This is a genomic window from Neisseria sp. HMSC078C12 (genome assembly GCF_001838065.1).
Classification (GTDB): domain Bacteria; phylum Pseudomonadota; class Gammaproteobacteria; order Burkholderiales; family Neisseriaceae; genus Neisseria.
Map to the genome: position 1 here is coordinate 24038 of NZ_KV835608.1, position 56785 is coordinate 80822.

Genomic DNA, 56785 nt, shown 5'->3' on the forward strand with positions numbered 1-56785 from the left:
AGGCCGTCTGAAAGTTTCAGACGGCCTTTTTACATTATCTATGCTGTTTTAAGCCTGTTCTTGCAATACGGCGGCGATCAATTCTTCCGCACCGTCATCTGCCAGTTTCTTGGCGACAGCGCGACCCAAGGCATCGGCGTATTCGGCAGGTGCTTGCGCGTCCGCCTGCAAAATGACCGAGCCGTCAGGATGGCCGACCAAGCCGCGCAAAGTCAGCAAACCGTTTTCTTCAGTGCAATATGCGGCCAGCGGCACTTGGCAGCTTCCGCCCAAAGCGCGCGCCAATGCGCGTTCGGCCGTCACGCAGGCATGTGTGGTATCGTGGTTTAACGGCTTCAAGACTTCGTACAAATCTTCGCGATGCGCTGCAATTTCGATACCCAATGCACCTTGTCCGGCGGCAGGCAGGCTGTCGGATTCCGACAAAATCATGCGGATGCGTTCGTCCAATTCCAGACGCTGCAAACCGGCGGCGGCCAAAATAATCGCGTCGTATTCGCCGTTATCGAGTTTGGACAAACGGGTTTGCACATTGCCGCGCAAAGGTTTGATAACCAAATGCGGATAGCGCGCACGCAACTGGGCTTCGCGGCGCAGGCTGGATGTACCGACGACGGCGCCTTTGGGCATTTCTTCCAAACGCGCGTATTGGTTGGACACAAACGCGTCAAACGGATTGGCGCGTTCGCCGATGGCTGCAAGCGCGAAACCTTCAGGCAAATCCATCGGCACATCTTTAATCGAATGCACGGCCAAATCGGCTCGACCGTCATACAAAGCCTGTTCCAACTCTTTGACAAACAAGCCTTTCCCGCCGACTTTTGATAAAGTTCTGTCCAAAATCTGGTCGCCGCGCGTGGTCATGCCCAAAATCTCGACCTCGCAATCGGGATACAGGGCTTTCAGACGGCCTTGGATGTGTTTTGCCTGCCACATGGCAAGCAGGCTTTCGCGACTGGCGATAACGAGTTTTTTCGGGTTCATAATGGTTGCCTGAAAGATGGAAAACGGCATGAAGTCTATCATATTTTGGGCGGTTTTTCAGACGGCATGGGGGTGAATATGTTATATTTACACCTAAAAACCAAATTTTCCGGACAACATGAAACGCGCCAAAAAATATCCTTTTTTATCCTTACAGCGGCAACGTTTTCATCTGAACTTTGAAAACGCCTCTTCCGCCGCCGACCTTCCGAGCGAACGTGATTTTTACCGCTGGGCATGGTCTGCTTTGAAAAACGAATACCGCCGCGCTGACATCAGCCTGATTCTTTTGGACGAAGAAGAAGCCCGCGCCTACAACCGCGACTACCGCGGCAAAGATTACGCCACCAATGTATTGAGTTTTGCGCTCAACGAAGGCGAAATCCTGCCCGACCAGTTTTCAGACGGCCTGTATGGCGATTTGGTGATTTGTCCGCAAGTGGTTTTGAAAGAAGCCGCCGAACAAGGCAAAACACCCGAGCAGCATTTTGCCCACCTGACCATACACGGCACTTTACACCTGATGGGCTACGACCACATCGAAGACGATGAAGCCGAAATAATGGAAGCCGAAGAAATCCGCCTGATGCTGACGGCAGGTTTCCCCAACCCCTACCAAGAGGACGAATATTAAAATGGACGGTACGCAGTCGAAACCCAAGTTTTTCGAACGCCTGATCTCCCGACTTGCCGGCGAACCCGACTCCGCCGAAGACGTATTGACCCTGTTGCGCCAAGCGCACGAACAGGAAGTTTTTGATGCCGACACACTGACCCGGCTGGAAAAAGTATTGGACTTTGCCGAGCTGGAAGTGCGCGATGCCATGATTACGCGCAGCCGCATGAACGTATTGAAAGAGAACGACAGCATCGAGCGCATCACAGCCTACATCATCGAAACCGCCCATTCGCGTTTCCCCGTCATCGGCGAAGACAAAGACGAAGTTTTGGGCATTTTGCACGCCAAAGACCTGCTCAAATATATGTTCAACCCCGAGCAGTTCCACCTGAAATCCGTCTTACGCCCTGCCGTTTTCGTTCCCGAAGGCAAATCACTGGCCTCCCTGTTAAAAGAGTTCCGCGAACAACGCAACCACATGGCGATTGTCATCGACGAATACGGCGGCACATCCGGCCTAGTAACCTTTGAAGACATCATCGAGCAAATCGTTGGCGACATCGAAGACGAGTTTGACGAAGACGACAGCGCCGACAATATCCACGCCGTTTCTTCCGAACGCTGGCGCATCCACGCCGCAACCGAAATCGAAGACATCAACGCCTTTTTCGGCACGGAATACAGCAGCGAAGAAGCCGACACCATCGGCGGCCTGGTCATTCAAGAATTGGGGCACCTGCCCGTACGCGGCGAAAAAGTTATCATCGGCAACCTGCAATTTACCGTCGCACGCGCCGACAACCGCCGTCTGCACACCCTGATGGCCACACGAATTAAAGAAAACACGGATAAACCATGATTATTCTGGATCACGTCTCCAAACACTATCAAACACGCGACAACAAAGGCTTTGTCGCTGTCGAGCCGACCAGCCTCGAAATCAAACAGGGGGAAATCTTCGGCCTGATGGGCTATTCCGGCGCAGGCAAATCCACCCTGCTGCGCCTGATTAACTTATTGGAACGTCCGGATACAGGTACCGTCAGCGTATGCGGCCAAGAGCTGACCGCGCTCAACGCCACGCAACTGCGCCACGCCCGACAAAACATCGGCATGGTATTCCAACAGTTCAACCTATTGAGCAACCGCACCGTTGCCGAAAACGTCGCCTTTCCTTTAGAAATTGCCAAATGGCCGTCTAAAAAAATCCAAGCGCGTGTTAAAGAATGTTTGGAAATCGTTGATTTGCAAGACCGTGCCAACCATTACCCGTCCCAACTTTCCGGCGGTCAAAAACAACGTGTCGGCATCGCCCGAGCGCTGGCGCCGCAACCTCAAGTCATCCTTGCCGACGAACCCACTTCCGCCCTCGATCCCGCCACTACGCGCAGTGTTTTGAAGTGTTTGGAGGACATCAACCGACGTTTCAACGTAACCATCGTCATCGTTACCCACGAAATGAGCGTTATCCGCCGTCTGTGCGACCGTGCCGCCCTCTTGGACAAAGGCCGTCTGTTGGAAATCGTTGAAGTACACGGCAACCAAATCCATGCCCAATCCGAAATCGGGCAAGAGCTGATTCGAGAGGACTAATATGGCAGATTTAACATTTGAAAGTGCTGTTGCGACCATCGTCAGCATGAAGGGCGAAATTATCCAAGCCTTGGGCGAAACCTTTATTATGGTCGGCCTATCGACTACTTTCGCCGTTATCTTCGGTACGGTTTTGGGCGTATTGCTGTTTGTGACGTCAACTCATCAGTTGCACTACAACAAACAGCTGAATTTATTTTTGGACAACCTGGTTAACCTGATGCGTGCGTTTCCTTTCGTCATCCTGATGATTGCCATGATTCCTGTTACACGCGCCATAATCGGCACGACCATCGGCCCGGTTGCCGCCTCATTGGTATTGAGCGTATCCGGCTTGTTCTACTTCGCCCGTCTGGTCGAGCAAAACCTGCGCGAAGTGCCCAGAGGCGTGATTGAAGCGGCCTCCGCAATGGGCGCTTCCCCCATGAGTATCATCTGCAAAGTGCTTTTAAATGAAGCGCGCGCAGGTATGGTTTCCAGCATTACCGTACTGGCTATCGGCCTTCTGTCGTACAGCGCGGCGGCGGGTATGATTGGCGGTGGTGGCTTGGGCGACCTTGCCATCCGTTACGGCTACTACCGCTATCAAATGGAAGTCATCATCTTCATCGTCGCCATCCTGGTTTTACTCGTTATCCTGATTCAAGGCATCGGCAACAGATTGGCACGCAAACTGGACAAACGTTAAACAAACCAGGCCGTCTGAAATAGACTTACTATTTTTCAGACGGCCTGTTCTCTATTTAGGACATATATTCCCATTAAGTTTACAAAAAACATCCTCATCTTTCCAAAATAGATTTACAATCCCTCTTTTTTTAACAGCGGCAGCTTGAGGCCGTCTGAAACCGTTTTATCATCCATCTGGAGCAAAATTATGCGAATCAACCCATTCTTCAAAACCCTTTCTGCCGCTGCGCTGGCCATCATATTGGCTGCCTGCGGCGGTCAAAAAGACAGCGCACCTGCTGCTTCTGCCGCTTCTTCTGCCGACAACGGCGCAGAGAAAAAAGAAATCGTCTTCGGTACAACCGTCGGCGACTTCGGCGATATGGTAAAAGACCAAATCCAACCGGCTTTGGAGAAAAAAGGCTATAAAGTCAAACTGATCGAGTTTACCGACTATGTGCGCCCCAACCTTGCTTTGGCTGAAGGCGAATTGGACATCAACATCTTCCAACACAAACCTTATCTGGACGACTTCAAAAAAGAACACAAACTGGACATCACCGAAGCCTTCCAAGTACCGACTGCTCCTTTGGGCCTCTATCCTGGCAAACTGAAATCTTTGGACGAATTGAAAGATGGCGTCAGCGTTTCTGCACCTAACGACCCGTCCAACTTTGCCCGTGCATTGGTTATGTTGAACGAATTGGGCTGGATTAAACTGAAAGCCGACGTTGATCCGCTGACCGCATCTAAAGCAGATATTGCCGAAAACCCTAAAAATATCCAAATCGTAGAACTTGAAGCCGCCCAACTGCCGCGCAGCCGTGCCGACGTTGACTTTGCCATCGTTAACGGCAACTACGCCATGAGCAGCGGCATGAAACTGACCGAAGCGCTGTTCCAAGAGCCGAGCTTCGCCTACGTTAACTGGTCTGCCGTCCGTACTGCCGACAAAGACAGCCAATGGCTGAAAGATGTAACCGAAGCCTACAACTCTGACGAGTTCAAAGCCTACTCACAAAAACGCTTTGCCGGTTACAAATACCCTGCGGCATGGGGTGAAAACGCAGCAGCAGGTGCTCAAGCCGAAGCCGCCTCTACTGCTTCTGCAACCAAATAAATCGCTCTTTGAAAAAAGGCCGTCTGAACGTTCAGACGGCCTTTTTCTATCATCACTCACAAAGACAAAATTATTTTTACTGATAACAATCACTTACATAATTTCTTATATCAAACCGAATTAACTGTTGTAAAAATATTCAATAAAAATCCATGTTTTTATTCAATATAATCAATCACTAAATGAATTATTCTACTTTTTTATAATATTCACTGGTAATGTTCCGCTTATCCTGATATTATACCGTTTATCTAAATACATCCGGTTATCTACTTTTTAGACCGCTCATCTTAATTGCTTTAAACCACTTTGTCGGATTTTCCCATAATGTTGTGTTTCTCCGTTTCGAAGGGGTTTGAGCGGTCGAAATACCGTATTGCTTAGATGTTAAAGCTTCGTGCTTTGAAATGAGTGAATTTTTGTTTTAAGTGTCGTAATCTCTTGCTAATTACTCCCAGCTGCAAGAGTTTCAGGGTTGTCTATTTGGACAACCCTTCTTTTTTTATACTCCATTATTTCAATAACTTAAGATTTTATTATTCATATTCAAACCAACTGGCGAAACCATTCTTTTTCCCACCTCAAATTTTCTTCAATTCATTATTCGGCATCACCAGCCAAACCTGTGCATTTTTGACTTGGGCGGCTGCTCGGATGGCCGCTTCATCCATAATGGAAAATGCAGTCGAAAAAGCATCGGCAACTGCCGCACTTTCTGCCATAACGCTCATGCTTTTATAGCGCGGCTGGCTTCCGCCTGTGCGTGGGTCAAACAGATGGGTAAATTTGCCTGCCTCGTCCATTACCGTGCCATAGCCGCCCGATGTGGCAAACGCTTGATTTTTCATGGCAATAGTAGTCAGGATTTGGTCTTCTTGGTCAGGATTGCGGATGCTGACATTCCACTCGCGCTGGTTGGCATTATCAAAGCCGTAAATCTCCCCCATATCAATCAATGCCTGAGAAACGCCTTGCTGCTTCAACAATTCGGCTACTTTGTCGGTGATATAGCCTTGGGCAATGCCGTTAAGCGACAAGCCCATGCCTTTTTGGGCAAAACGGATTTCTTTGGTATCAAAGTTGACTTTATTGAAGTCCACCAATTTAAGCGTATCTTTGATGCTGCGTTCGGACGGCGGCGTTTCGGTTTTCGGATTTCGCCTGAAATGGTCGGCATACAGATTCCACAAAGGCTGAATGCTGGGATCAAATGCACCTTGCGTCAGCTGATGAATATCCCGGCTGATACTGAGCAGCTGCAAAAAATCAGATGGCGGATTTTTCAGACGGCCTTCTCGGTTTAAGCGGCTGATCAGGCTGTCGTCCCGATACAGGCTGAAGATTTTTTCCAATCGTGAAACTTCCGCCAATACTTTGTTGATCAGTATCTCCGCCTGCCTGCGCCCAACGCCGAACAAACGCAATTCCGCACCCGAGCCTAATGCAATCCCTTTCCAGATAACAGGCTGCTCTTCTTGATTCGGGCCGGCTGAATGAGTCGGCCGATTGGTTTTTCGGCTGATGGCAAAGGGAATGCCGGCACCGGCGGCAAGTGTGGCGGCGATGGCAATGAAGCGGCGGCGCGTTAAAGGAGTGGACATGGCGTATTCCTTGGATTTTTTATTTTTACATTGAAAGCCTGCATCATTAAATATCAATCGGCACGCCTTCAACACAAAGGCCGTCTGAAATGGTTTCAGACGGCCTTTATTGATTGTTTTATTTGAAAATATATTCGTCGGGCATTTCGGCAAAACCGACTACTCTGCCGCCTTTTTCTTTGGCGAATTTTTCAGCTTGTGCCTTGTCGGCAAAAGGAAGCGCATCTTCCGCACCCATGCCGCCGATAAAGCTGCTTTCGATAACGTAATAGGCCTTTTTCGCATCTATCCATTCGGTGTCGGCATTGGGTTTTTCCCAATCTTTGACTTTACCCATATCGGTAACATAGATGACATGAATGCCTTTCGGCTCTTCAGGCAGCTTGGTGTAGCCGAACATCTGCTTGATGGTGGAAAACCAAACTGGTTTTTCAGGTTTGCCGTTCAAGAAGATTTGCGCTTTAGGGCCGTTGTGTTCAGTTAAATTCATGCTGCAGTAATGACCCACTGCACTATCGCTGATTTGTTGGGGCGCAGGCGGAGGGCTGTTGTCCTGCTTGCTGCAGGCTGCCAATGCGATGAGTGTGAAGGTAGTCAATAATATTTTTCTCATATTTGTCGCTTTCCGAAAATCCAGGCGGCTAAAATCAAAGGAATGATAACCCATAATACCTGAGCCGTCAGCAAAACAGGCATACTCAGACTGATTTGTTCGCTCAAACCCGCCATGCCGGCATACATGGCTGTATTTTCGTAACCCGTCAGGTTCAGCAGACGATAAATGTCTGCGGGGTTGAACAAAAGAACGGTTTCTACCACAGGCGCGGTAATGACTTGTTCGGTATCGGCAACCAAAACACCCAAAAGCGCCATATCGAAAATAACGACAAAAAACAGCCATACGCCGATGGCAATACCGGCGGCGGTACCGCGTTCTTTAACTTTTGCGCTGATCAAATAGCCCATGGACAAAAAGGCTGCGCCAAGAATCACGCTGGCAGCAATCAAGAGGGCGAAAGGCTGCCATGCGGCAATATCAAAACCGCCGTTGGCAAGCTGAAGGGTAATACCTGCCAATCCGTAGCCTGCCGTGGTAGCAAGGGCAAGGATGATGAGGTGACCGATAAATTTACCGGCAAGGATTTGGTTGCGCGAGATGGGGTAACTGAGCAGCAACGCCATTGTACCGCGCTCGATTTCGCCGATCAGTGCATCATAAGAGAGCAACATCGCAATCAGCGGAATCAGGAAAATAGACAGGCTGGACAGGCTGACTACGGTTACCGTCAAGGGATCAACCTTGACCGAACCGGTAGGCGAGCTGCCGAGAAAGCCTAATGACAGTGCCAATGCGGCAAGCAAAAGTGCGGCAGCAAGAACCCAACGATTGCGCAGGCTGTCGCGGACTTCTTTGCCGGTAATAATCCAAACGGGGTTCATACGTCTTCCCTCTTCAAGAATTGCGCGTACATATCGTCAAGTGTAGGCGTGTGGATATCGATGTAGGCAAGACTGCCCAAATCACCCAATTCGCTCAAAAGAGCCATGCGCTCTTCTGCTTTACATTGCGCTTGGTATGACAGGCCGTCTGAAAGCGGATGCCAACGCTCGCTCAACGGGCGCGCTTCTTTCAAGCGGACGTTGACGGTCAGCGGCAGGCCGCTTTGAACATGCAACTCATCCATGCTGCCGTCGGCAACTTTCACGCCGTTTTTCATGACGATGATGCGGTCGGCGTGGCCGTCAAGCTCGGCCAGTGCGTGGGTGCTGAGCAATACGGTTGCGCCGCGTCCATTGAGTTCGCGCACAACTTCGTAAAACATTTGACGCGAAGCCGGATCAAGGCCGGTAGTCGGCTCGTCAAACAGTAAGACTTTAGGTTCGCCCAACAAGGCTTGTGCCAAAGCGAGGCGTTGACGCATCCCTTTGGAGTAAGTGCCGACACGGCGGCGTGCGGCCTGGGAAATACCGACACGCTCGAGCAATTCGCGGTTTTTACTCAAGGGCTGTTTTTTAAGTTTGGCATAGAAATCCATGGTTTCGATACCGGTCAATGAGGGGTGCAATGCAACCGTTTCAGGCAGGTAACCGATTTGGCTGCGACGCTGCGCCCCTGCTTTACTGCCGGTCGGTTCTCCCAAAAGCATCACTTCGCCCTCGGTCGGCGTAATCAGGCCGAGTATCAGCTTCATAATGGTGGACTTGCCTGCACCGTTGTGTCCCGCCATGCCGACGCTCTCGCCAGCCTTGAGAACCAGATCGACTTGGTTGACGGCCTTTTGGCTGCCAAACTGCTTGGTCACGTTTCTCAATTCAACGTGGTTGGTACTGCTCATGGATATTCCTCTAGTGAATGTTTCAGACGGCCTTTGATATTGGGCCGTCTGAAAGGTTACATATTGGCATTTCCGCCTGTCAGCGCACCGTTTTCGGCATTACCCCATTCGGATTGGTGCGTTTTTGCTTCATGCAGCAATTCGTCCTTCATGGCTTCATATTTGGTTGTCGTTTTATTGCGGACGGGGTTCATCAAAGGCTTACTGTCAATTACACCGCCGGGCAGGATGGCGGGAAATTGCGATTGCGCCCATTTGACAATGCTGATGGCAGGGCTGTTCATCAATAACCGGGCGACGGGTGCGCGCCAGATGATTTGGTCGATAATCCCGTTGGGACGGTAGGCACTGTCGCCGAAGCCGTCGCCGTTAAGGTCAAAGGCGCTGTTATCGCTCCAATAGTTGCCGCGACCACCCTCGCCCCAATCGAGGAAGCGGGTGCTGACATATTTAACCTGGCTTTCGTTGTTAATAAATGAATTTTCGTACAGGGTTGTGCCTTCGATGGCTGCGGTGAAGTGGATACCGATTTGGCAGTTCTCGAAATGATTGGCAAAGATTTTATCGTAGTTGGCATTGTAGGCAAACACGCATTTGCCTGCCTTGTTGATCACATTATCGTGAATTTCAGAATAATTGACGTAGTTGAGCATAATGCCTTGGTCGCGACTGCCAACGGCAATGTTGCCATACACTTTCAGGCGTTCGGAAAACATCAGCACATAACCCATATTGTTGCCGACGGAGATATTATTGCTGACTTCGCTGTCATTGGTGTACATATAATGGACGGCAAAGCGTAAGTCGCTAAAACGGTTGCCTTTGTAGGTATTATGGGTACTGGTATTTGAAAAAATACCGTCACGGCCTTTGGAAATATCGTTATCGACCACTTGCGCACCGGGCGCATTCCAGACAGTCACGCCGTTGCCGCGTTCGTTAACGCGCAGGGTTGCATCGCCGATGATTTTATTTTCCCGCACCATGGATTCTGCCGCACCGTGAATATACACGCCGACAGAATTGTCGATGATGTTGTTATGCTCCACCAGCGCGCGCGTTGCCGTCTCTTCTAAATAGATACCGGCATCCATTGCCGGCAAACTCATGCCGGAATGGGAAACGGTCAGATTGCGCAAAGTTACATCAGGCGCATGAACGGCAACCGTCCTCCCGCTCCGGTCGCCGACGATCTTGGCGGAACGGTCGGCAGGGCCTTCGATGGTAATGGGTTTGTCGATATAGAGTTTGGTTTTGTATGTACCGGAGGCAAGCTTGAGCGTATCGCCGGCTTGGGCGCGCGCCAAAGCATCATTGAGATTGTCTTGTGCGGATACGTTGATGACTGCGGCAAAGGCCGTCTGAACCATGCTGCCAAGCAGCAATACGAGTGCGGCACGTTGCCATTTGGAACGATGGATTTGTGTGTGCGTCATAATCATATCTCTGTTTCAGACGGCCTGCTTGCCGCATGATAAACCGATGCGGAAACAGGTATTTTGGTGTTATAGCAAAGCTGTCTGATGATGGCTTTCATTTTGTGGCCATATCGGCCGACAAACAACTTTGCTATAAAGGCCGTCTGAAAGAATGTTTTTTCAGACGGCCTGAAGAATTAAATCATCAAACCGAAATTATTTTGGTTTAACAATCATTTGGCCAGACATTTCCATGTGCAATGCGTGGCAGAACCATTGGCAGTAGTACCAGTGTACACCTGGACGGACAGCTTTGAAGGTTACAGAAGATGTAGCTTGCGGGCCAATCTCCATAGCAATGCCATAGCCTTCCAAAGTAAAGCCGTGAGTCAAGTCTTCAATGGTCTCAACGTTGGTTACATATACGGTAACTTCGTCGCCTTGGTTCACTTCAAATTGAGGAACGCTGTAAGCAGGCGCAACGGCAGTCATGTACACGCGTACTTTGTTACCTTCGCGTACGACTTTGGCAGCTTTTTCCAGCTCAACACCGTCTTTTTGAGCTTGTTCCAAAGCTTCTTGCCAGAACCATGGATCTTTGCGGTCCCAAGTTTTGCTTGGGTTCACTTTAGACGCAGCAACCAAGCACAAGTCATGTGGTTCGGCAAAAGTCGGATTGTCATGCACCAGACGCATTTCGTCGCCGGAGATGTCGATCAATTGGTCACACTCAGGTTTCAAAGGACCGGCATTCAAGAAGCGGTCTTTAGAGAACTTGTTCAAAGATACCAACCATTTACCGTCGGCTTCTTTGGTTTCGCCCATGGTAGTATGGTTGTGGCCAGGTTGATAGTGAACGTCGAGTTTTTGTTTGATCGGATCGATTTTCTCGCCTTTATAGGCTTTAATCGCGTCGTCGATGTTCCATTTCACCATTTGGCTGTCGATAAACAATGTAGTATAGGCATTGCCGCGACCGTCAAATGCAGTGTGTAATGGGCCAAGACCCAGTTGAGGCTCAGCTACGACAACATCGCGCTCTTTGATTTTACCTGCAAACAAGTCATCCAGTTTGCTGACATCCAATACGGTAACGGTTGGAGACAGTTTACCGTTGAGCATGATGTATTTACCGTCAGGGCTTGCATTACAGCCGTGAGGAGAGTTAGGAACCGGGATGTAACGAGTGTATGGAGAGTTGGCTTCCGCACGACCGTCCAACATTTTCACGCCGTTAACTTCTTTGAAGTCGCCTTTTTTGATGCCTTCTTCGATGGCAGCCAGGTTAAATACCACACACCAGTCTTGTTCGTTAGAAGATGCACCTTGTACAGTCAGAGCGCGCTCAGAGTTATAGCAGGTAGAGAAAGAGTATTTACCTTGGTAGTCGGCATCGCCATTATCCAAGTTACCGTCTACCAATACTTGCCATGCGATGTCCATGGTTTCGCCGTCAACTGCAGTATAAACGGCATTCCAAGTTTTAGGATCATCCCATTTGCCTACGCCGTCAACAGGAACGATATGCTCGCCGTTGGCAAAGACGTAGCCGGTTTTCGGATAGCGTTGAGGACGCAGACCGTGAACACCTGAAACGTTTGGAATTTCAACGATTTTATCGGTTTTCATCACATCCAAGCGGATACGGCAAACACGGTTGTTTGCTTTATCGTTGGCATATGCATAGCGGCCGTCGTAAGTTTGATCGGTAAAAGACAAGTGCGGGTGGTGCAAGTCGCCGTTAGGGTAGCAGCGCAGACCGCTGTCTTGCAGGAATTTACGGGTTTCCGGCGTAATTTTTTCATTCAAAATACGCAGGCTCTCGTTGGTACGACCCCAACCGGTAGCGCTGTCCATATTGAATACAGGGATACGCATCAACTCACGCATAGAAGGTACGCCGATCAAGCGCATTTCACCTGATTGACCGCCTGACAAGAAACCGTAGTATTGGTCAAGCTCACCTGGACCGACTTCGGAAGTTTGTTTGCCCGGCTCGGCAGAATGAGCAGCGGCTTTCTCGGCAGGTGCAGCACCTGAAGCAGCAGCTTTATCACCCTCGCCGTTAGAGCAACCGGCCAAGCCCAACAAACCGGCACCGGCAATACCTGCACCGGAAGCAGCGGCAGTACCTAAGAATGAACGACGGCTTAAGCCGTTTTGTTCTAATTTTTCGTCTGACATACGACACTCCTTGGATAAAATCCGGCGGCCGATTTTTCAGACGGCCTGCCGATGAAAAACTTTCTAAGTCGGGCTGCCGATACAGCCCTCTTTTTTTATTGATAAATTACTACTTGTCGACACTGATTGCCGATTCTTTTTTAACAAACTGGACGACTTGTTCTTGGGCATTTTGCGTTGCTGCTGCATCATGCTGTTCAGCTTTTGCCGCCGCTTGTTTTTGTTTTTTCTTATTCGTTGCCACTACTTGAGGACAACGCGTATCGTGATGATACATTACCTGACAATGCAGACATTGGATACATTCGTTCGGATGAATGTCGCCTTCTGGTGCGATTGCCTGTACTGGACATTCGTGTGTACAAATCTGGCATGGATTACCGCACATTTTATAACGGCGTAGCCAATCAAACACACGGAAGCGGCCCGGCAATGCGATACCTGCACCCAAAGGACACAGATAACGGCAGAAGAAACGTTCGATAAACAAGCCTGCAATCAGCAAAGCTGCAGCGAACAGAACGAACCACCATTCACGCATGAATTTCAAAATAATTGCAGTTTTGAAAGGCTCAATTTCAGCAAATTTTTCAGCCGTACCCAAATCGTACAGGGAAATTGCCAACAAAGCGAAGAAAATTACATATTTAATCGCACTCAGACGGGTATGCAACAAGTGTGGCACGGTAATTTGTTTCAGACCCAATTTTTTAGCGATACGGTTGGTTAACTCTTGCAATGCACCGAAAGGACACAGCCATCCACAGAATGTACCGCGGTTCCACAACAGCATGGTCGCCGCTGTAAAGAGCCACAGAATGAATACCAGCGGATCCATCAGGAAGAATTCCCAGTGGAACTCAGTCAAAATGGCTGAGAACAACGTCAAAGTATTCACTACCGATAATTGTGCCTGAGCATACCAGCCGATATAAAACAGCGTAAAGGTCAGGAAACAGAGACGGAATCGGTCATACCATTTTTCGTAACGGACAATCCAGTCTTGGAACAGGAATACCAACAGAAGAATTGTCAAAGCAATACCGACAACCACGATTTGACCTTGTTTGGCTTTCCAAACCTGTTTCCAAAGTTGGTTGGATACACCCTCCTCAGCTGTTGCATCTTCTGCAATACCTGTACTTTCTTCCGGAGCAGAGGCTGCCGCAGCCACCGGCTCAACCGGTGCGCTGATTTCAACCGGCGGTGCTTTAGGATCGTCAACGTAGTAGCCTTTTGGCAATTCATAATCCAAATCGGCAGTTACAAATGCCTTATCATTTACGCTCAATACGCGTTGAATCATCAATTGCAAACGCCATGGTTCGGCACCATCAAATTCCACACCTTCGGGGATGGTGAACCAAGAAACCTCTTTAAATGCGGGCGCACCTTCAGCGGATAAAGCAACTACACGTTCATGTTGCGCATCGGTAAAGCGGAAGCTGGTATCGCCTTGAATCATTTCAATACGGTCAAAGATACCGCCGCGGACATAACCCGAACCTTTCCAAGAATAGCGACCCTCGCCGGCCACCATCACGGCTTCTTGGCCAGGTTTCAAACGTTTTTGCAGGTTGTTCCAACCGGCTTCACCTAAAAGGCTTTTACCGATGGAAGGCTGGCTGACCAAAGCAACATACAGATCAATAAATGTATCGTTACCATCACCCTGCTCCGCATGATCTGCCACACCTGCTTTACCGCTTTTCTCAAACAGTTTATTGATTTCGTCGATAGAAATATGCAGATGACCGACGGCTTTTTGTTCCAAAAGCGCATTCCATGACAGAATATCTTGTTTGTCTTGATTGGCAACACGACGTGGACGGGTTTGAACAGCAGGTTCGGCAGACTGTTCGCCGGAAGCAGCTGCTGTACCGGCTTGAACTGCTTTATCTGTACCCAAATGATATTGATGGATTACTGCTTTAACAGAGCGCTGAATACTGTCATTGATGACCATCAGGGTTACAGTCGCACCACTAATAATATCCCCCGGTGCAACACCTGGCTGAGGCGGGTTTTTAATAAAATTTAAGCCGATATATTTGTCAATGAATTTATCGACACGGGATTGCGGGATACCGATCAGCATAATCGGTTCATGGTGTTCAACCAATTTTGCGCCGGCAATAGTGCCATCATTGGCCAAGGCAACCATCGTATCGATCGGTTTGCTCGAATAACCGCGCGTATTAACCACGTCAGTCGTGATATAAACCAAGCCAAGCTGCTCTTCGCCCTTGTATACGCGAGCAACCAAAGGTTTACCTTCAGGCTTACCGTAGCGGTCAGCACCTGGGAAAATTTCAGACGGCTGAACTTTTGCCAAGAAATCAGGCAAGCGTTCCGCGTAAGCAGGCAGGCTTACCATCATCACGAAAAATACAGCAAACAGCATAAGGATTCGTTTCCAAATGCCACTTAAACACTTTACTTCAAGGCAGGACATGGCTATTCCCGATATATCGATACTCTAAACACTGATATTATATGAATCATCCATCGGCAATAATTTGATTAAAATCAAGTTTACAAATCTTAAAACCAAATTCCATATGCTAATAATACTTTAGAACTATATTGAACAATCACATCTTTCGCAGACATGAAACATAGGAAAATCAACCCGATTCAACAAATCTTCTTATATTATTAATTTATTTATAATAATACTCAAAACAATTCCCAAAATTCTATTTGGCATATATTAAAGCAGAATACAAAGATTCGATTTTAATTTCAATAGGCCGTCTGAAAATAATCTCAAAAACTTTAGTCCCCCATTCTTTCAACACAAAATATACTTTCCGTACAAACAAAAAGAGCCTGTATAACACAGGCTCTTTTTCAGACTAATCTTAAGTCAGATTAGAATTTGTGACGCAGGCCAACAGTACCAGCAGTTTTCTCGTATTTATCACTACCTACTTTTTCTTTCAACCAACCGGCTGACAACAAGGCAGAGGTGCGTTTAGAGAAGTCGTAATCAGCACCAACGATAACTTGATCGTAAGTATGGTCAGTTTTGTTGCCATTCACAGTAGGTTTGAAACCGTGAGCGTAAGAAACACGAGGAGTTACATTACCGAAGCGGTAAGCGGCAGTGGCAGCAACTTCAGTATGTTTGTTTTTCTTACCATAGGCAGTATTGCTAGCATTGGCATAACCATTTTTAGATGCATCATGTTGAGCAGCAACAGCAACCAACAGATTGTTTGCATCATAGCCGGCAACTACGCGATGAGTTTGATGATCTTTCAAATCACCAGCAGCAGTGCCATTAGTCAAAGGAGTATTTACAACCTTACCATCAGCATCGGTTGCCAAATCATGTTTAGCAAAACCACCTGCATAGCGAGCAAAGAAACCAGAATTTTCATAATTCAAACCAGCATAGTATGCATCACCATGCACACGCTCATGCTTATATCTATCATCATGATTTGCATTGTCACGAGGTTGGTATTGTACGCTTGCACTAAAACCAGCGAATACAGGAGAGTCATAGCGTACAGATACTTTACGAGAATCTACACGTTTTAATTTACCTAATTGCAAAACATCAGAGTTAGCATCACCAGATTCCCATGGATCGATGCTATCGCTGCTGTCTTTCAGGGTAGTATTCAGGTTACCGGCACGAACTTTACCGAAGCCACCTTCCAAGCCAATGAAAGATTCACGGTTAGCAAAACCAGAGTTACCACCGGCGATAGAAGTATTTTGCTCAACTTGCCAGATAGCATTCAGGTTGTTACCCAAGTGCTCGTGGCCTTTGAAGCCGATACGAGAGCCGTAGTCAGCAATCTCAGTAGCAGTTTTAGATTTAGTAGTTTGACCTGAAACTTTCGTTTTGGTTTGAGAAACTTCTACACCAGCTTTGATTTGACCGTACAGAGTCACATCAGCCATAGCTGCAACAGGCAGAGCTGCCAAAGTCAGAGCAATCAGAGATTTTTTCATTGCTGTATTCCTTTTCTATTGTGAAGAAATAACTTAAGCAGACCGGACAATCCGCTTAGGCTTACATTATCGCTGGAATCAGCGATTCCATGACTGTTACTATAATTGCTCCTCTCTAAAAAAACAAACTTTATTCAAGCCACCCCCACCACCATTGCAACCCAGTAAAGGCAAACACAGCCTAAAAAAAGGAAATTTATTATTTAAAATCAATGATAAATTTCTTATAAAACCAATTGTGCATTTTTACAACACTTTATTAATTTACACATCAATCACGCTATTTTGTTGCTTTTATACCAACAATCCGTCAATTAGGCCGTCTGAAAAACATTACCCGAAACATCCATCCACTCAGGCAGAGGCAGTTTTACCACCCCAAACTCATCAGGATAATCAACGCCTGTCAAATACAGGCCGTCAGACATAAAGGTCGGAGGCGCTTTCAATCTGCTTCTTGCATGAAAGATTGACTGAAATTCATCCACACTGATCCTGCCACTTCCCACATATACCAATGCGCCCATGATATTACGCACCATATGATGCAAGAATGCATTTCCATGCAAATCAAGGCACAAATAATGAGGAGTCCCACTAATACTTGCACTATACAGCGTTTTTATAGGCGATTTTGCCTGGCACTCAGCCGCACGAAAACTGGAGAAGTCATGTTCACCCTCCAATAAAGCAGCAGCCTGCCTCATTAGATTTAAATCTAATTTCAAATGCGTCCACCCCACCCTGCCGACCAACAACGGAGAGCGAACCGGAGATGACTCCAGTAAATAACGGTAATGCCGGCCATAAGCATCAAATCGGGCATTGAAATGCGGTGCAACTTTTTGTGCAAGCAATACAGCCACACCGTCAGGCAAATGCGCATTGACTCCACGCACCCACGCCTGCTCCGGACGGCTTACAGATGTATCAAAGTGTACAACCTGAGCTGTCGCATGCACACCCGTATCCGTCCTTCCTGCAACAATCGTATTAATCCGCTCTCCTGCTATTGAAGTTAATGCCTGCTCTAAGGCCGTCTGAACAGTCGGCAGGTCTCCGGCCTGTTTTTGCCAACCATAAAAACGGCTTCCGTCATAAGAGAGGGTTAAAGCCCAACGCTGAACGGAACGTCCTGTTGTATTCGTTTGTTCGGTCATTTTTGATACTTCTTATAAATTGATATTGTTATCCACGCTCAAATAACAAATATTAAAAGGCGTGATCATCACACGCCTCTCATCATATATTTCAGACGGCCTTTATCTTCGCCCACCATATAGAACTGCCATGCAATACTGTCATATCTAAAAATGGATTCGGCCCAAATCTCATCTTTTAATTTACCATAAAAAAGATGCCGTCTGAAACGGCATCTTCATTTGATTGACACTTATGCACCAAGTTCTTTCATCAGTTTTTGGGCTTTATATAGAATATCGCCTTCAGCTTCTTCAATCAGCCCTTGCAATGTTTCTCGGGCTGCCTCAGGATCACCAATCTCGATATACATCTTAGCCAAATCATATTTAGCCTCGAGCGGAGCAGTCATACCGACTGATTCTGAAACAAAGCCTCTTTCGCTATTGCTTTTATCGGCAGCCACTGAAACATCTTCAGCCTCCCATTCCAATGCACCTTCTTCAATCACAAACTCGGAAGCAGCTTCTTCTTTCTCTGCTTCTTCTTTGGTTTCTTGAATTTGCACGTCCTGATCTTGCTTGACATCAAATGGCAGCACATGGTCGTCTGAATTTTCAGGCGTTTCTACTGTAAACTCCAGCGGCTCTTCATTTCGCTCAGGCATAACAACAGATACCGGCTGATACGGATTTTCCGGCTCAGGCTCGTACACGCTTTCTGTCGACTCGATATTGTCCCAATCCGCATGACGACGTTGCTCTGTTTCTGCATCATGCGTTACTGCACTGGAAAGAATACCTGCCTGACTATGGTCAATCTTGCCCAAGTCGAGTTTGACATCGTCAACATTGGAAGATTCTTCTACTTCATTGATAACGACATCATCTTCAAAATCATCTTCGACAAGCAAACCTTCTTGAGTTTTTTCAGACGGCGTTACTTTGCTTGCGGCAACCGCAGCGGCGGCTGAAGCAGCAACACTTTTCTGTACAGGCTTTTCTTCATCCTTACGACTTGCAGGCGCGGCTTTCGGCTCGTCTTTACGTTTACCGGCAGCTCTCAACAACAGCCAAGCAGCAATAAGGGCTGCGCCGCCTGCCAACAACCATTTCCACAAATTGCCGTCTGATTCACTCTCTGCCGGCTCTGCAGCAGAATCAGTCGTAGCAATAGGTTCCGAAGCCAATACATTCTCTTGGTTATCGGAAGCCATAACATCTTGTACATCGGAAGCAGGAGCTGCTGATGCTGCATTTTCATTGACAGCCGCAGATGCTGCTTGCTCTGTTTGCGCAGCTGAAGCTTGTTTCACTTCTTCCTGTTGCTGAAGATTTGCGCCGGCATCTTTAACCTGAGTTTCAGTCTGAGCATCAGGCGGAGTAACAGGTTTTTCTGTTTTAGCTTCTGTTGTATTGGCGGCTTCATTGCCTTTTTCCGGCGCCGTATCGGCTTTAACAGGCGCAGATATAGCCAAGCGTTGCAATTCGCTACGGCTCGGGATATTCAGCACTTTACCTGCCAACATACGGTTGGCATTGTTATCAATAAACACATCCGGATTGGCATTAACCAACGCTTGAATAGTTTGATCCAAGGTCATACCTTGCGGACGGATGCTGGACGCAATGGCAATCAGGGTTTCACCCGTACGTACCAAATGCTGTCTGCCTGAACGTACGGCCGTATCGTTTTTAGCAAAGGCCGTCTGAACTTGTTTTTTTTCAGCCTTACGTTGCGCATCTTTACGCACTTGAGCTGCCTGATTGCCTGCTGCTTTATTGTTTTTTGTTGCGGGCTGTTGAGTATTGCGCGTTGGCTCGAAGGATTGGGATTCGGCAGCCTGACGGGTGCGGACGGATGCCGCATCTTTAGCGTCGTATCCGGCCGGATCAATGATGGCAGTGTATTCACGCGATTGCGCGCCAACACCTACTTGGAAAACCAAAACAGGATCTTTGATGGCTTTAGAAGAACGAATCGTAACGACTGCCTTATCGCCTGATTTGCGTACCGCCGCGCGCAAATTGCCATTTGAAATAGTGGCCTTACCGCCATTAAGCAGAGCCTGAGCTTCCTCTCCAGTCACAGTGATACTGCCTGTAAAAGGCTCACCCAAATGAGATTGAACATTCAAGCCGCCCAAACCTGCAGAAGCACTGAGCGATGTCATTAAAGCGATAGAAGCTGTAATTAATTTAATATTGTGATGTTTTTTCAAAACTGATCCCCTGTTCGGAAATTATGGTACTAACCAATGTGCGCGCATTTAACCATATATTTACTAGATATTACGTCATGATATATTTTTAACCCATTCCTGCCAAGCAATAGAGGCTATTCAGCCTAAAATTCCTTAGCAAATCTATTACTTTTGCATGCTTGTGTTTCTTTTTTACAAATTTCGCCAACCCAAAACAAATATTTCATATAAATATATGTGGTATTGAAGTCATGGAGAAAGGTGCAAAAAAACACATCTCCCTGTATGATTAGCATTTACTCAATTAGTTTCATCATTAACATATGAAGATTTTGAGCGACTTATTCGCTGTATTCTTATTTTTCATCACATACATCATCACCAAAGACATGATTGCCGCAACAACTGTTGCGGTTATCGTCGGCATTGCCCAAGCTGCGCTGACCTTTTGGAAACACCGCAAACTGGACACCATGCAATGGGTCAGCCTGATTTTGATTGTCTTTTTTGGCGGCGCAACGATTCTGCTGAAAGACAACCGCTTTATCATGTGGAAACCGACCGTTCTGTTTTGGATCGGAGCGATCGTCATGTTGTTCAGCCACCTTGCCGGTAAAAACGGGCTAAAAGCCGTGATGGGTAAAGAAATGCAGCTTCCTGATTTTGTATGGACGCGCCTGACTTATGCATGGATTGGCTTCCTGATTTTTATGGGCGCTGCCAATCTCTTTGTCTTTACGTATTTTCCAAACCAATGGGTCAATTACAAATTGTTCGGCACATTGGGTTTCACAATCATTTTTTCTATCGCACAGGGCATGTATCTGATGCGTTTCCAGCCTAAGGAGAACCAATAATGGAATATTTCATGCTTTTGGCCACTGATGCCGAAGATGTCCACGAAGCACGCATGGCGGCACGCCCCGCGCATTTGGCACGTTTGGAAGAATTGAAAGCGCAAGGCCGTCTGCTGACTGCCGGCCCCAATCCCCTGCCAGATAATCCGGAACGCGTCTCCGGCAGCCTGATTGTGGCTCAATTTGAGTCTTTAGACGCCGCTCAAGAATGGGCCGAACAAGACCCTTACGTCGATGCCGGCGTATACGCAGAAGTATTGATCAAACCCTTTAAAGCCGTGTTCAAATGAGCAATATGCGTCAAATTATTGAGGAACGCCTGCGGACGCTTGAGCCTGAGTTCTTCGATTTTGAAGATGAAAGCCATCTGCATGCCAGCCATGCCGGTAATAAAGGCGGCGGGCATTACGCCATAGTGGTGGTCAGCAACGCATTTGAAAACATTAGCCGCCTCGAGCGGCAACGTATGATTAAGCAGCTTTTACAAGACTTGTTTTCAGACGGCCTGATTCATGCACTCAGTATCAAAGCGGCCACGCCGGACGAATACTTCCATTAAGATTACCGCCCAAACTTTGATTTCCAATCATTAATTTATTTTCAATCATTAATTTAAACGAGAAATACGATGAAAAAAACCTACTTTGCTTCAGCCTTGATGCTTGCCCTGACTACCGGCACCCTGTTTGCCCAAACTTTGGTTACCGTCAACGGTCAAGCCATCGACAGCAGCGTTATCGATGACCAAGTTGCTTCCGTACGCGCCAGCAACCCGAACGTTCAAGACACTCCTGAACTGCGTCAAATGCTGACTGAACGCCAAGTTATCAGCACTGTTGTTACCCAAGAAGCTAAAAAATTAAAACTGGATCAAAGCGCTGAATTCAAAACTGCATTGGAGCAAGCGCGTGCCGATGCCGCCAAGCAAGGTGCAGATAAAAAAGCCACATTCAAAACCGAATGGGCGGCTTTTGAAAATGATTTGTTAGGCCAAGCTTTCGCGGCACATATCGTCCGTCAATATCCTGTCCAAGAAAAAGATGTCAAAGCCGCTTACAACGACTTCAGCAACTTCTATAAAGGTACTCAGGAAGTCCAACTAGGCGAAATCGTAACCGACAGCAATAGCAATGCCCAAAAAGCCATTGCCGACTTGGACGCGAAAAAAAGCTTTGCTTCGGTATTGAACCAATATTCAATTGATGAAGCTGCCAAAAAAGCCGACGGTATCCCTAAAGCTTATGTTCCGCTCAGAGATTTGCAAGAATCAGCACCTCCGCTTTATGCAGCCGTCAAAGACCTGAAAAAAGGCGCGCACACTAGAACGCCGCTACAAAACGGTAATCTGTATGCCGTCTTCTATGTCAACGACCGCCGTAACGTTACCGTGCCTTCTTATGAAGCCTCTAAAAACGAGATTGGCAGCGACTTACAGGGAGCCCGTGTCAATGCTGCCATTCAATCATTGCTGAAAAAAGCCAGCATCAAAGTCAACAAATAATATAACGTGCCCGCCGTTTATAGCGGCGGGCAATAAGGAATCCACATGAACATCAAGCCCAAAACTGCCGTTTTGGCCATCCTTACCCTGTCAACGATCGGTTTGGCAACCGCCAAAGCGCCTGATATCGATCCTGCCCGCATCGACAGCATGGTTGCCGAAGTATTGAGACAGGCCGACCAGCATCCCAACCAGACTGCCAAACCCGATGGTCAGGCAATCCGCAAAGATGTGGTTACACGCTTGCAGACTTTGGAAATCTTGAAAAATGAAGCCTTTAAAGCTGGTTTGGACAAAGATGCGGAAGTGCAGAATCAATTCAAAAACGTTGAAGCTGAGTTCTATGCCAACCAATACGCTGCTTATCTAGAACGTCAAACCGCAGTTGACGATGCCGAGTTGCGCCGTTTCTACGACCAGCAAACACGCATTATCAAGCTGCAACAAGTCAGCTTTGCCTCAGCCGACGAAGTACGCGCCGCGCAAGAACTGCTACTCAAAGGCTTGTCATTCGAAGAGCTGATGAAGCGCTATCCTAACCCAGAACAAGAATTTGACGGCTTCATTTCTCCGCAACAGCTCCCCCCCCAACTGGCCGTTGCTTTTGCCGACATGAACCGGGGCGATGTAACGCACGAGCCGATTCAAATGGAAAACCGTTTTTATCTGTTTAAACTCAGTGCAGTAGAGCATGATCCGAATGCCGAACCTTTCGAGCTGGTACGCAACCAAATTGCCCAAGCAGTCAAACGGCAAAAAGTTAATAATCAGATCGAACGCATCTTAAAAGAAAACGGCATTAATCCGTAAATTGATTCAATGGTTTCAGGCCGTCTGAAACCATACTCCAATCCAAAGGGCGTGTCTTTTACGCCCTTTTTTACAAACTTCTTTTATTCAAAACATCATGCGCGCCGTTATTCAAAAAGTTACCCAAGCCAAAGTTGACGTTTTGTCCGAAAACTCCCGCGAAACCTGCGGAAAAATCGATAACGGATTTATGATATTACTCGGTGTTACCCACGCCGACACGGAAGCAGACGCCAAATACATTGCGGATAAAACCGCCAACCTGCGCATCTTTGAAGACGAAAACGGCAAATTAAATTTATCGCTCAAAGATGTCAGCGGCTCGATATTATTAGTTTCCCAATTTACTCTTTACGCCGATGCGCGCAGCGGCCGCCGTCCGTCCTTCTCCAATGCTGCCCCTGCCGAACAAGCGGATAAACTTTATCAATATACCGCGCAACTTTTACGCGAACATGGACTGACTGTCGAAACCGGCAGATTCCAAACCCATATGCAGGTATCCCTTTGCAATGACGGGCCGGTTACCTTATTGCTTGATTCGCAAAAAACATTCTAAATCTCATCAAAAAAGGCCGTCTGAAAGATTTCAGACGGCCTTTTCATTTCTGTTCATTATTAAATCAAGCCTTGCGCTTTTACCCAGTTCACAATATCTGCCTCAACGGCTTCAGGCGAACCCGGATTATCGATTTTGACACCGTACTCATCCGCACCCAGCTCTTCCAAAATCTCCAGCTGCGAATCCAGCATTCCGGCTTTCATATAATGCCCCTGGCGCGACAGCATACGTTCGAGATTGATTGCTTGAGGCGGAGTCAGATGGATAAAAGCCACCTTTCCTTCCGCACCACGCAGAATATCTCGATAGTGATGTTTGAGTGCGGAACAAGTAACGATGGAATATTTTTCCCCGTTTTTTGCCTGCTCCGTCATCCAGTCACGCAAATTGCCCAGCCAAGGATAGCGGTCTTCATCCGTCAGCGGAATACCGGCACCCATTTTGTCGCGGTTGGCTTGGGTATGGAAATCATCGCCTTCGGCATAGGGACATTGATCAAAATATTTTTGCAATGAGAGTGCGGCAGTGGTTTTACCGCAACCGCACACGCCCATCATGACAAAATGTGTCGTCATTTTTCTACTCCTTGTTTATCTGGATTTTAACGGTATTTGAAAACAGGCGGATTGTGTTATCTCAAAAACACTATCCGCCGGCCGTTTTCGATTAAACCAAGATAAACAACACTGACGATAAAGCAAAACCGATGAGTGCGATAAGTGTTTGGTTAACCGTCCATGTCTTCAAGGTCGTCGGCACATCCATATCCAACAGACGGCCGACAAGCCAGAAGCCTGAGTCGTTAAAGTGGCTGCAACCGACGGAACCCGCCGCCGTCGCCAATACCACGCAAGTAATCTGCCAATCGCTGAAACCTGCCGCCGCAACGGCCGGTGCCATCAATGCGGCAGCGGTAGTCAATGCAACAGTCGCAGAACCTTGTGCAATACGCAAAGCCAAAGCCACCAAGAAACAGCCCAGCAAAACAGGAATACCCAAGTCCGCCATGCTGTCTGCCAAAGCCTTACCGATACCGGAGGCACGCAACACGCCGCCGAACATACCGCCCGCACCGGTAATTAAAATGACCGAACAAACCGGACCCAATGCGCCATCGATGGTTTTCTCCAAAGCGCTGGCTTTTTCGCCACGTTTACTGCCCAATACATACAGGGCTACCAAAACAGAAATCAGCAAAGCAATCGGTGTCGAACCGAGCATTCGTGCAAACTGCACCCAGCCTTCATCCGCACTGACCATTTTCTCGCTGATCAGAGTAGACAAACCAGTATTCAAGAAAATCAACAACATAGGAATCAGCATAATGCCGATGACCGTAGATGCCTTTGCAGGCGCTTTCGGTTGGTCGTTATCTTGTGTACCACCACTGATCAGATCAGGAACGGGTACATGAATGCTGCGACCCAAAACTTTACCCAATAAATAGCCGCTGAAATACCAAGTAATCAAGGTAACCGGCAAACCCAAAATCAGCAGTTGACCGATGTTTGCACCATAAAATTCAGAAGCGGCAATCGGGCCGGGATGAGGCGGCAGGAAAACGTGCATGACAGAAAATGCGCCAATAGATGCCAACGCATAGGGCAAAACAGTTTGCTTCATGCGGCGTGCCGTTGCAAACACAATCGGCAACATCACCACCAAGCCGGCATCAAAGAAAATCGGAAAACCGAAAATCAAAGAAGCCACGCCTAAGGCAAACGGCGCACGTTTTTCACCAAAAATCCGAATCAGCGCATCCGCCAAAGACTGGGCACCGCCGGAAGTTTCCACCAAACGGCCGAGCATTGCGCCCAAACCGACCAGCAACGCCACGCTGCCGAGCGTGCCGCCAAAGTTTTTGACCAATACATCATTAACAATGCTGCCCATAGGCAGGCCTGTTACGATAGCAGTCAGCAAACTGACCAATACCAACGTCAGCAAAGCATGAACACGTAGTTTCACAATTAAAATCAAAATCAGCAAAATTGCCGCCGCTGCAATACCGAGCAAGGTACCGGCACTCAGCGTTTGAGTCCAACCATCCATTTTGAAGCCTTTCTCTGTAAGAAAAATACAAATTTATTAATGTTTTTTAACATATATGAATACGATAACACATTTACCCATGAAATCGTACGGCTGAATCCGGCCAAAATATAAACACCTATTTTTCCAAACCCTTTTTGTAAGATGCTTGAAAATAAGGAGGACAAAGAAAAACAAGAACAATAAAAAGGCCGTCTGAAAAGTAGTTTATTTTCAGACGGCCTGACATTACGCTTCTCAATAAGATAGAAACAGATGGCTTTTTTCAATGATCTGAAACCAAGCCCCTCGGTTATACCTTAGTAAAAATTACCTCGTTTTCCAAACGTGATTTCGGCAATTTGGCATTAAAATCATCTTCGGCGCGATAGCCAAATGCAACAACGGCAACAGCACGATAACCTTTTTCAGCCAAACCAAATTCTTGATCCAAAACAGTCATATCCACCCCTTCCAACGGAACGGCATCCACCCCCAAGGCCGCGGCGGCAAACAGGGTAAAGCCCAAATTAATATGAACTTGTCTCGACAACCATTGGGTTTCGTCTTGCATTTGGTCGCGGTGGATACCCAAGAAAGTGCGGCGCGCATTATCGCCCATTTGCTTATTTTCGGCCGTAGCAAAACGTCCGTCTTTATCTTCCTGTTCCAACACGCCTGCCAAATAGTCATCATCGGCATGCACCCGCGCCGCAAATACGATTACATGTGAAGCGTTGATGATTTTGGGCAGGTTGTACGGAAAATTTTCTGCAGATTTGGCTACCCGTGCTTTCCCTGCTTCATTATCTGTAATCACAAAATGCCAAGGTTGGATATTGACGCTGGAAGGACTGTAGCGCAGTGCCGCTTCGATTTGGGCAAAATCTTCGGCTGAAATTTTTTTGGAGGCATCAAAAGATTTGGTGCTGTAACGTTTTTGTACGATATCCTGAACATTCATCATGTTGTTCCTTAAAATTTAAAACTGTCATAAACACAAAGGCCGTCTGAAAAATCCTTCAGACGGCCTTTATTCTCAAATTTCCGCCGGCGGCTGCGGTGTATCCTCATCTTCCTGCTGCGTTTTGTCCTTGGCAAAACGGCTGAACCAAATGCCGGCTTCGTAGAGCAGAATCAACGGAACGGCAAGCAGGGTTTGGGAAATTACGTCAGGCGGCGTGATGATTGCGGCCACGATAAACGCCCCCACGATAACATACGGACGGGCGTTCTTAAGCTGAGCGGTCGAAACAATGCCCATTTTTGCAAGCAACACCACAACGACGGGCACTTCAAACGTCGTACCGAATGCGACAAACATGCCCAAAATAAAGGACAGGTATTTGTCGATATCGGTCGCCATATTGACGCCGACAGGGGTTACACCGGCCAAGAATTTGAAAATAACGGGAAACACCAGAAAATAGGCAAACGCCATACCGACGAAGAAAAGCGTTACGCTGGACAACACCAGCGGCGTAATCAAACGCTTTTCGTTTTGGTATAAGGCCGGGGCGACAAACGCCCAGACTTGATACAGCGTGTGCGGCAAGGACAGCAGAAACGCCGCCATCAAGGTAACCTTGACCGGCACAAAAAACGGCGCGATCACATCGGTCGCAATCATACTGGTATCTTTAGGCAGATTGGCCATCAATGGTTCGGCAACAAAAGTATAGAGCTGCTGGGCAAACGGCATCATACCCAAGAAGCAGACGACGATGCCGATGACGATCCACATCATGCGGCGGCGCAGCTCGAGAAGATGCTCGATAAGCGGTTGGACGGGTTGTTCGTGTTGAGGTTCGGACACCGGTTGACTCACTTTTTACTTACGGACGCGCAGTTTGGGTTTGGCGTGGAATTTCGGGCGCATATCGCGCTTGCGGCTCATCGCCTGCTTACGCAGAGATGTCGTATGCAGCGGAGGAACATCGGCGGCAGGGGCTTCGACATAGCTGACTTCAACCGCCGGAGCAGGGGAAACCGATGCGGTCAAATACTCACGCCAAGCGCGGTCTTGCTCGGACTCGGCATTTTCAGCCCCGGCAGGCTCTTGGGTTTGCACTACCCCACCCTCTTCAGGAACTTGGGCCGCACTTTCATTTTCAGTGCTGCTTGAAGCCAAATCAGGCAGAGGATTACCGAACTCGTCCACACCAAAATCAGCTGGCGTTTTTTGTTCGGGCAGGCGTTCCCACGGCTTGAGGCCGTCTGAAATATCATTCAGATTTTTTTGTGCATCGTCGCCCAAGTCTTTGATACCGTCGCGAAACTCCGAAGCGGCGGCTTCAAATTCCTGCTTGACTTTGCGCAATTCATCCAACTCAGCCTGAGTATTGAGCTCCTGCTTGACGTTGTTGACGAAGCCTTGCAATTTACCGACCAAACGCCCGGCCGTGCGCGCGGCTTGCGGCAGACGTTCGGGGCCTAACACTATCAGGGCGACAACGCCGACCAGCAGCAATTCGCCCAAACCGAAATCAAACATGGATTATGCTTTGTCTTCGTCTTTTTTGTGTTCGATGACTTCGTCTTTTTTGGCATCTTTGCCGTCTGTACCTTCGTTCAGGCCTTGTTTGAAGTCATGCACTGCACCGCCGAGGTCTTTGCCGACGTTGCGCAGTTTTTTGGTACCGAATACCAAAACGACGATAATCAGTACGATAATCCAGTGCCAAAGAGAGAAGCTACCCATGATAAATCCTTGAATTTGTTTAATTTAAAAAGAGATAATAATTATGCGGGCGTACCCATGATATGGATATGCAGGTGGAAGACTTCCTGTCCGCCGCCTTTGCCTGTGTTGATCAGGGTTTTGAAACCGTCAGTCAAACCTGCCTCTTGGGCGATTTGAGGGACTTTCAACATCATTTTACCCAACAGGGTTTGATGTTCGGCAGTGGCGTGTGCCAGTGAATCGAAGTGTACTTTCGGAATCAGCAGCAGATGTACCGGCGCGGCAGGGCGGATGTCTTTGAAACAAAGCATCTCATCGTCTTCGTAAACGGTTTGTGCCGGAATATCTTTAGCGGCGATTTTGCAGAAAATACAATTATCCATAATGGCTCCAATGGCCGTCTGAAAACGGGTGCAACGGGTTTCGCTAAACAAAGTGAAATCGTTTTTGCCCCAAGAGACGGATTCTGAAACAGGTCAAATACGGGATTGTAATATAAATTCAAGATTCTTTGCGAGAAGCTTTTTCCACCAATCCCGACAAACCTTGACGGCGCGCAAGCTCGTTGACCACATCTTCGGCGCGCAATCCGTGATGCGCCAATAAAACCATGGTGTGAAACCACAAATCCGCCACTTCGTAAACCAAATGTTCGCCGCCGCCATCTTTAGAAGCCATCAAGGTTTCACCCGCTTCCTCGATGACTTTTTTCAAAATCTTGTCTTCGCCTTTGTGCAAAAGTTGGGCAACGTAAGAAGCATCGGGATCGCCGCCTTTGCGCGAATTGATGACGTTTTGGATTTGGGTAAGGATGGTATCGGTCATGGTCGGTTTCTCTTATTTCTTTCAGACGGTCTTAAGGATGTTTATGTCCGTAAATCGCCTCTTCGTCTTTCAACACGGCATCGACTGTCTGCCATGCGCCGTCTTGCCAAACTTTGTAAAAACAGCTTTCGCGCCCGGTATGACAGGCAATGCCGCCGTTTTGTTCAATCAACATAACCACCGCGTCGCCGTCGCAATCCAGGCGCAATTCGTGTACTTTTTGCGTATGTCCGGACTCTTCGCCCTTCATCCATTGTTTTTGGCGGGAACGGCTGTAATAGTGGGCAAAACCGGTTTCTACGGTTTTTTGCAGGGCTTCTGCGTTCATCCAGGCAACCATCAGCACACGGTGTGTCTGCCAATCTTGGGCAATCGCGCAAACCAAACCTTTTTCATCAAATTTTACGGCATTCAGCAGCGTTTCGTTTATATTCGACATTCGCGTTTTCTCCCATATTTTTCAGACGGCCTTTGGATAGCAATCACAAACGCACTTCGATTCCTGCTTTGCGCATGGCCAGTTTTGCTTCGCGGATACTCGCTTCGCCAAAGTGAAAAATACTGGCGGCCAATACCGCATCGGCCTTCCCTTCTTTAATACCGTCCACCAAGTGTTGAACCGAACCGACGCCGCCGGAAGCAATGACCGGAATATCGACCGCTTCACTGACCGCACGTGTCAAAGGCAGGTTGAAACCTTGCTTGGTGCCGTCCCGGTCCATGCTGGTCAGCAAAATCTCGCCTGCACCGCGCCGCTGCATTTCGACAGCCCATTCCACCGCGTCCAAACCGGTCGGATTACGTCCGCCGTGGGTAAAGATTTCCCAACGGGTGTTTTCAGGGTTGACCGCTTTGGCATCCACGGCAACAACAATCGCCTGAGAACCAAAAAAACCGGCCGCTTCGTTGACCAAATCAGGATTGGTTACGGCAGCCGTATTGATGCTGGCCTTATCGGCACCGGCATTGAGCAGGCGGCGGATATCGGCAACCGTACGCACACCGCCGCCGACTGTCAACGGAATAAAAACTTGCGAAGCGACCGCCTCGATAACGTGCAAAATAGTATCGCGGTTGTCGCTGGAAGCGGTGATGTCCAAAAAGGTCAACTCATCCGCACCTTCATCATTGTAGCGTTTGGCAACGTCAACCGGATTGCCTGCATCGCGCAAACCCAAAAAGTTGACGCCTTTTACCACTCGGCCGTCTTTTACATCCAGACAAGGAATAATTCGTTTTGCCAATGCCATACCCAATACCTCTTATCCGTTATCAGGCCGTCTGAAACCGTCAGGCCAAAAATTTGCCCAACCAATCCGGCAAATGTTGCAACAGCTGAAAATAACCGATACCGGCCATCATCGCCAACACGCAGGAAATAATAAAATTGCTGTCGATACGGCCGACAATGGCGAAAATCAACCCGGCAAATGCCCATATTATCCCGTTGAAAATCATCCAATAGGTATCGATAATCGGCAAATCAAACGCCGTCAGCTGCCGCAATATCACTGCAATCAGTGTAAACCACAAACTTTCGCTTAGCGGATACACTTCTCGGTCAGATGACCAGATAATCCAAAAACCCAAAACAAACGCTTCAAGCATACTAATCCCTTAATAAAATATCGATTGGGTTGTTTTTATAATTATTTCAAACAGATATAAACCCATGACCTATACAGGCAATCCCTTTGAGTGAATTTTTGTGTGCTGCGTCAGCCGCTGCGTTTTAATGGCCTGTAAGGTCTTATCCGCATAATCCGACACACTTAAGCCAAAGAATCGGCCAGTTTTTGCGCCTGTGCAAAATCAATGCTTCCCTCGTAAATTGCACGGCCGGTAATCGCACCGCTCACGCCTTCTTTTTCGACGGCACACAATGCGCGAATATCATCCAAATTCGTCAAACCGCCGGAAGCGATAATCGGGATATTCACGGATTGAGCCAATTTGACGGTAGCTTCGATATTCACGCCGCTCATCATGCCGTCGCGGCCGATATCGGTGTAAATAATGCTGTTGACGCCATCATCTTCAAAACGTTGGGCCAAATCGACAACATGATGTTCCGTTACCGTTGCCCAACCGTCTATCGCCACCATACCGTCTTTGGCATCCAAGCCGACGATAATCTGCCCCGGAAATTCCTTGCATGCTTCGCGCACAAATTCAGGATTTTTTACCGCAGCCGTGCCGATAATCACATCAGTCAGCCCCAAATCCAAATACTTTTCAATGGTTTCCAAATCACGGATGCCGCCGCCAAGCTGTACCGAAATATCTTTGGCCTCGGCGGCCAAAATTTCTTTAATCGCCGGAAAATTTTGAGGAACGCCTGCGAATGCGCCGTTCAAATCAACCAAATGCAAACGGCGTGCACCTTGGTTGCGCCAATGCAAAGCCATCTCTGCCGGCGAATCGGAAAACACCGTCGCCTGCTCCATCAAACCTTGTTTTAAGCGGACACAACGTCCTTCTTTTAAATCAATGGCAGGTATCAACAGCATTTTTTTCTCCTCTATTCAGTTTCAGTATATTTTACACAAATTAGCGATTTTTAGCAGATTTATGTTAAAAACCTCAAATCTGCCAATTTAAAAAATTCCGCAGCAGCAATAATCCTGCCTGATGGCTTTTTTCCGTGTGAAACTGTGTGGCAAACACATTGTCCTTACCGACAATGCAGGCAAATTTATTCGGATATTCGCTGACACCTAAAACAATCTCTTCATTTTTCGGCGCAAAATAATAGCTGTGAACAAAATAAAAATACTCGTTCTGCCCAATGTCTTGAAACAAAGGATGCGGGCGGGTTTGACGTACCGTATTCCAGCCCATATGCGGCACTTTCAGACGGCCTCCTTGCGCATCGGTCTGATTGGGCAAAAACCGTTTTACTTGGCCTTCAAACCAACCCAAACCATCCGTATCGCCTTCTTCGCTGTGTTCAAACAATAATTGCGCACCTACGCAAATTCCAAAAAACGGCTTGTTTTTCAGGCCGTCTGAAACCGCCTCGCCCAAACCGCTGGCCTTCAGCGCAGACATACAGTCCGGCATGGCGCCCTGCCCCGGAAAGATAACCTTATCCGCCGCCATCACTTCTTCGGGTTGCGAAGTCAGATAAACCTCGGCATTTTGCTTGGATAAGACCTGCGCCGCCTGAACGGATTTCAACACTGAATGCAGGTTTCCCATTCCATAATCGACAATCGCTACTTTCATTGCTTCTCCTCAGGCCGTCTGAACCATTTAATGATTAATATAATAATAAGAATGATTGTAGCAAAAGATGGTTTAAAACAAAATATTGCCACTATACAAAACGAATAATAAAAGGCCGTCTGAAATCCCAATCGATTTCAGACGGCCTTTATCCATTCAAACGCTGCCTTATTCTTCTGATGCGGCTTCTGCTTCTTCTTGAACAGATTCTTCGCTCAGCGTGCCTTTGGTAGAAGGCGTTTGACCAATCATGCGCGGATCGTATTCCACTGCCATGCGCAGGGCGCGGCCGAAGGCTTTGAAAACGGTCTCGGCTTGATGGTGCGCATTACGGCCGCTCAAGTTATCGATGTGCAAGGTCATCATGCTGTGGTTCACAAGGCCGTGGAAAAATTCTTCAAACAAATCGACGTCAAAACGGCCGATCAGGGCGCGGGTAAAGTCGATGTTGTATACCAAACCGGGGCGGCCGGAAAGGTCGATGACCACACGGCTCAATGCTTCATCCAGCGGAACATAGGCATGGCCGTAACGGGTAATGCCGGCTTTATTGCCAAGCGCTTGTTTCAGGGCTTGACCCAATACGATACCGATATCTTCAACGGTGTGATGGTCGTCAATGTGCAAATCGCCTTTGCAGGTAATATCCAGGTCAATCAAACCGTGACGCGCTACTTGGGCAAGCATATGCTCAAGGAAAGGAACACCGATGTCAAAGCGGTATTTGCCAGTACCGTCAAGATTGAGGCTGACGGTGATTTGGGTTTCGCTGGTATTGCGGGTAACGGTAACAAAACGGCCCTCGGTTGAAACACCAGCATCTGCCGCTTCGGCGGTTTGTTTTTCCAAACGCGCCGCTTCAACCGCTGTTGCTTTTTCTTGGTCTTTGCTGTGATCACGGTTCAGCCAGCCTTTGCGTTTGTGCATGCCGGATTCCAACTTCGCAGCCAGGCTCGGACGGATGCCGCGCGCAGACTCGTCGCCTGCTTGTTGTTCCAAACGGCGTTTGAGCTGAGACAAAGAGGCGGAATTTTCATAACCGCACGCGCGTGCGAGTTTGGTCAATGAGCCGGCTTCTTCAACCAGTAACAGAAAATTGGTCAAATGCAGTTGAGCTTTGTTCATGATAATAGTTCCTTGAAATCAAAGATTAGAGTAAAGGTTTTTAATAACGGCCAAGACGGCATCATTTTGCGCTGCCGAGCCTATGGTTATGCGGACACACTGATCCAAAAGCGGATGGCTTCCATGCAGTTTTTTAATCAGTATGCGGTTTTGCTTCAATGTTTCAAACAGTTCGTCCGCATCAGGAACGCGAACGGTAATAAAGTTGGCTTCGCTTGGGAAAACTTCCAAACGGTTTAATTTCAACAATTCATTCATTACGCGCGAACGCTCGTTTTTTAATGTATCTATGTTTTGCTGAATGATTGGATGATGTTTCAATGAGAATTTCGCCGCCGCCAAGCTTAATTGATTCATATTGTAAGGAGGTAGGATTTTAGCCAGCTCTCCAATAATGCCCGGGCTTGCCGCCGCATACCCCATCCGCAATCCGGCAAAGCCGATTTTGCTGATGGTACGCATTACGACCAGATTTTCAATTTCTCCCGCCCACGGAAGGAAACTGTCATGATGAAACGCGCCATATGCCTCATCAACAACCACAATGCCGGTTGCCGCGCGAACAACCGCCTCTACTTCTTCTCGTTTAAAGCACACGCCGGTAGGGTTATTGGGATAGGCAATAAAAATTAATGACGGCTGATGTTGCTCAATCGCGGACAAAACGGCATGAAGATTTAAAGTGAAGTCCGGATTTAAGGGAACGCCGACATATTCCATGCCATAAAGCGCGGCATTATGACGATACATAACAAAACTCGGCTCAATACCCAATACACAAGCATTGGGTTTGGCAACCAGCATGGTCAAAAACTGGATAAGCTCGTCGGAACCGTTGCCCAATGCGATTTCCGCCTTGCCGGGAATACCGAAGACTTCCCTTAATTCTTCATAAATCCCGCTCTTGGCCGTATGAGGATACAAATGAATCGGGGCTTCTTTTACTATATCCGCCCATTCTGACAACAAAGATTCATATCCGGCGAAAGGATGATGCGGACACTCCATGGCGTCCAACTTAATAAAACCTTCCGGCAAATCGGCAACCTGATAAGCTGTCATTACTTTAATATCATCACGGATAACATCAGCAACGCGATTCATGGTTATCTTATCCTCCTAAGATAAAGCATTTATAATAATAGCACAATTATTATTAGAAAAATATATTAATAAGACTATAAAACAGGATAAAGTTTCATTAATTTAAAGAAAAACAATAAATTCTTTCTTGAATATCCTTAAGCAATATTCTTGGCTTCCCCCGCATTTTTAGCGGTATAATTTCAAGTTTTCCAGTACGGCTTACGCCCTTTATATCGTGAACAATACACGCTCCCCGTTACCTTATCTCGCAACTTCCATAAGTCTTATCCTTTTGATTTTGCTTTCCTTATCATGGGAATTATGGATCGCGCCATTGCGCGAAGGCGGCTCATGGCTGGCATTGAAAGCCCTGCCTTTGTGCCTGCCGTTGACTGGCATTTTGAAAAAACGCATCTACACTTACCAATACAGCTCCATGCTGATTCTGATTTACTTTGCCGAAGCCTGTATGCGCCTGGCAGACACGGCTCTCGCCAGCCGGATTTGCGCCGCCGTTTCCGTATTATTGTGCATTGCCTTTTTCCTCGGCTGCCTTGCATTTATCAAACAACAAAAACACACATTAAAATGACCTACCACACACTTTCAGACGGCCTGGCCGAATCTTCAGTAAAAACCTTTTGGCCTTTATGGCTCAGCTTTATTTGGATTTGCGCCATCCCTTTTCTTTCACTCTACCGAGTCGGCCCATTGCCCAGCTTTTATCTGGAAGCCATTTCACTGAGCGGTTCATTGGTACTGACATTGATTAGCGCACACAAAGGCCTGCTGAATACCCGCCTTCCCGCACTCAGTATCGGTTTGTTTGCCATGGCTGCATTTTGGTCGCTCCAAGCGCGCTTCATGCATTCCACCTACCCCGGTATGAGCGACATCACTGCCTGGACCTTTGTCATTTTGGCACTGGGCGCATGGTCGGTTCGCGGCTGGGTAACGGCCTACGGACAAGAACGCGTCGCCAGCATCTTTGCTTGGTCTTTATTGATAGGGGCAACCATACAGGCTGCCATCGTCTGGCTGCAATTTAAAGGCTGGTCCAACGTAGAATGGTTGAATGGCATCATTGCCCGAAGCAACGGCACCGTAAACGGCCAACTCGGCCAACGAAACCATTTGGGACATTATTTAATGTGGGGCATTTTGGCGGCGTCCTATTTATGGACGGCACGCAAAATGTCCAATGCAGCAGGTTTTCTGTTCGTATTGGCTTTGACTGCAACCCTCGGCCTGGTCAACTCACGCACCATCTTAGGCTACATCGCCGCCCTATTCCTGATTACGCCGTTATGGTTTTGGCGTACCCGTTTCCAATACAAACGCGCACTGTGCATTTTCCTTCTGACCGCCATCCTGGCCGCCGCTTTCCAATTCGGTATGGGCAGCCTGTTGGACTTGTTTGGCAACGTCAAATACGAAACCGCTGTCGAACGCGCAGGCACCAGCGGTTTTGAAGGTTCCATGCGCCAAATCGAATGGAGCAAGGCATGGATTGCCTTTCAATCCGCACCTTGGTTCGGCCACGGCTGGAACAGCTTTGCCCAGCAAACCTTCCTGATCAATGCCCAACAACAATACTTCCCCAACAACATCCTCGGCGTACTGTTCACCCATTCGCACAACATCGTTATGCAGTTATTGTCCGAAATGGGCATTGCCGGCACCTTGCTCGCAGCCTTAACCCTGCTTGCAGCCGTGTGGCGACTGTTGGGCCGCAACCAAACACCGGCCTCGCTGTTTTTACTGACTGCCGCCGCCGTCAGCCTTTGCCACAGCATGCTTGAATATCCGCTTTGGTATATTTACTTCCTCACCGTATTCAGCCTGATTTTGTCGTTGACACCCTCTTATCCGAAAGATGTTTCAGACGGCCCTTTATCTACCCGAATCAGACAATGGGCAGGCGGTATAGCCGCTTTATCGATTTTAATCGGCATGGCAAACCTCAGCTGGGAATATCAAAATCTGACCCAATATAGCCGTGTAGGGAAAACCGATGATCAGCAAACGGTTCAAAACAAAATCGACGGCTTGCAACGACTTTCCAAAGAAAGCCCCATGCTTGCCTATTACGCCGATTTGAGCTTGAGCAAACGTGCAGATCCGACCGATGCCTACATCCGTCCGTGGGCGGAAGAAGCCGCACTCAAAGCCCTGACCTACCGCCCCTACTCCAGCGCCTACCAAGTCGGCCTTTACCTCTACCGGCAAGGCAAAAAAGAAGAAGGTGCGCAATGGATGCAGGCAATGCAATATTATTACCCTTATATGATGTATTTCTACGCCGACAAAATACGCAGCCACCCGGCATTCGCCCCCTTGCTGCCCAAACTTTTGTCCGATTGCAAAGATTTCATCAATGCACCGAAACACCAAACCGCCCAATCATGCGACAAACCCTGAACAAAACACACCCAATTGTCAGTTTGTCCTTACAGGCCGTCTGAAAATGTAAAGAGCAGCGAGTTTCTATGCAAAAAAGCGCAAAAGCACAGAAAATTACGCTATCAACAAAAGCAGATTGCATGTTAAGATTGAACACAACTCTATTTTAAGCGCCGTACTGCCATTTAGTACCGCGGCGCATACAATCACGAAAAGGAAATTCCATGAGTCGCGTATTACTCGTAGATGACGATGCTCTCTTGACCGAATTGCTGACCGAATACCTGACCGCCGAAGGCCTCAACGTTCATAGCGTTCCCGACGGTGAAGCCGGCGTTCAAGAAATTCTGACCGGACAATACGATGTCGTCGTATTAGACTCCATGATGCCTAAAATGAACGGTTTGGACGTACTGAAAAACGTACGCACCCAAAGCACCGTGCCCATCATCATGCTGACCGCGAAAGGCGACGACATCGACCGCATCATCGGTCTGGAAATGGGCGCGGACGATTATGTTCCGAAACCATGCACACCGCGCGAACTCTTGGCCCGCATCAACGCCATCCTGCGCCGTGCGCAACACAGCAACGAACAAAACAACGCGCCTAACAGCATTTCTGTCAGCGACGTCGTTTTGTACCCGGCCAAACGCCAAGCCAGCATCAAAGACACTCCGCTCGAGTTGACCAGCACCGAATTCAACCTGCTCGAAGTTTTGATGCGCCACGCCGGACAAGTCGTCAGCAAAGAGACCCTGTCCATCGAGGCACTCGACCGCAAACTGGCTAAATTTGACCGCAGCATCGACGTACACATCTCCAGCATCCGCCACAAATTGGGCGATGCCTCCCTGATTCAAACTGTACGCGGCTTAGGCTACCTGTTTGTTAAAAACTAAAGATTAAACAGATCAATGAAACTGTTTCAACGCATCTTCGCCACATTTTGCGCAGTCATCGTCTGCGCAATCTTTGTGGCGAGTTTTTCATTTTGGCTGGTACAAAACACCCTCGCCGAAAACCAATTCAACCAACGCCGCACCATCGAAACCACATTGATGAGCAGCATCATCTCCGCGTTCAACTCGCGCGGAGACAGCGGTGCGCGCGAAATTCTTTCGGAATGGAAAAACAATCCGGTTTCCAATGCCGTTTATGTGATTACCGGCGACGATAAAAAAGATATTTTAGGCCGCAATATCGACAGCCTTTCCATCGAACGCGCCCGCATCTTTGCCATCAACAATCCCGAATCCGATTTAGCCCACATCGAATACGACCGCTTCGGCGAAGAATACCTCTTCTTCATTAAAGGCTGGGACAACCATCAAGCCCAGCGCCTGCCCAGCCCGCTTTTCATTCCCGGCCTGCCGCTCTCGCCGATTTGGCACGAATTTATCATTCTCTCTTTCATCATTATCGTCGGCCTCTTGATGGCATATATCCTTGCCAACAATATCACCAAGCCCATTAAAATTCTTGGCGGCGGTATGGACAGGGTAGCCAACGGCGAACTCGAAACCCGCATTTCCCAGCAGGTTGACGACCGTGACGACGAATTGTCCCACCTTGCCGTACAGTTCGACAAAATGGCCGAAAAATTGGAAAAACTTGTGGCCAAAGAGCGTCATTTGCTCCACCACGTTTCTCATGAAATGCGTTCGCCGCTGGCGCGCATGCAGGCAATTGTCGGCCTGATTCAATCTCAGCCGCAAAAACAAGAGCAATACCTCAAGCGACTCGAAGGCGAACTGGTGCGTATGGATACTTTGGTAGGTGAATTATTGACCCTCTCCCGCCTGGAGACCTCCAATATTCCTTTGGAAAAAGAAAACCTCAAACTCGTTCCGTTCCTGACCAACTTGATTGAGGACAACCAAAGCATTGCCCACCAAAACAATCAAAGCGTTACCCTGAGCATTGACCCTAAAATCCCTGAAAATGCCGTGATCAGTGCCAACGAAGGCTATCTGTACCGCGCCTTTGACAACGTTATCCGCAACGCCATCAACTACAGTCCGGAAGGCAGCACCATTCAAGCCCATATCGGACAAGACGGCAAACACTGGATTATCGATGTTACCGACAACGGCCCGGGTGTCGATGAAATGCAGCTTCCGCATATTTTTACCGCCTTTTATCGTGCCGATTCCAGCGCACACAAGCCCGGTACCGGCTTGGGACTTGCCTTGACGCAACACATCATGGAGCAGCACTGCGGTAAAATCATTGCTGAAAATGTCAAACCCAACGGCCTGAGGATGCGTTTTATCCTTCCCAAAAAGAAAGCCGGAGACAAAAAAGAAGTCTGAAAATAAGGCCGTCTGAAACTTTTCAGACGGCCAAAAACACAAATAAGGAACCATCATGAGTGCAACCGTCCAAACCGGCTACTTCTTCATGCCTGAACACATCATCCTAGTCGGCGCCAGCGAACGTCCGCACAGCCTTGGTGAACGCATTTTCAGCCATCTGCTCGGTTCCTCATACCAAGGCAAAATCACCCCCGTCAATCTTCGACACAGCAGTGTCGCAGGCATTCCCTCCTACTCCAGCCTGAGCAAAATCCCGGGCCAAGCCGATTTGGTTGTCGCCGTTATCCCGCCCGACCATTACGACTCGCTGTTCAAAGCCTGCCGCAAAAAAGGCCTGCGCCACATTATCCTGATCCAAGATTGGGAAAACCTGCCGCCCGAATCCTGCAAAAATGCCCGTTCCATCATTCAAAAATATCACGGCGACGAATTAAACATCAGCGTGTGTAACAGCGCAGGCGTCCAACTTCCCTCACTCAATCTCAATATCGGCACCCAAGCCGACTATCCGGCCGGCCATATCGCATTACTCACCGGCCACAGCACTGTCAGCCGCAACATCAACCATCTGCTAAACACAATGCATCAAGGCGTATCGCGCCACATCAGCCTCAACTACAACCTAAGTCCCACCACCTCCGCCGACTGGCTCAACCGCTTCGGCCACAACCGCCATACCAAAGTTGCCGTCATCCACTACAATCCGGCCGAAAACCAACGCGAGCTGTTCAGCGCCATCCGACACTTTGCACGCCACACCCCGCTTATCCTGTTGTCCACACACCATACCAACGACACAGACAAAGCCATCCTACGCAGCCTCAGCCACCATTGCAATTTCCAACCGGTATCCAATACCGCCGAGCTGGAAGCAGCCCTAAAAGCCCACCTTTCCGGCATTCCCGTCATTACCAATCCCACCATTCTGTCCGACACGCCGATAGAATGGCTGCGCAACACCGCCGATGCCTGCGAATTGACCCTCGACCTCCCAACCGATGTACCATCCGTCCGACAAGGCTGCATCGGCAGCAACCCCACGCCTGCACGCATCCACCGCCTGGCACTCGAACAATTGCAAAATCCGCACACCCAAGCCCTGCTCGGCATTATTTCGCCGGACACGCCGGACGCGTACGGCATTCATCAAACACTGAATAACTTAGCACAAAAAACCAGCAAGCCCATTCTCATCAGCCATCGTTTTTCAGACGGCCTGACCCGGTTCAACACCCCGGAAGAAGCCTTGCTGACACTTTATTTCCGCAATCAAACCGCCTGTTTGCAACAAGCGCAAAACACCCCTGCCCCAGCCAAAACAGGCCGTCTGAAAACGCCTAAAAACAAAAATATCGATAAAGCCATTGCATCCGGTCAAACCGAGCTGATGGCAGAGGCTCTGTACCTGCCTCCGTGCCAAACCCAGAAGCACAATTCCGTTCAATTCCGGTTCAGCCGTCATGCCATTTACGGCAATATCCTGACCGCCCATTACAACGGCCAAACCCAAGCCGCATTACCGCCCTTTACCACGCTCGATATCCAGCGTTTAAGCCAATTTGCAGAACTTGACAACACTTCCGTTCTCAATCAATTCCTGCATTCCCTAAACACGCTTATCCACAACAATCAGCATATCGGCGACATCATCCTCAACTACAACGGCAGCCAATACAGCAGCACCATCATTCCCGAAATTGTGGAAAAACCAGCCGCGCCGACAACCAAAATCCCCAAAAAAGCCGTCCAAACCTTAGAACAGGCCGCAGCCAAAATGCAAAGTGCCGCCGCCTACCTCCAACAAAAAAATCCGGCCGCAGCCGAGTTTCTACGCAACACCGGCGAAGCCGCGTCCGAACTGCTTCACCCTAAAACCGAAACGCCCGAGATACAAAACGTACTCGCCCCCTACCCGAACCAAACCGACACATTCGTCCTGCCCGACGGCAACACCCTGCACATTCGCGCTCTAGAGCCCGAAGATGCCGAAGCCAAACAAAAATTTGTCCGCCAATTACCTGCGGCCGACCGCTATACGCGCTTCATGACCCACACCAACGAATTACCACAGCCCACACTCGCACGGCTGACCCGCCCCGATTTCCATAACGAATGCGCATGGGCCGCCTTCGCTTCAGACGGCCGTATCGTCGCAGTCAGCCGTTACAGCCGCATCAATCGCAACGAATGCGAATTCGGCATTACATTGGCTGCCGAAGCCCGCAAAACCGGCTTGGCCGGTAAAATGATGAGCCTCATTATCCAAACTGCCACACAACAAGGTTATCAAACCATAAATGCGGAAATCCTCAAAGAAAACACACCGATGCTCAAACTCGCTGAAAAATCAGGATTTACCGTTACCCCGTCGGAAACCGACCGCGGACTGTATCAAGCAAGCCTCGATTTGAACGCATGGCAAAACAGCAACAAAAACAAATAAAAACTTGCATAACCCGTGTGAAATATCCTAAAATTAGCGGTTTCTATATATCCGCATTTTTCAAAAGGACTCAAAATGGTAGTTATCCGTTTGGCTCGCGGCGGCTCAAAACACCGCCCTTTCTTCAACGTAGTCGTAACTGACTCTCGCAACCGTCGTGACGGCCGCTTCATCGAGCGCGTAGGTTTCTACAACCCCGTTGCCAACGAAAAACAAGAACGCGTACGTTTCGACGCAGACCGCATCAACCACTGGGTCGCTCAAGGCGCGAAAGTTAGCGATGCAGTTGCCAAACTGATTAAAGAGCAAAAAATCGCTGCTTAATCAGCTGAAACGACCATGACAGACACTCAAAAACGGGTAGCCATGGGCTACATCAAAGGCGTATTCGGCATTAAAGGCTGGCTTAAAATTGCCGCCAATACCGAATACACCGACAGCCTGCTGGACTACCCAGAGTGGCAGTTATGCAAGGATGGCAAAACCCTGAATGTCACGCTTGAAACAGGTAAAATTGTCAATGGCGAACTTCAGGTAAAATTTGAAGGTATAGACGATCGCGATCAAGCATTTGCCTTGCGCGGCTATACCATCGAAATTCCCAGAGAGTCATTCGCCCCTACTGAGGAAGATGAATACTACTGGGCAGATTTAGTCGGCATGACCGTCATCAACAAAGAAAACATCGTCCTCGGTAAAGTCAGCAACCTGATGGAAACCGGTGCGAATGACGTTTTGATGATTAAAGGCGAACACGGACAAATCCTGATTCCCTTCGTCTCCAACTATATCGAATCTGTCGATACCGACAGCAAAACCATTATCGCCGACTGGGGCTTGGACTACTGATGCTGATTCAAGCCATCACCATTTTTCCAGAGATGTTCGACAGTATTGTCGAATATGGCGTTACAGGCAGGGCAAGAAAACAAAACCTTTGGCAGTTTCAAGCCATTAATCCCCGAAAATTTGCCGACAACAAACTTGGCTATATTGATGATCGCCCCTTCGGAGGCGGCCCGGGAATGATTATGATGGCACCGCCGCTTCAAGCGGCAATCGAAGAAGCCAAAACAAACTCGCAAGAACCTGCCAAAGTAATTTATCTCAGTCCGCAAGGTCAGCCGCTGACACACAAAAAGGCCGCAGAACTTGCCGAACTGCCCCATCTTATCCTTCTATGCGGACGCTATGAAGGCATAGATGAAAGACTGTTACAACGCAGTGTGGACGAAGAAATCAGCATTGGCGACTTTGTTGTCTCGGGTGGTGAATTACCCGCCATGATGTTGATGGATGCCGTCTTAAGATTGGTACCAGGCGTATTGGGCGATATACAGTCAGCCGAACAAGACTCGTTTTCAGACGGCCTTTTAGACTGTCCTCATTACACCAAACCCGTAGAATTCCAAGGCATGATGGTTCCTGAGGTCTTACGCTCAGGAAATCATGGCTTGATTGCCGAGTGGCGATTAAAACAATCGCTGCGACGCACTTTAGAGCGCCGACCCGATTTATTGGAAAAGCGCAGTTTAATCCCAAAGGAATCCCGCCTCTTAAAAGAAATCTTGCAAGAGCAACAGGAAATCCAATCATAACTTAGGAAAAACAAATGAACTTGATTCAACAATTAGAGCAAGAAGAAATCGCTCGCTTGAACAAAGAAATCCCTGAATTCGCTCCAGGCGACACCGTTGTCGTATCTGTACGCGTGGTTGAGGGTTCCCGCAGCCGTCTGCAAGCATACGAAGGTGTGGTTATCGCCCGCCGCAACCGTGGTCTGAACAGCAACTTCATCGTTCGCAAAATCTCTAGCGGCGAAGGTGTAGAACGTACTTTCCAACTGTACTCTCCTACCGTAGAAAAAATCGAAGTTAAACGCCGTGGTGACGTACGTCGCGCCAAACTGTACTACTTGCGTGGCCTGACCGGTAAAGCAGCCCGTATTAAAGAAAAATTGCCTGCTCGCAAAGGCTAATCGCTTTCTTCAAAAACCCACTTCAATGAAGTGGGTTTTTTGTTTTTATATAAAATTCCTCGTCTTTATTACGCAATAACGAAAGCCAATCACAATCCCCTTTTTCACGCATAAACTTCAAAAGAATCATAACTCCCTCTACCTCTTCTAACCTTTATAAAAAAGGCCGTCTGAAACAAAAGATTCAGACGGCCTTGAATTACATCGGGCGGTTATTTAAACCATCTTGCCAATGCTGGGATACGTGATAACAACAATGTATCCAAAATCCAAATAACAGCAATTGCGGCAATGGCCGTTGGGAAAATCACAGCCAAAATCAGAAGTGGCACAGCCATTGCCCACCATACCGGCAATTTGATTTTCTGTGCAGGAGGAACTAAACCTCGCGCTTCCGAAGGACGGCGTTTCCACCACATTACACAGCCGCTGACACAGATAAAAATAATCGCCAGGCAGAACACAACATTCGCCAGCACGCTCCACCAACCCAGCGTACCCATATGCAAGGCAATGCTTGCCGCCATAAACTTGCCAAACCAGTTATAATCGCCAAAATGAATATCCGCCAGGATTTTGCCACTATATTGATCAATATGTACCGTACGATCCGCAGTCGGACTAATCATATCGTAGCTCATTGAGTCTTGCGACAGCGTCCATACGCCGGTTTCGCCTTTAGGTAGGTTCAACTGATAGCGGCCTTTGAAGCCAATTTCGCGCGCAAAGCGGTCAACCGTTTCCAACGTCATCGGTTCACTTGGATTAATGCCGTTTTCGCCCAGTGTCGTACCGGAAACCGGCATAGGCGTCAGCTCTAAAATCCACGGCACTTCTTTGGATTTACCATCGTTCAGCACATCACCATGGGTTGGTACGGAAGATACCGGATTAGGCTCCACGCCCCATTTACCGGCTGGGAATTGACTCCATGCCTGAACCACTTTACCACCCCAAATACCGGCCCAAGCAATACCAGACAAACAGAACAGCAATAAAATCAAAGAAACCCAAGAGCCAAATGCACCGTGCAGGTTGCGCCACCAAGAACGGCCTTTGCCTGCTTTAGGTAAAAGGACGGCCTTCAGACTACGCTGTTTTACCCACCACAAATAGATACCGGTCACAATCATGATGATGGTTAGCGACGCAGCAGTTTCCAACAGGTAGTCACCAGTCGCACCCATCATCATGTCACCGTGGATTTCGTCCATCGTGTGATACCAGCCTTGACCGCGCGGCATCGTATTCACGACGTTTGCCGTATAAGGATCAACGGCAACCATAGTGGCTTTATCGTCGTTGTTCACACGAAATACGGCCACCATATCATCTGCGCGCGGCGCAATATATTGCACCACAGAAGCAGTTTCCGGATTCACAAACTGTCTGGCGGCCTCAGCCTGAGCCGACAAAGGCTGCACCACTGCTTGCGGTGTAACATGTATCCGCTCGCCCTCTTTACCGGTGATATTGGCAAATAACAGCATTCCCAACCCTGTAACAGCCAGCAGGGTTAAAAACGGCGCGACCAAAAGTCCGGCATAAAAATGCCATCGCCAAACAGTTAAATAACGGCGGTTAGCCTGTTGTTCATTTTGGGAAGTTGGTTTTGTTTCCATATATTCTCTTTATATAATTAAAGCAGACTAATCCTTAAGGATTATTAGCAAGCATTTTAATCAAAACCATTCATTTACGAAACCGTTTTTCAAGCGTAGCTTTGAAATACTTCAATATTTAGTTTGCAGGCCGTCTGAAAAAACAAAATAGACAGAAAACAACACTTTACTGAAAATCCGTTTTAATTATTGCGGTTTCGGCAGAATTTGGTAGAATACAGGCATTACTTATTTATTCATCAAGCCGCCAAGCTTTGGCGGCTTGTATTTTTATTTCCAATCCGGCTACCGCGCGTGGCCGGATAAAATTTTAAAAGCATCATCATGCTTTCATGGAGAACTCAATGCAAAAAATCCCTTTGACCGTCCGCGGTGCAGAATTATTGAAACAAGAACTTCAACACCTCAAAAGCGTGGCTCGTCCAGAAATTATTGAAGCCATTGCAGAAGCACGTTCACACGGCGATTTATCTGAAAATGCCGAATACGAAGCCGCCAAAGAGCGCCAAGGCTTTATCGAAGGCCGTATTGCCGAGCTGGAACACAAACTCTCTATGGCCCACATCATCAATCCTGCCGAAATCCATGCCGAAGGCAAAATCGTATTTGGCACAACAGTAACACTGGAAGATTTGGAAACCGAAGAACAAGTAACCTACCAAATCGTCGGCGAAGATGAAGCAGACATTAAAGAACGCAAAATCTACGTTGGCTCCCCCATTGCCCGTGCCTTGATCGGAAAAGAAGAAGGCGACGTTGCAGAAGTTCAGGCCCCCGGCGGCGTGCGTGAATATGATATTATTTCCGTACAATACATCTAAATAAACTCAAGGCCGTCTGAAAACGTTTTCAGACGGCCTTTTGTTACACCATCACAACTAAAACAGAATTTCCCAAAGAGAAACCAGATGAGTCTACCCTACAAAATCACTCAAACCGCTGCTGCCATTTGGCTAGGCATGCAACTGACAGTCGGCTACATTGTCGCCCCCATCCTATTCCATCTCCTGCCTAAGATGCTGGCAGGAGAAATCGCCGGCATTTTGTTTGCCATTACCGCAATATGCGGCTTAGTTATTTTTGGCGCAGCCTATGCCTTTTTCAGACGGCAACTTGCCTCCCTCTCTTGGTGGGTTTTGGTACTTTGGCTACTCTTAGCCTGTAATCATCTTTTGGTTACGCCGGTTATTGAAGCGCACAAGTACGGACTGGACAACTGGCTCTTGTCCTTAGTAGGCGGAACATTCGGCATTTGGCATGGCTTATCCAGTATTATCTTTTTAATCTGTACGATACTGGCAGCTATGTGCGTATGGAAATGGCCCAGGCCAAACTAAACTGTTTTAATAAAAGGCCGTCTGAAAATAAATCTTTCAGACGGCCCTTCTTATTTTGAAATCACGAATTATCTTGATTACTCAAATACAAACCATAAAAAAATGCCCCGCATATCGCAGGGCATTTTTCACAAACCGATTAAGGTTTAGCGTAACCGTGAACGCCATTGTAAGGAGCTGGGATCCAACCTTCATCAGTAGCAGGCAATTCGCCTTGACCTTCGATAGTTTGGCCTGGAGCAACTTGACGAGTGACAACGCTGCGGATTTTAACATCAACGCGACGGTCAGGTTCGATACAAGCGATAAGAGCAGCACGTTTCTTAGCTTTAGAAACTTTTTTGCCCAGTTTAGCAACTTCAGCTTCACAAGTAGCAGTCATTTGAGCTTGAGATTCGCCCAAACCTACTGCAGAGATTTTGCTAGAAGCAACGCCATGGCCTACCAAGTAGTTAGCAACTACGTTGGCACGACGCTCAGACAGAGCTTGGTTGTATTGTTCAGAACCCATGAAGTCAGTGTGACCTTCAACACGTACGGTTTGTACGCTTTCGTTGCTCAGGCGTTGGGCCAAAGCGTCCAGGTTTTCTTGAGCTTCAGGACGGAGGTTGTCTTTGTCGAAGCCGAACAGAGTTTTAGAAGACAGGGAAACAGTTTCATCAACATACTCAGGAGCTTGTTGTACAGGAGCAACTGCTTCGCGGTCACCACATTCAACACGGCCTTCGGTAGCTTTGTCGAAGTAGCTGTTTTTCCAGCATTCGCCGTAGTTGTTACGGACGATTTCTTGAGATTGGCTGCTTACGGTGTAACCGTGTTTGGTATGCGCTTCGCTGGCCATTGCGGTGCCAGAGGCAACCAAGGCAACGAACAATGCGCTTAATTTCAGCTGTTTGGTCATTTTATTCCCTCATCAAATTGTTATGCGGCGGACTAGGAAAGCAACCGCTGCAAAGTACCAATATACAGGCCGCAGTATCAAAACAGCGGCAAATCGGATATATCAGGTTGCACTATAAAGAAGCGCAAGGCAAACTGTCAATACTCGATGCCTTCAAACAATTATGAAGTGCCTGCTTCCTAGTAGTTAATCATGCCGAAAAATCAATCTTGTGTCATTAATTTAGGGCAAAATCAGCCAATTCATCCGCTCAAAGTTGTACAAAAACAACAAAACTTCATCCTCCCTTCATTCATAGATTTCCTGTTTTCATATCATTAAAAGATATTTTCATTAAAAACAACCGTTTTCAAAACTCAGGGCAAAACCGGGCAAAATATGTTAAATTACAGACCGTTTGTCGCACAAAATCCACAATAACAACGTATCCGATACTGCTACCATGAAACTGCAACAATTACGTTACGCCCTTGAAGTTTACCGGCACAATCTGAATGTCTCCGAGGCTGCCGATGCGCTTTTTACATCCCAGCCCGGCATTTCCAAACAAATCCGCCTGCTTGAAGAAGAATTGGGTATCCAAATTTTTATCCGCAGCGGCAAGCGTGTGGTTTCCGTTTCGCAACCGGGCAAAGCCGTGTTAGAGATTTCGGAACGGATTTTGCGCGATGTACAGAACATTAAAAATATCGGCAGCGAATTTACCGATCATGACAGTGGCTCCCTGACCATTGCCACGACGCACACCCAGGCGCGTTATGCATTGCCTAAAATCGTTGCAGAATTTGTGAAAAACTACCCTAAGGTCAATTTGACCATCAAACAAGGCAGCCCTTCTGCCATTGCGCAAATGGTCAGCAGCGGCGAAGCGGATTTAGCAATTATTACTGAACGTATTGACGATCATCCTGAGTTGGGCAAACTACCCTGCTATGAATGGAACCATGCCGTCATTATTCCGCACGACCACCCTCTTTTAGACTGCCGCAATCCTTTAAGCCTTGAAGATTTGGCTTCTTTTCCGCTGGTTACTTACGAATTTGCGTTCAACTCCGGCAGCAGCATTGCGCGTACCTTTAATAAAGCGCATATCGAGCAACCTGATGTTGCTTTATCGGCTGCCGATACGGATGTATTGAAAACGTATGTACGCTTAGGCTTAGGCGTGGGTTTGATGGCCAAAATGGCGTACGATCCCGTTGTCGATCAAGATTTGCAGCTGATAGACGCGGCGCACTTATTTGAGCCGTCGCCCACTTGGATAGCCTTACGCACCGACACCTACCTGCGTGGCTATGCCTATGATTTTATACAGATGTTCGCGCCGAAACTAACCCGCGAAGCAGTTGACCGCATTCTGTACACGCCAGTCGTTGAAGATTTTTCAATTTAACATCTAACTATCACTTGCGTAACTTAACAATTATTCTTTAACTTTTGTTAAAAAGGCCGTCTGAACAATTTCAGACGGCCTCAGATTCAGATAGCGTGCGAACAACCGGAAACCATTTTCTTCAAAGTCGTCGCATCTAGGATTTTGATGTGCTTGTGTTCAACCGAAATCAAGCCTTCGTGATGGAATTTGGATAAGGTGCGGCTGACCGTTTCCAGTTTCAGCCCTAAATAGCTGCCGATTTCCTCACGCGACATTCGCAGGATAAAATCGTTGGCGGCGAATCCTCGTGAATAGAGACGCTGAGACAGGTTGAGCAAGAATGCGGCCAAGCGCTCTTCGGCGCGCATATTGCCCAAAAGCAACATCACGCCCTGATCTCGGACAATTTCACGGCTCATCAAACGGAAAAAGTGAGAGCGGAGGCTGGGAATGTCCTGACCGAGTTCTTCAATGTGCGTAAACGGAAGCTCGCATACTTCGCTGTCTTCCAAAGCCACAGCATCACAACTATGAATATGGGAACAAATCCCATCCATCCCGATCAGCTCGCCCGACATAAAAAAGCCGGTTACCTGATCCCGTCCGTCTTGGCTGGCGACTGTTGTCTTAAAGAAGCCCGCACGGATGGCAAATAAAGAGGTAAACGGCTCGCCGGCACGAAATAAGTACTCGCCTTTTTTCAGACGGCGGCTTTGACGGATCACTGCATCCAATTGTAAAAATTCGTTAGGCATTAGTCCGACAGGCAAACACAGTTCGCGTAAAGAACATGTGGAACACAAGGTTTTCATTTGATGTGTTGCATTGTGTGTAGCCATAACGCACCTTTAATTTGCTTAGTTCTCTCAATCCCTGATTAAGCCGAATAACTATTGACCCATGTCAAAGTCGGCATATCATTATGAGGCATTCTACCAAACTATCGAAATTTTGACTAAAATTTTCCCTAATTTCCTTACTTCATACTACAAGCCCCGACCATGAAAATCATCCCCATCTCAAATAACACCAACACAAACAATGAATTACCGGAATTCGACCGCGAATTGATTGCCAGTTTGCCATCAAGCGGTCCACGTTATACATCCTATCCGACCGCCGACCGCTTCCATGAAGGCTTTAAAGAAGCCGAATATATCCAAGCTTTAAACCTGCGCAACATGGGCGCGCTCAACAAACCCCTTTCGCTCTACATCCACATTCCCTTCTGCAATACCATCTGCTACTACTGCGGCTGCAATAAAATCATTACCAAAGACAAAAGCCGTGCCGATGCCTATATCCAATATCTGGAAAAAGAAATGGAATTGCTGGCACCGCATTTGGGCGGAAGACACCAGCTTGCGCAACTCCACTTCGGCGGCGGCACGCCGACCTTCCTGAGCGACGACCAACTCGAACGCGTCTTCGACATGATCCGCAAATACTTCCAGCTGATTCCCAACGGCGAATACTCCATCGAAATCGACCCGCGCAAAGTCAGCCGCGAGACCGTCCTCAAATTGGGCAAACTCGGCTTCAACCGCATGAGCGTCGGCATTCAAGACTTCGACCCTAAAGTGCAGGCAGCCGTCAACCGTATCCAAAGTTACGAAGAAACCAAAGAAGTCATCGATGCCGCCCGCGAAGCGGGGTTCAAATCCGTCAGCGTCGATTTGATTTACGGCCTACCGCACCAAAACACCGAAAGCATCAAAACCACCATCGACACGGTCTTGTCCCTCGACCCCGACCGCCTTGCCCTCTACCACTACGCCCACCTGCCGCATATCTTCAAACCGCAACGCCGTATCGACACCAATGTCGTTCCCGGCAGCGAAGAAAAACTCGATATGCTGCAATATTGCGTCCAAACCCTGACTGAGCGCGGCTACGTCTTCATCGGGATGGACCACTTTGCCAAACCTGACGACGAGCTCTCCATCGCCCTCAAAGAAGGTTTCCTGCAACGAAATTTCCAAGGTTATTCCACCTATGCCGACTGCGACTTGGTGGCGATCGGCGTGTCCTCTATCGGCAAAATCGGCAGCACCTACTCCCAAAACGAGCGCGACATCGATGCCTATTACGCCGCACTCGACGCCGGACACCTGCCCATCATGCGCGGCTACCAGCTCAATCAAGACGACATTTTGCGCCGCAACATCATTCAGGATTTGATGTGCCGCTTCTCGCTCGATTATCGGATTTACGAAAGCGTGTTCGGCATTCCGTTTAGCCGTTATTTCGCGGTCGAACTGGAAGACATGAAACAACTGGAAACCCTCGGCCTGGTCCGCCTCAAACCGCACGGCCTGACCGTTACGCCGAAGGGACGTTTCCTGATCCGCAACATCGCCATGGTGTTCGACTATCATCTGCGCCATAAAGAAACCAAAGCCAAATATTCACAAACCGTATAAACACTTAGGCCGTCTGAAAGTATGTGTTATATTTCAGACGGCCTTTTTTCACATCAAAAGCAACACAATGGAACAACCCGATTTTTTCCCCATTCCCAGCCCCTGCATCGGCGTTTGCGAAGCCAATGCCAAAGGCTATTGCAAAGGCTGCCTGCGCAGCCGGGAAGAGCGCCTGTACTGGCACCAGATGACCGACAGCCAAAAGCATCAAGTCATGCACCTCCTAGCCCTCAGAAAAACCAAAATCCGCAACCGCAAAACAGAAAAGCCCGACACGGGCGAACAACCGCTTCAAAACCTGCTCGATTTCTAAACCGCCCTCACCGCACACACCAAAAGGAAAAACATGAAAAAGCTGCTCGCCTGCCTGCTTGTACCATTGACCGCCCTTGCCCTGGGCGCCTGCAAACCCGCCTCAACTTCACCCGACAGCAAACCTGCCGAACTTAACTGGCAGCAGCCCAAACTCACCAGCAATGTTTGGAAAATCAGCAAAGAAGGCCAACCCGATTCCTATCTGCTCGGCACCATCCACATGGGGCAAACCAATCAAACCTTGTCTTCCGATGCCCTCAAACTATTACAATCCACCGACCAACTGACCACAGAAGTTGACGCATTGCCGGACAGCAGTCCGGAAACAAAAAAAATGTATCAAAAATACTTCAAAGAAGTCATGAGTACCGAACCGCTCAGCCGCAAGCTTGGAAAAACAGATTTCCGTCTTTTACAAGAAATCTATTCACAAAATGAAGAAAGCCGACCCATCGCCAAAATTGCCGACAAACTCCACCCGTGGGCAGCATTGGTTTTTGCCGGCAGCGCATTTCCCCAAGGATATAGCGCAGAAACCGGTGCAGATATGTTGCTGACCAACGCAGCAGTCAATATCAACAAACCGCGTGGTTCATTAGAAAGCTTGGACGAAGTTTCCGCAATCTTCAAAGCACAGCCAGAAGAAACCATGCTCAACTTTCTGAAAGCCAGTATTAAAACCAATAAAGAAGAAACCGAAGATGTCAAAAAACTCCAGCAAGCCTATTCAGACGGCCGCTTTGAAGAACTGATCCCACTTTTGGAAGAAACCGAACAACGCACCCTCAAACGTGTTGATACCAAATACGCCAAAGCCATGTCCGATTGGCTGAAAAACGACCTCCTGATCCGCCGCAACCAGGCATGGCTGCCTGAAATCCGCAAGCAATCCGCCAAACAAAGTACCCTCTTTGCCGTCGGCATTGCCCATTTACCCAGCGAAAAAGGATTAATCGAACTATTGCGTCAAGAAGGCTATCGAGTGACGCCCGAACCCAAAATCCTGATTTGGCAATAAACCCCAATCCAACAACAAGGCCGTCTGAAATTCTTTCTTTCAGACGGCCTTTATTTAATCTCTATTAAATGAAGCGGTAAGCAATGTTGAGCGCAAAATCAATCGCCCAATGCCGCTACCATCACCGCTTTAATCGTGTGCATCCGGTTTTCTGCCTGATCAAACACAATGCTGGCTTCGCTTTCAAAGACTTCTTCCGTTACTTCCACACCATTCAGGCCGAATGTCTCATAAATCCATTCGCCGACTTTGGTTTCGCGATTATGGAAAGCAGGCAGGCAATGCATAAACTTGACTTGCGGATTTTCAGCCGCGGCCATTAATTCGGGCGTAACGCGGTAATCTTTCAGCAAATCGATACGTTCCTGCCACGCCTCTTTAGGCTCGCCCATGCTGACCCACACATCGGTATGGATAAAATCCACACCTTTTACGGCTTCCTGAGCATTCTCCGTCAACAGAATCCGTCCACCCGTCTCTTTGGCAACAGCCTGCACCGTCTCGATAATGTTTTCAGACGGCCACAAACTTTTCGGTGCACCGATACGCACGTCCATGCCCAGTTTCGCAGCCAAAACCAGCAACGAATTGGCCATGTTGTAACGCGCATCGCCGACGTAGGCAAACGCAACTTGGTTCAAAGGCTTGTCGCTATGCTCGCGCATCGTCAGCGCATCGGCGAGCATTTGGGTCGGGTGGAACTCGTTGGTCAGACCGTTGAACACAGGCACGCCTGCATACTTGGCCAGCTCTTCTACTACATCCTGTCCAAAGCCGCGATATTCGATGCCGTCAAACATCCGCCCTAAAACACGCGCCGTATCCTTAATGCTTTCCTTATGCCCGATTTGGCTGGCAGAAGGCTCCAGATAAGTTACCCCTGCCCCTTGATCGCGTGCAGCCACTTCAAACGCGCAACGGGTGCGGGTCGATGTTTTCTCGAAAATCAGGGCGATGTTTTTTCCCTGCATCCGCTGCACCTCGTTTCCTGCTTTTTTAGCGGCTTTCAACTCGGCGGCAAGGTCGAGATAGGCAGTAATTTCTTCGGGCGTGAAGTCCAGAAGTTTCAGGAAATGGCGGTTTTTCAGGCTCATGTCGTATTTCTCTTTTCTAGCGTGGGCGTTACCCAACATTTTTCTCCGTGCAGATTTTGTCGGACTTCCCCGACCTTCTGCTACTCAATTTTTCAGAATGCGAAGCCTGCCCGTAGCGCGGCCTCTTATCCTCTATCAAAACTCAAAATAAGGCCGTCTGAACTTCGCCTCGCTCCAAGGCAAGCAACGATTGTTTGCGGTTCAAACCGCCTGCGTAGCCGGTCAACTTGCCGTCACTGCCGATAACGCGGTGGCAGGGAATCAGGATGGACACCTTGTTCTGCCCGTTGGCAGCGGCAACGGCGCGAATAGCCTTAGGATTACCCAACTGCTGCGCCTGCTCCTTGTAGCTGCGCGTTTCGCCGTAAGGAATGGTCAGCAGCGCATTCCATACCTGCTGCTGAAAGGCTGTGCCTATCATTTCCAAAGGCGTCGCAAAAACTTTCAGACGGCCTTGGAAGTATAAATCCAATTCTTGGCGCAAAAGTTGCGTTTGCTCATTTTCTTGGAAAATAAACTGTCCGTGCAAAGCTTTTTGGACAGCCGTGATTTCCTGCTCTAGCTGTTTCTGCCCGACAAATTCCAGCAGACACAAGCCCTTGCCTCCGAACACCGCCAACATCTCGCCCAACGGCGTGGCAAGCGCGGCAACAGTCAGTTCGTTCGGACTATCCGGATAACGCGTTTCCAACAGTCGAATGGCTCGGCGGATACGGACATATTCCTCAGGGGCGCAACCGATACGATCGATAAAATCCTGCTCAAACTGCTTGGCTTCGTGTCCCGTAAGACGCTCGTCGAAGCCGGTGGAAAAATCGGTTTCCAGTCGCTCGCGGATTTCATTCCACTTTGATGGAAGCTCGTTTAAAGAAGGCAGAGTAATCATCTACATTTATTCCCGATAATCAACAAACCCCAAACGATTACCCGACGGATCAAAAAATTCCACAGCCCATCCGGTACGAATACGGAAAGGTTCACTTAGAAAACGGATATTTCTACCCTGTAACTCCGCATACTTCGCCTGCACATCATCCACTTCAATCCACACAGCAGGTGTCATATTGGGAAATTTATTCCGCTCTTTGAGAATGATGGCAGCTTCTTCTTCGCCCACCCGAAAAGCAACCATGCCACTTTCGGAAAAGTCGAATTTAACGGGCAAATCCAGTACATCTTGGTAAAAACGGCAACTGGTAACCAGATCATCTGCGGGAAAGAAAAAATTATCGTACTTCAATTTTTCTCCTTATCAACTAATTGTTATCACAGTATTACCTAAGAAAAATATACACCATTTTATCAGGCTAATATCCTACTTTTCAGACGGCCTTTTCACTTCAACAAACGTTTCAACATACCTTCATACACTGCCGACAGCTTCGGAATATCTTCCAAACGTACGTTTTCGTTGATTTGGTGGATGGTCGCGTTGGATGGGCCTAACTCGATGAGTTCTTTGGCAATGGCTTTGATGAAACGCCCGTCCGAAGTGCCGCCGGTGGTGGACAATTCGGCCTCAACGCCACAAATCTCGGCAATGGCTTCGCGTGCCACGTCGGTCAGTTTTCCTGCCTGAGTCAGGAACGGTTGGCCTGAACAAGACCACTGCAAATCGTATTGCACACCATGTTTATCCAAAATGGCATGGACGCGTTGTTTCAGCCCTTCTTCGGTGGGCTCGGTAGAAAAGCGGAAATTGAATTTGACGTTCAGCTCGCCCGGAATAACGTTGGTCGCACCTGTACCGCCGTTAATATTGGAAATTTGGAAACTGGTCGGCGGGAAGTATTCGTTGCCCTCGTCCCAGACTTCCTGTGTCAGCTCTAACAAGGCTGAGGCAAAAGTATGCACGGGATTGATGGCCAAATGCGGATAGGCAATATGGCCTTGCTTGCCTTTGACGGTCAGGTTGCCCGACAACGAGCCGCGGCGACCGTTTTTCAACATATCGCCCAATTTATCCACAGCAGTCGGTTCGCCGACGATACAGTAATCAATCAACTCGCCGCGCGCTTTCAACACATCGACGACTTTGGTCGTGCCGTCCAGCGCATCGCCCTCTTCGTCCGAAGTAATCAGGAGTGCGATGCTGCCTTGATGATCGGGATGTTCGGCAACGAAGCGTTCGCAGGCGGTAACGAAACAGGCAATGCTGGTTTTCATGTCCGCTGCACCGCGACCATACAGACGGCCTTCGCGCTCGGTCGGTTCAAACGGAGGCGAATCCCATTTTTCAACAGGGCCTGTCGGCACGACGTCGGTATGTCCGGCAAAGCAGAACACCGGAGCCTGCGTACCACGGCGCAACCAAATGTTTTTGGTGTCGCCAAAATGAAGCTCTTCTACGGCAAAACCGATTTTTTGCAGGCGTTCGGCCAGCAGTTGTTGGCAATTTTGGTCATCCGGCGTAACGGACGGACGGGAAATCAACGCTTTGGCGAGTTCTAGGGATTGGGTTTCGATCATTGTGTTTACTTTGAAAAACAGGCCGTCTGAAACGTTCTGAATATGATTTTCAGACGGCCTTGAGTTTATTTGAAGATACTGAATGGGCAGTTTGTCTTTCTGCGTCCTGAGTTATTTTCCATGGCAAGCTTCATAAAGCGGCAGTAAGTCTTCCACTGTTTCCACTATCCATTTCGCGACATCCTGCTTGCCCAAATCATCGCGTTCGATGTGTTTGCCGATACAGAAGAAATCTTTGTCGTCTCGAAGCTTTCTATCGCCGTCGCTTTGTTGGGCAACGGTACGATAATCGTCATATTCGCTTTCCGCACCGTGCCACATATCGAAGGAAGCGTATTTTTCGGTATCAAAATTATCCAGCCAGCGGTTGTAATCGGGCAACGCAATAGGGGAAATATCGGCTTTATAGCAGTGCCAATCCAAGCTGACGCTCAAACGGCGGCGGTTGAGCAAAATCGATAAAATTGCTGCGGAATTTTTATATTGTTCGTATTTGAAATAGGCAAAGAAATGGGCGCGGACCTGCCAGCCGTTACACCAGCGTT

The 56785-nt window shown here is 48.3% G+C and carries 60 protein-coding genes (1 of these 60 only partly in view); 26 read left to right on the plus strand and 34 right to left on the minus strand.

The window, feature by feature from the left end:
* Positions 1 to 48: 48 nt before the first annotated feature.
* The gene (gene hemC / locus HMPREF2596_RS05120) at positions 49 to 984 is read right to left on the minus strand and encodes a hydroxymethylbilane synthase (protein WP_107810756.1); all 936 of its coding nucleotides are present in this window, start codon (positions 982 to 984) and stop codon (positions 49 to 51) included.
* Between the two features lie 118 nt (positions 985 to 1102).
* On the opposite strand from hemC, the gene ybeY reads away from it, so the two are divergent.
* From ybeY to HMPREF2596_RS05145, 5 genes are all read left to right on the plus strand, one after another.
* Positions 1103 to 1618 carry an rRNA maturation RNase YbeY gene (gene ybeY, locus HMPREF2596_RS05125; protein ID WP_070850056.1) on the plus strand — a complete coding sequence of 172 codons (516 nt, stop codon included), beginning with the start codon at positions 1103 to 1105 and terminating at the stop codon, positions 1616 to 1618.
* Between the two features lies 1 nt (position 1619).
* On the plus strand, positions 1620 to 2462 hold the full coding sequence (locus HMPREF2596_RS05130) for an HlyC/CorC family transporter (RefSeq protein ID WP_003748594.1): 843 nt from the start codon (positions 1620 to 1622) through the stop codon (positions 2460 to 2462).
* Positions 2459 to 3196: a methionine ABC transporter ATP-binding protein gene (locus HMPREF2596_RS05135; protein WP_070850058.1), complete on the plus strand. Its 738-nt coding sequence runs from the start codon at positions 2459 to 2461 to the stop codon at positions 3194 to 3196. Before HMPREF2596_RS05130 ends, HMPREF2596_RS05135 begins: the two co-directional genes overlap by 4 nt.
* A gap of 1 nt (position 3197) precedes the next feature.
* The gene (locus HMPREF2596_RS05140; protein ID WP_070850059.1) at positions 3198 to 3884 is read left to right on the plus strand and encodes a methionine ABC transporter permease; all 687 of its coding nucleotides are present in this window, start codon (positions 3198 to 3200) and stop codon (positions 3882 to 3884) included.
* Between the two features lie 189 nt (positions 3885 to 4073).
* Entirely contained in the window at positions 4074 to 4985 is a 912-nt protein-coding gene (locus tag HMPREF2596_RS05145; RefSeq protein ID WP_070850413.1) for a MetQ/NlpA family ABC transporter substrate-binding protein, read from the plus strand.
* A gap of 581 nt (positions 4986 to 5566) precedes the next feature.
* On the opposite strand, the gene HMPREF2596_RS05150 is transcribed toward HMPREF2596_RS05145, so the two are convergent.
* The 10 genes from HMPREF2596_RS05150 to HMPREF2596_RS05195 form a co-directional block, all read right to left on the minus strand.
* Entirely contained in the window at positions 5567 to 6586 is a 1020-nt protein-coding gene (locus HMPREF2596_RS05150; RefSeq protein WP_070850061.1) for an FAD:protein FMN transferase, read from the minus strand.
* 118 nt (positions 6587 to 6704) lie between these two features.
* Positions 6705 to 7199, minus strand: coding sequence for a nitrous oxide reductase accessory protein NosL (locus HMPREF2596_RS05155; RefSeq protein ID WP_003748604.1), 495 nt, complete (start codon positions 7197 to 7199; stop codon positions 6705 to 6707).
* Entirely contained in the window at positions 7196 to 8026 is an 831-nt protein-coding gene (locus HMPREF2596_RS05160; RefSeq protein ID WP_036493197.1) for an ABC transporter permease, read from the minus strand. Before HMPREF2596_RS05160 ends, HMPREF2596_RS05155 begins: the two co-directional genes overlap by 4 nt.
* Positions 8023 to 8922 (minus strand): ABC transporter ATP-binding protein, encoded by a 900-nt coding sequence (locus HMPREF2596_RS05165; protein ID WP_003748608.1) that lies wholly within the window; start codon positions 8920 to 8922, stop codon positions 8023 to 8025. Before HMPREF2596_RS05165 ends, HMPREF2596_RS05160 begins: the two co-directional genes overlap by 4 nt.
* Before the next feature lie 56 nt (positions 8923 to 8978).
* Positions 8979 to 10364, minus strand: a complete 1386-nt coding sequence (locus HMPREF2596_RS05170) for a nitrous oxide reductase family maturation protein NosD (RefSeq protein WP_070850063.1) — start codon at positions 10362 to 10364, stop codon at positions 8979 to 8981.
* Positions 10365 to 10556: 192 nt separating this feature from the next.
* The gene (gene nosZ, locus HMPREF2596_RS05175) at positions 10557 to 12524 is read right to left on the minus strand and encodes a TAT-dependent nitrous-oxide reductase (protein WP_036493194.1); all 1968 of its coding nucleotides are present in this window, start codon (positions 12522 to 12524) and stop codon (positions 10557 to 10559) included.
* Between the two features lie 109 nt (positions 12525 to 12633).
* The gene (locus HMPREF2596_RS05180; RefSeq protein WP_210401064.1) at positions 12634 to 14928 is read right to left on the minus strand and encodes a 4Fe-4S binding protein; all 2295 of its coding nucleotides are present in this window, start codon (positions 14926 to 14928) and stop codon (positions 12634 to 12636) included.
* Positions 14929 to 15398: 470 nt separating this feature from the next.
* The gene (gene porB, locus HMPREF2596_RS05185; RefSeq protein WP_070850065.1) at positions 15399 to 16493 is read right to left on the minus strand and encodes a trimeric porin PorB; all 1095 of its coding nucleotides are present in this window, start codon (positions 16491 to 16493) and stop codon (positions 15399 to 15401) included.
* A gap of 314 nt (positions 16494 to 16807) precedes the next feature.
* On the minus strand, positions 16808 to 17653 hold the full coding sequence (gene truA / locus HMPREF2596_RS05190) for a tRNA pseudouridine(38-40) synthase TruA (protein ID WP_070850067.1): 846 nt from the start codon (positions 17651 to 17653) through the stop codon (positions 16808 to 16810).
* Positions 17654 to 17886: 233 nt separating this feature from the next.
* A complete protein-coding gene (locus HMPREF2596_RS05195; RefSeq protein WP_070850070.1) occupies positions 17887 to 19806 on the minus strand; it encodes a motility hub landmark protein FimV in 1920 nt (639 codons plus the stop codon).
* Positions 19807 to 20159: 353 nt separating this feature from the next.
* Between HMPREF2596_RS05195 and HMPREF2596_RS05200 the strand changes: the two genes are divergently transcribed.
* The 6 genes from HMPREF2596_RS05200 (at position 20160) to dtd (ending at position 23563) form a co-directional block, all read left to right on the plus strand.
* The gene (locus HMPREF2596_RS05200; RefSeq protein ID WP_070850072.1) at positions 20160 to 20693 is read left to right on the plus strand and encodes a septation protein A; all 534 of its coding nucleotides are present in this window, start codon (positions 20160 to 20162) and stop codon (positions 20691 to 20693) included.
* Positions 20693 to 20983 (plus strand): YciI family protein, encoded by a 291-nt coding sequence (locus HMPREF2596_RS05205; RefSeq protein ID WP_004519663.1) that lies wholly within the window; start codon positions 20693 to 20695, stop codon positions 20981 to 20983. The genes HMPREF2596_RS05200 and HMPREF2596_RS05205 overlap by 1 nt, the downstream gene beginning before the upstream one ends.
* Positions 20980 to 21252, plus strand: coding sequence for a BolA family protein (locus HMPREF2596_RS05210; protein ID WP_070850074.1), 273 nt, complete (start codon positions 20980 to 20982; stop codon positions 21250 to 21252). Before HMPREF2596_RS05205 ends, HMPREF2596_RS05210 begins: the two co-directional genes overlap by 4 nt.
* Before the next feature lie 69 nt (positions 21253 to 21321).
* Positions 21322 to 22194 (plus strand): peptidyl-prolyl cis-trans isomerase, encoded by an 873-nt coding sequence (locus tag HMPREF2596_RS05215; RefSeq protein ID WP_070850076.1) that lies wholly within the window; start codon positions 21322 to 21324, stop codon positions 22192 to 22194.
* A 45-nt stretch (positions 22195 to 22239) separates the two neighbouring features.
* A complete protein-coding gene (locus tag HMPREF2596_RS05220; RefSeq protein WP_070850078.1) occupies positions 22240 to 23004 on the plus strand; it encodes a peptidyl-prolyl cis-trans isomerase in 765 nt (254 codons plus the stop codon).
* A 97-nt stretch (positions 23005 to 23101) separates the two neighbouring features.
* Positions 23102 to 23563 carry a D-aminoacyl-tRNA deacylase gene (gene dtd / locus HMPREF2596_RS05225; protein WP_070850080.1) on the plus strand — a complete coding sequence of 154 codons (462 nt, stop codon included), beginning with the start codon at positions 23102 to 23104 and terminating at the stop codon, positions 23561 to 23563.
* 59 nt (positions 23564 to 23622) lie between these two features.
* Here dtd and HMPREF2596_RS05230 read toward each other — a convergent pair whose 3' ends face one another.
* The 15 genes from HMPREF2596_RS05230 to hisC all read right to left on the minus strand — a co-directional run bounded on the left by HMPREF2596_RS05230 (position 23623) and on the right by hisC (position 34562).
* Positions 23623 to 24141, minus strand: a complete 519-nt coding sequence (locus HMPREF2596_RS05230; RefSeq protein WP_070850082.1) for a gluconokinase, GntK/IdnK-type — start codon at positions 24139 to 24141, stop codon at positions 23623 to 23625.
* 91 nt (positions 24142 to 24232) lie between these two features.
* Complete coding sequence (locus tag HMPREF2596_RS05235; RefSeq protein ID WP_049322781.1) at positions 24233 to 25618, minus strand: GntP family permease; 1386 nt, start codon at positions 25616 to 25618, stop codon at positions 24233 to 24235.
* Between the two features lie 292 nt (positions 25619 to 25910).
* Positions 25911 to 26564, minus strand: a complete 654-nt coding sequence (gene nfsB, locus HMPREF2596_RS05240) for an oxygen-insensitive NAD(P)H nitroreductase (protein ID WP_283140406.1) — start codon at positions 26562 to 26564, stop codon at positions 25911 to 25913.
* Between the two features lie 72 nt (positions 26565 to 26636).
* A complete protein-coding gene (gene tatC / locus HMPREF2596_RS05245; protein WP_070850086.1) occupies positions 26637 to 27413 on the minus strand; it encodes a twin-arginine translocase subunit TatC in 777 nt (258 codons plus the stop codon).
* 15 nt (positions 27414 to 27428) lie between these two features.
* A complete protein-coding gene (tatB, locus tag HMPREF2596_RS05250; protein ID WP_070814815.1) occupies positions 27429 to 28091 on the minus strand; it encodes a Sec-independent protein translocase protein TatB in 663 nt (220 codons plus the stop codon).
* A 3-nt stretch (positions 28092 to 28094) separates the two neighbouring features.
* Positions 28095 to 28298, minus strand: coding sequence for a Sec-independent protein translocase subunit TatA (gene tatA, locus HMPREF2596_RS05255; RefSeq protein WP_003679438.1), 204 nt, complete (start codon positions 28296 to 28298; stop codon positions 28095 to 28097).
* A gap of 41 nt (positions 28299 to 28339) precedes the next feature.
* A complete protein-coding gene (locus tag HMPREF2596_RS05260; protein WP_003748648.1) occupies positions 28340 to 28663 on the minus strand; it encodes a histidine triad nucleotide-binding protein in 324 nt (107 codons plus the stop codon).
* A gap of 118 nt (positions 28664 to 28781) precedes the next feature.
* On the minus strand, positions 28782 to 29105 hold the full coding sequence (locus tag HMPREF2596_RS05265; protein ID WP_070850087.1) for a phosphoribosyl-ATP diphosphatase: 324 nt from the start codon (positions 29103 to 29105) through the stop codon (positions 28782 to 28784).
* 31 nt (positions 29106 to 29136) lie between these two features.
* Positions 29137 to 29535, minus strand: a complete 399-nt coding sequence (gene hisI, locus HMPREF2596_RS05270; protein WP_100066640.1) for a phosphoribosyl-AMP cyclohydrolase — start codon at positions 29533 to 29535, stop codon at positions 29137 to 29139.
* A 52-nt stretch (positions 29536 to 29587) separates the two neighbouring features.
* Complete coding sequence (hisF, locus tag HMPREF2596_RS05275) at positions 29588 to 30355, minus strand: imidazole glycerol phosphate synthase subunit HisF (protein WP_070850089.1); 768 nt, start codon at positions 30353 to 30355, stop codon at positions 29588 to 29590.
* A gap of 40 nt (positions 30356 to 30395) precedes the next feature.
* Positions 30396 to 30713 (minus strand): hypothetical protein, encoded by a 318-nt coding sequence (locus HMPREF2596_RS05280; protein ID WP_036493171.1) that lies wholly within the window; start codon positions 30711 to 30713, stop codon positions 30396 to 30398.
* A gap of 164 nt (positions 30714 to 30877) precedes the next feature.
* Entirely contained in the window at positions 30878 to 31615 is a 738-nt protein-coding gene (gene hisA, locus HMPREF2596_RS05285; protein WP_070850091.1) for a 1-(5-phosphoribosyl)-5-[(5-phosphoribosylamino)methylideneamino]imidazole-4-carboxamide isomerase, read from the minus strand.
* A 73-nt stretch (positions 31616 to 31688) separates the two neighbouring features.
* Positions 31689 to 32333: an imidazole glycerol phosphate synthase subunit HisH gene (hisH, locus tag HMPREF2596_RS05290; RefSeq protein ID WP_070850093.1), complete on the minus strand. Its 645-nt coding sequence runs from the start codon at positions 32331 to 32333 to the stop codon at positions 31689 to 31691.
* A gap of 168 nt (positions 32334 to 32501) precedes the next feature.
* Positions 32502 to 33458, minus strand: coding sequence for an imidazoleglycerol-phosphate dehydratase HisB (gene hisB, locus HMPREF2596_RS05295; protein ID WP_070850094.1), 957 nt, complete (start codon positions 33456 to 33458; stop codon positions 32502 to 32504).
* 18 nt (positions 33459 to 33476) lie between these two features.
* Positions 33477 to 34562, minus strand: coding sequence for a histidinol-phosphate transaminase (hisC, locus tag HMPREF2596_RS05300; protein WP_070850096.1), 1086 nt, complete (start codon positions 34560 to 34562; stop codon positions 33477 to 33479).
* 217 nt (positions 34563 to 34779) lie between these two features.
* Here hisC and HMPREF2596_RS05305 point away from each other — a divergent pair, with 217 nt between their 5' ends.
* From HMPREF2596_RS05305 to rplS, 9 genes are all read left to right on the plus strand, one after another.
* Entirely contained in the window at positions 34780 to 35136 is a 357-nt protein-coding gene (locus tag HMPREF2596_RS05305) for a DUF2069 domain-containing protein (RefSeq protein ID WP_070850098.1), read from the plus strand.
* Positions 35133 to 36965 carry a PglL family O-oligosaccharyltransferase gene (locus tag HMPREF2596_RS05310; protein WP_070850100.1) on the plus strand — a complete coding sequence of 611 codons (1833 nt, stop codon included), beginning with the start codon at positions 35133 to 35135 and terminating at the stop codon, positions 36963 to 36965. The genes HMPREF2596_RS05305 and HMPREF2596_RS05310 overlap by 4 nt, the downstream gene beginning before the upstream one ends.
* A 206-nt stretch (positions 36966 to 37171) precedes the next feature.
* Positions 37172 to 37849 (plus strand): two-component system response regulator MisR, encoded by a 678-nt coding sequence (gene misR, locus HMPREF2596_RS05315; RefSeq protein ID WP_003748666.1) that lies wholly within the window; start codon positions 37172 to 37174, stop codon positions 37847 to 37849.
* A 15-nt stretch (positions 37850 to 37864) separates the two neighbouring features.
* A complete protein-coding gene (locus HMPREF2596_RS05320; protein ID WP_070850102.1) occupies positions 37865 to 39262 on the plus strand; it encodes a HAMP domain-containing sensor histidine kinase in 1398 nt (465 codons plus the stop codon).
* Between the two features lie 55 nt (positions 39263 to 39317).
* Positions 39318 to 41708, plus strand: coding sequence for a bifunctional acetate--CoA ligase family protein/GNAT family N-acetyltransferase (locus HMPREF2596_RS05325; RefSeq protein WP_070850104.1), 2391 nt, complete (start codon positions 39318 to 39320; stop codon positions 41706 to 41708).
* A 75-nt stretch (positions 41709 to 41783) separates the two neighbouring features.
* The gene (rpsP, locus tag HMPREF2596_RS05330; protein WP_003684452.1) at positions 41784 to 42032 is read left to right on the plus strand and encodes a 30S ribosomal protein S16; all 249 of its coding nucleotides are present in this window, start codon (positions 41784 to 41786) and stop codon (positions 42030 to 42032) included.
* Positions 42033 to 42047: 15 nt separating this feature from the next.
* On the plus strand, positions 42048 to 42557 hold the full coding sequence (gene rimM, locus HMPREF2596_RS05335; RefSeq protein WP_036493152.1) for a ribosome maturation factor RimM: 510 nt from the start codon (positions 42048 to 42050) through the stop codon (positions 42555 to 42557).
* A complete protein-coding gene (trmD, locus tag HMPREF2596_RS05340) occupies positions 42557 to 43306 on the plus strand; it encodes a tRNA (guanosine(37)-N1)-methyltransferase TrmD (protein WP_070850106.1) in 750 nt (249 codons plus the stop codon). The genes rimM and trmD overlap by 1 nt, the downstream gene beginning before the upstream one ends.
* Positions 43307 to 43320: 14 nt before the next feature.
* On the plus strand, positions 43321 to 43686 hold the full coding sequence (gene rplS, locus HMPREF2596_RS05345; protein WP_003679470.1) for a 50S ribosomal protein L19: 366 nt from the start codon (positions 43321 to 43323) through the stop codon (positions 43684 to 43686).
* 212 nt (positions 43687 to 43898) lie between these two features.
* Here the strand turns inward: rplS and HMPREF2596_RS05350 are convergent, their stop codons facing one another.
* On the minus strand, positions 43899 to 45308 hold the full coding sequence (locus tag HMPREF2596_RS05350) for a PepSY-associated TM helix domain-containing protein (RefSeq protein WP_070850108.1): 1410 nt from the start codon (positions 45306 to 45308) through the stop codon (positions 43899 to 43901).
* 344 nt (positions 45309 to 45652) lie between these two features.
* On the opposite strand from HMPREF2596_RS05350, the gene greA reads away from it, so the two are divergent.
* Together greA and HMPREF2596_RS05360 are read left to right on the plus strand one after the other, a co-directional pair.
* Positions 45653 to 46129, plus strand: a complete 477-nt coding sequence (gene greA / locus HMPREF2596_RS05355; protein WP_049322768.1) for a transcription elongation factor GreA — start codon at positions 45653 to 45655, stop codon at positions 46127 to 46129.
* A gap of 87 nt (positions 46130 to 46216) precedes the next feature.
* Entirely contained in the window at positions 46217 to 46645 is a 429-nt protein-coding gene (locus HMPREF2596_RS05360) for a DUF4149 domain-containing protein (RefSeq protein ID WP_070850110.1), read from the plus strand.
* 139 nt (positions 46646 to 46784) lie between these two features.
* Here HMPREF2596_RS05360 and HMPREF2596_RS05365 read toward each other — a convergent pair whose 3' ends face one another.
* Positions 46785 to 47546 carry an OmpA family protein gene (locus HMPREF2596_RS05365; RefSeq protein WP_049348237.1) on the minus strand — a complete coding sequence of 254 codons (762 nt, stop codon included), beginning with the start codon at positions 47544 to 47546 and terminating at the stop codon, positions 46785 to 46787.
* Between the two features lie 442 nt (positions 47547 to 47988).
* Here HMPREF2596_RS05365 and HMPREF2596_RS05370 point away from each other — a divergent pair, with 442 nt between their 5' ends.
* Entirely contained in the window at positions 47989 to 48939 is a 951-nt protein-coding gene (locus HMPREF2596_RS05370; RefSeq protein WP_070850415.1) for a CysB family HTH-type transcriptional regulator, read from the plus strand.
* 86 nt (positions 48940 to 49025) lie between these two features.
* On the opposite strand, the gene fnr is transcribed toward HMPREF2596_RS05370, so the two are convergent.
* A complete protein-coding gene (gene fnr / locus HMPREF2596_RS05375; RefSeq protein WP_003748691.1) occupies positions 49026 to 49760 on the minus strand; it encodes a fumarate/nitrate reduction transcriptional regulator Fnr in 735 nt (244 codons plus the stop codon).
* 162 nt (positions 49761 to 49922) lie between these two features.
* Here fnr and hemN point away from each other — a divergent pair, with 162 nt between their 5' ends.
* The 3 genes from hemN to HMPREF2596_RS05390 all read left to right on the plus strand — a co-directional run bounded on the left by hemN (position 49923) and on the right by HMPREF2596_RS05390 (position 52677).
* The gene (hemN, locus tag HMPREF2596_RS05380; protein WP_036493135.1) at positions 49923 to 51344 is read left to right on the plus strand and encodes an oxygen-independent coproporphyrinogen III oxidase; all 1422 of its coding nucleotides are present in this window, start codon (positions 49923 to 49925) and stop codon (positions 51342 to 51344) included.
* Between the two features lie 67 nt (positions 51345 to 51411).
* Positions 51412 to 51657, plus strand: coding sequence for a DUF1289 domain-containing protein (locus HMPREF2596_RS05385; RefSeq protein ID WP_070850112.1), 246 nt, complete (start codon positions 51412 to 51414; stop codon positions 51655 to 51657).
* A gap of 33 nt (positions 51658 to 51690) precedes the next feature.
* Complete coding sequence (locus tag HMPREF2596_RS05390; RefSeq protein WP_070850114.1) at positions 51691 to 52677, plus strand: TraB/GumN family protein; 987 nt, start codon at positions 51691 to 51693, stop codon at positions 52675 to 52677.
* A 98-nt stretch (positions 52678 to 52775) separates the two neighbouring features.
* Here HMPREF2596_RS05390 and argF read toward each other — a convergent pair whose 3' ends face one another.
* The 5 genes from argF to HMPREF2596_RS05415 all read right to left on the minus strand — a co-directional run.
* Positions 52776 to 53771 (minus strand): ornithine carbamoyltransferase, encoded by a 996-nt coding sequence (argF, locus tag HMPREF2596_RS05395; protein WP_070850116.1) that lies wholly within the window; start codon positions 53769 to 53771, stop codon positions 52776 to 52778.
* 142 nt (positions 53772 to 53913) lie between these two features.
* A complete protein-coding gene (locus HMPREF2596_RS05400; RefSeq protein ID WP_070850117.1) occupies positions 53914 to 54657 on the minus strand; it encodes a methylated-DNA--[protein]-cysteine S-methyltransferase in 744 nt (247 codons plus the stop codon).
* A gap of 6 nt (positions 54658 to 54663) precedes the next feature.
* Positions 54664 to 55011 carry a VOC family protein gene (locus HMPREF2596_RS05405; RefSeq protein WP_070850119.1) on the minus strand — a complete coding sequence of 116 codons (348 nt, stop codon included), beginning with the start codon at positions 55009 to 55011 and terminating at the stop codon, positions 54664 to 54666.
* Between the two features lie 95 nt (positions 55012 to 55106).
* Positions 55107 to 56240, minus strand: coding sequence for a succinyl-diaminopimelate desuccinylase (dapE, locus tag HMPREF2596_RS05410; protein WP_070850121.1), 1134 nt, complete (start codon positions 56238 to 56240; stop codon positions 55107 to 55109).
* Positions 56241 to 56351: 111 nt separating this feature from the next.
* Positions 56352 to 56785, minus strand: the 3' portion of a protein-coding gene (locus tag HMPREF2596_RS05415; protein WP_049323933.1) for a glucose-6-phosphate 1-dehydrogenase family protein. The gene runs 187 nt beyond the window's last position; the window shows 434 of its 621 coding nt (coding positions 188-621); the start codon falls outside the window, past its right edge — the gene reads right to left on this strand; the stop codon is at positions 56352 to 56354.

Excerpts from the sequence above, each read along its gene's own strand:
- ybeY (WP_070850056.1), top strand. The coding sequence starts at position 1,103 with ATGAAACGCGCCAAAAAATATCCTTTTTTATCCTTACAGCGGCAACGT.
- dapE (WP_070850121.1), bottom strand. The coding sequence starts at position 56,240 with ATGATCGAAACCCAATCCCTAGAACTCGCCAAAGCGTTGATTTCCCGT.
- HMPREF2596_RS05130 (WP_003748594.1), top strand. The coding sequence starts at position 1,620 with ATGGACGGTACGCAGTCGAAACCCAAGTTTTTCGAACGCCTGATCTCC.
- hisH (WP_070850093.1), bottom strand. The coding sequence starts at position 32,333 with ATGAAAGTAGCGATTGTCGATTATGGAATGGGAAACCTGCATTCAGTG.
- HMPREF2596_RS05160 (WP_036493197.1), bottom strand. The coding sequence starts at position 8,026 with ATGAACCCCGTTTGGATTATTACCGGCAAAGAAGTCCGCGACAGCCTG.
- HMPREF2596_RS05205 (WP_004519663.1), top strand. The coding sequence starts at position 20,693 with ATGGAATATTTCATGCTTTTGGCCACTGATGCCGAAGATGTCCACGAA.
- HMPREF2596_RS05385 (WP_070850112.1), top strand. The coding sequence starts at position 51,412 with ATGGAACAACCCGATTTTTTCCCCATTCCCAGCCCCTGCATCGGCGTT.
- HMPREF2596_RS05260 (WP_003748648.1), bottom strand. The coding sequence starts at position 28,663 with ATGGATAATTGTATTTTCTGCAAAATCGCCGCTAAAGATATTCCGGCA.
- misR (WP_003748666.1), top strand. The coding sequence starts at position 37,172 with ATGAGTCGCGTATTACTCGTAGATGACGATGCTCTCTTGACCGAATTG.
- porB (WP_070850065.1), bottom strand. The coding sequence starts at position 16,493 with ATGAAAAAATCTCTGATTGCTCTGACTTTGGCAGCTCTGCCTGTTGCA.
- argF (WP_070850116.1), bottom strand. The coding sequence starts at position 53,771 with ATGAGCCTGAAAAACCGCCATTTCCTGAAACTTCTGGACTTCACGCCC.
- HMPREF2596_RS05200 (WP_070850072.1), top strand. The coding sequence starts at position 20,160 with ATGAAGATTTTGAGCGACTTATTCGCTGTATTCTTATTTTTCATCACA.
- greA (WP_049322768.1), top strand. The coding sequence starts at position 45,653 with ATGCAAAAAATCCCTTTGACCGTCCGCGGTGCAGAATTATTGAAACAA.
- hisF (WP_070850089.1), bottom strand. The coding sequence starts at position 30,355 with ATGGCATTGGCAAAACGAATTATTCCTTGTCTGGATGTAAAAGACGGC.
- tatA (WP_003679438.1), bottom strand. The coding sequence starts at position 28,298 with ATGGGTAGCTTCTCTCTTTGGCACTGGATTATCGTACTGATTATCGTC.
- rpsP (WP_003684452.1), top strand. The coding sequence starts at position 41,784 with ATGGTAGTTATCCGTTTGGCTCGCGGCGGCTCAAAACACCGCCCTTTC.
- rimM (WP_036493152.1), top strand. The coding sequence starts at position 42,048 with ATGACAGACACTCAAAAACGGGTAGCCATGGGCTACATCAAAGGCGTA.
- hisC (WP_070850096.1), bottom strand. The coding sequence starts at position 34,562 with ATGAATCGCGTTGCTGATGTTATCCGTGATGATATTAAAGTAATGACA.
- HMPREF2596_RS05165 (WP_003748608.1), bottom strand. The coding sequence starts at position 8,922 with ATGAGCAGTACCAACCACGTTGAATTGAGAAACGTGACCAAGCAGTTT.
- HMPREF2596_RS05365 (WP_049348237.1), bottom strand. The coding sequence starts at position 47,546 with ATGACCAAACAGCTGAAATTAAGCGCATTGTTCGTTGCCTTGGTTGCC.
- HMPREF2596_RS05155 (WP_003748604.1), bottom strand. The coding sequence starts at position 7,199 with ATGAGAAAAATATTATTGACTACCTTCACACTCATCGCATTGGCAGCC.
- HMPREF2596_RS05400 (WP_070850117.1), bottom strand. The coding sequence starts at position 54,657 with ATGATTACTCTGCCTTCTTTAAACGAGCTTCCATCAAAGTGGAATGAA.
- fnr (WP_003748691.1), bottom strand. The coding sequence starts at position 49,760 with ATGGCTACACACAATGCAACACATCAAATGAAAACCTTGTGTTCCACA.
- hemN (WP_036493135.1), top strand. The coding sequence starts at position 49,923 with ATGAAAATCATCCCCATCTCAAATAACACCAACACAAACAATGAATTA.
- HMPREF2596_RS05180 (WP_210401064.1), bottom strand. The coding sequence starts at position 14,928 with ATGCTGTTTGCTGTATTTTTCGTGATGATGGTAAGCCTGCCTGCTTAC.
- HMPREF2596_RS05280 (WP_036493171.1), bottom strand. The coding sequence starts at position 30,713 with ATGCTTGAAGCGTTTGTTTTGGGTTTTTGGATTATCTGGTCATCTGAC.
- HMPREF2596_RS05325 (WP_070850104.1), top strand. The coding sequence starts at position 39,318 with ATGAGTGCAACCGTCCAAACCGGCTACTTCTTCATGCCTGAACACATC.
- HMPREF2596_RS05220 (WP_070850078.1), top strand. The coding sequence starts at position 22,240 with ATGAACATCAAGCCCAAAACTGCCGTTTTGGCCATCCTTACCCTGTCA.
- hisA (WP_070850091.1), bottom strand. The coding sequence starts at position 31,615 with ATGCTGTTGATACCTGCCATTGATTTAAAAGAAGGACGTTGTGTCCGC.
- hemC (WP_107810756.1), bottom strand. The coding sequence starts at position 984 with ATGAACCCGAAAAAACTCGTTATCGCCAGTCGCGAAAGCCTGCTTGCC.
- HMPREF2596_RS05370 (WP_070850415.1), top strand. The coding sequence starts at position 47,989 with ATGAAACTGCAACAATTACGTTACGCCCTTGAAGTTTACCGGCACAAT.
- HMPREF2596_RS05390 (WP_070850114.1), top strand. The coding sequence starts at position 51,691 with ATGAAAAAGCTGCTCGCCTGCCTGCTTGTACCATTGACCGCCCTTGCC.
- nfsB (WP_283140406.1), bottom strand. The coding sequence starts at position 26,564 with ATGATGAATGTTCAGGATATCGTACAAAAACGTTACAGCACCAAATCT.
- rplS (WP_003679470.1), top strand. The coding sequence starts at position 43,321 with ATGAACTTGATTCAACAATTAGAGCAAGAAGAAATCGCTCGCTTGAAC.
- HMPREF2596_RS05230 (WP_070850082.1), bottom strand. The coding sequence starts at position 24,141 with ATGACGACACATTTTGTCATGATGGGCGTGTGCGGTTGCGGTAAAACC.
- HMPREF2596_RS05320 (WP_070850102.1), top strand. The coding sequence starts at position 37,865 with ATGAAACTGTTTCAACGCATCTTCGCCACATTTTGCGCAGTCATCGTC.
- HMPREF2596_RS05140 (WP_070850059.1), top strand. The coding sequence starts at position 3,198 with ATGGCAGATTTAACATTTGAAAGTGCTGTTGCGACCATCGTCAGCATG.
- dtd (WP_070850080.1), top strand. The coding sequence starts at position 23,102 with ATGCGCGCCGTTATTCAAAAAGTTACCCAAGCCAAAGTTGACGTTTTG.
- nosZ (WP_036493194.1), bottom strand. The coding sequence starts at position 12,524 with ATGTCAGACGAAAAATTAGAACAAAACGGCTTAAGCCGTCGTTCATTC.
- HMPREF2596_RS05215 (WP_070850076.1), top strand. The coding sequence starts at position 21,322 with ATGAAAAAAACCTACTTTGCTTCAGCCTTGATGCTTGCCCTGACTACC.
- HMPREF2596_RS05135 (WP_070850058.1), top strand. The coding sequence starts at position 2,459 with ATGATTATTCTGGATCACGTCTCCAAACACTATCAAACACGCGACAAC.
- HMPREF2596_RS05235 (WP_049322781.1), bottom strand. The coding sequence starts at position 25,618 with ATGGATGGTTGGACTCAAACGCTGAGTGCCGGTACCTTGCTCGGTATT.
- hisB (WP_070850094.1), bottom strand. The coding sequence starts at position 33,458 with ATGAACAAAGCTCAACTGCATTTGACCAATTTTCTGTTACTGGTTGAA.
- tatB (WP_070814815.1), bottom strand. The coding sequence starts at position 28,091 with ATGTTTGATTTCGGTTTGGGCGAATTGCTGCTGGTCGGCGTTGTCGCC.
- HMPREF2596_RS05210 (WP_070850074.1), top strand. The coding sequence starts at position 20,980 with ATGAGCAATATGCGTCAAATTATTGAGGAACGCCTGCGGACGCTTGAG.
- HMPREF2596_RS05195 (WP_070850070.1), bottom strand. The coding sequence starts at position 19,806 with ATGACATCGCTCAGTGCTTCTGCAGGTTTGGGCGGCTTGAATGTTCAA.
- HMPREF2596_RS05350 (WP_070850108.1), bottom strand. The coding sequence starts at position 45,308 with ATGGAAACAAAACCAACTTCCCAAAATGAACAACAGGCTAACCGCCGT.
- HMPREF2596_RS05265 (WP_070850087.1), bottom strand. The coding sequence starts at position 29,105 with ATGACCGATACCATCCTTACCCAAATCCAAAACGTCATCAATTCGCGC.
- HMPREF2596_RS05145 (WP_070850413.1), top strand. The coding sequence starts at position 4,074 with ATGCGAATCAACCCATTCTTCAAAACCCTTTCTGCCGCTGCGCTGGCC.
- HMPREF2596_RS05310 (WP_070850100.1), top strand. The coding sequence starts at position 35,133 with ATGACCTACCACACACTTTCAGACGGCCTGGCCGAATCTTCAGTAAAA.
- trmD (WP_070850106.1), top strand. The coding sequence starts at position 42,557 with ATGCTGATTCAAGCCATCACCATTTTTCCAGAGATGTTCGACAGTATT.
- truA (WP_070850067.1), bottom strand. The coding sequence starts at position 17,653 with ATGACCGAACAAACGAATACAACAGGACGTTCCGTTCAGCGTTGGGCT.
- HMPREF2596_RS05150 (WP_070850061.1), bottom strand. The coding sequence starts at position 6,586 with ATGTCCACTCCTTTAACGCGCCGCCGCTTCATTGCCATCGCCGCCACA.
- HMPREF2596_RS05170 (WP_070850063.1), bottom strand. The coding sequence starts at position 10,364 with ATGATTATGACGCACACACAAATCCATCGTTCCAAATGGCAACGTGCC.
- HMPREF2596_RS05360 (WP_070850110.1), top strand. The coding sequence starts at position 46,217 with ATGAGTCTACCCTACAAAATCACTCAAACCGCTGCTGCCATTTGGCTA.